Origin of the sequence: Flavitalea sp. (assembly GCF_035489435.1) — a bacterium.
Lineage (GTDB): Bacteria > Bacteroidota > Bacteroidia > Chitinophagales > Chitinophagaceae > DATHKG01.
The window spans coordinates 1-43,281 of the sequence record NZ_DATHKG010000040.1 but is presented as its reverse complement, the minus strand read 5'-3'; the positions used below and the strand labels follow the sequence as shown (position 1 = coordinate 43,281).

The window sequence follows — 43,281 nt, the reverse complement described above, 5'->3', positions numbered from 1 at the left end:
GACCAGGCAACAGATGTTTAATTCTGTCGGTCTGCGGCAACGCAACGATCAAAGACTCCGGATATCTGCAACAAAGGAAGGGAAGCTCATTTCCCTGATACATGAAACAACAACACAAACTGCTATAGACAATGAGTTTATTGAGCCTTGCGGCGATTGTTCAAAACTGATGTATGATGTTCCAAACTCACTGATAACTTATCGTGTTGTTCCGATGAATATGATTTTGCCGACTTATACCCGTGGCCCGGGAAAGTCAACCGGCAGTTTCGCATTGGAATCTGCTATTGATGAACTGGCTTTCAAACTTGAAATGGATCCTATTGAGTTCCGGTTAAAAAATGAACCATCTAAAGATCCCTCAAATGGTAAACCCTGGTCATCGCGCAAAGTCGTTGAATGTCTGAATGAAGGTGCCAAAGCTTTCGGATGGAACAAACGTAAGATGGAACCGCGTTCAATAACCGAAGGTGATTACTGGATAGGATATGGAGTTGCCTGTGGAACTTATCCCGCAAGACAAAGGGAGAGTTCTGCTATCATTAAGTTAGCCCGAACAGGCAATGAAGTCAATGGAGTTGTTCAACTGGCCGCCTCGGATCTTGGTACAGGAACCCATACAATACTTGCACAGACGGCTTCGGATGGCCTTGGCTTACCGGTGTCAAAAATTAAAATCATAATTGGCGATTCCGATCTTCCTCCTGCTGCCGGTTCAGTAGGTTCTGTTGGTGCCACGAGTTTTGCCAACGCTGTTAATGACGGATGTACCAAAATCACGGATGAATTACTTGCAAAATCAGGAAAACAATTTTTTGTAAAGCCAACAGCTGCCCAATTAATGATTTCTGAAAATATCAATGCATTTGAAACAAGAGTCGACGCCAAGCCATCAGCTGATGCTGATCAATACTCTGCCCACAGCTTTAATGCAAATTTTGCAGAAGTGAGGGTAAATAAGTACACTGGTATGGTCAGGATAAAAAGGTTTCTGGCAGTAACAGCTGCCGGAAAAATCCTTAATCCGAAAACTGCGCGATCACAAATCATTGGAGGCAATATCTGGGGCATTGGTATGGCACTTACGGAAGAATCGGTTGTTGATGTACGTTATGGAAATTTTATTACACGTTCTTTTGCTGATTATCATGTGCCGTCAAATCTCGATATTGGGCAGTTGGATACGATTTTTATTAACGAAGATGATCAGCATTCAAATAAAATGGGCGTAAAAGGAATTGGCGAGGTGGGTATAGTAGGAGTTGCCGCAGCTGTTGCAAACGCCGTTTTCAATGCCACAGGAAAAAGGATCCGCCAGCTGCCTATAACACCTGACAAATTACTGTAACATAGTTTGCTGATCGGTCAGACTATGATCATGGCTTCAGATCTTCACCGGACGCCCTTGTCCGATGGCAATACCGTTTCATTATGTATTAATTGTTCAAGCGAAGCTGAACAGCAGCGTTTTTTTACTAATATCAGTAATGGCGGAAAAGTAGTAGAAAATAAATGAAATGCCGACAGGTGCTAAAATCGGAGAGGTGAATGATCGCTTTGGCAAGCAATGGATTTTTTATTACGATAAAAATGAGGCTTCCTGATTTACATTCAAGCCCACGATTTTTATATAGTAAATGCCTTTGGGCAAAGACGGAACACTGTTAATGGTCTGCCCGGGATAGCCTGCGACAAGTGAACACGAAAATACCAGGTTCCCCGAGCTATTATATAACATTAATCTTGAAGCTCCGGAGGCCAGGCCTTGAAATTTCAGCATATTTCGGCTATATATTACTGTTAGTGATTTTATCGCCCCCTTAATTTTTACCGGCACAACTGTGGAGTAAAAAAAATTTCCATCGGGCTCAATGATCCTTAACCTGTAATACAAAATGTCGATCCCCGGTGGGATCTGTATATCAGTTTGAGTATAAATTTTATTTGCCTGGAACTTAATTTCAACTTCAGAGGCAATCGCTTTATATACCCTGTTGTCCGTTGATCTTTCTGAAACAAGATGGGTTTCGGCCGCGACATCGTTAAGATGATATTGTAATGCCACGTTCCCGTTTCCGGCAATTGCTTTGAATGACAGTAACTTTAATGGAAGCACGATTCCAATTGCATCTACCTGTATGTTATCAAACACAAAGCGATTATTACCGCCGCTGTACAATACGGCATTGTGGCCATAGATACGAAAAGTTACAGGGGCAGGAAGGTTATTAAAAGCTGCACCGGGAGCGAATACAAAATTGGAATAGGCACCGGTTAGAGATCCGGTTGCCAGGTTTGTTGTGTAACCATCAAGGCTCGACCGGACTGTAAATTGTGTCGGGCCGCTTCCCCCGGATGAACCAGTGTTGCTGTGCCGCATTCTAAGGTTCAGGGAAAGAATATTCAAAGCCAATCCAATGTTTGGACTTAAAGTAAAGGAAAGATAAAAGTTGGCCGCAAGAGTGCCAGCAGGCCAACCATCATGGCCATAATATTCTGTGCCCCCGTTGAAAGCCCTGGTTGGGACAGCCGGTGAGAAATCTGCTATAGAAATTGTGTTGAAAGATCCTGCACTGCCTGTAATGGTACCTGTAAAAGTCCAGTTCGCAATTACCTGTGCATATGATGCCAGGTTAATTGTCAGCATCATAGTAAGAAGGCAGGTCTTTTTCAGGATTGTAGATCCTGCGATATTGCTGACAGGGTTCATCTGGCTTATTGCGGGTATGGATTACAGTTTTCAGGTATGGATTGCAGTAATAACGCTAAATGTTAACCCTTATTTTATGGTAATGGGAAATTCTGCCATTAAAGTCAGCCCGGATATTTAGGTAGTAAAGTCAGCTCAAATATTGAGGTAGTAAAGTCAGCTCAATACTGAGGTAGTAAAGTCAGCCCGGGCACTGAGGTAGGAACTTCGCAATATGTTGATCAAATTCATCTTCGTTGGGGAGAGAATTCCGTATTCAGTCCCTGGCTTAAAAGGTATATGTTTTGTGCCTTAAACAAAGACATACTTATTTAGTAAAAAACTAAATTTTTTTTTATGAGATCTCAAAATTCAGATCAGCGTCGATACTATGACGATGATCAGCAAAGAGACAAGGGACAACAATACAAGCGTTTTTTACAGGGCGAACAAAGGAGAGGTAATGAAGAAACCAGGGGAAGTACCCACTGGCCCGAAGGGGGTGGTTCTATGAAAAACAGTGATGCGTACCGGAAAAACTACCAGGAAGGGGATTATAGAAGCAACAGCGAAAGGGCTGGTCAGCCAGGCGGCGATTATCGTTCAAGGAACGAACAGAGAGAAAATCAATCGCGGTCCGGAAATCAGTACGGTCAGAGCAGCGAACAGCAACAAAGACGAATGAAAAGAGGATTTGGCGGCATGAATCGTCGCAGTGATTACCAGGACAGGGGGCAGCAGAACAGCTTAGGTCAACAACGATATGGCTCCGGAAGTGTCGGGAATTATGACCCGAGGTACGGAAATGAGTCTCGTTATGGCGGCTTAACCGAATACGATCAACGCAACCCGGGCGGCACCGATATGAATCAATATGACAACAGGAATGCCCGGAATGAGGGTAACCAGGATTCACGCAACCGTTATGGAAGTAATTATGGCCAGGGTTATTATGGCGAATCAGAAAACCAGGGTTGGATGCAGGATAGTGAGTACAGGAATAGAAATGAGGGACGCAATCAGGGTCGTGGTGAATGGAACAAGGGCCCTGGAAACTGGAACCAGGGCGGTGACGATTGGAATACGACGCGTGGAGATTTGAACCAGGGCCGAGGTGATTGGAACCAGGATCGTGACGACTGGAACCAGGGAAGAGGTGAGAGGAACCGGGGTCGCGGAGATTGGAACCAGGACAGTGCCGATCGTAATCCCAATATGAGAGGTAGCTACGGCACTGGTAATTATAGCAATATGCCCAGCAGAAACCAGGGGGGTACAGATTATAATTCCACCAGCAGATATTATTCCCGCACAAGAGACAATGATCCGTTTGTCTGAACCTAATCCGTTTATTTGAACCAAATCGGTTTACCAAATCGGTTTATCTGAATCTTAATTTAAGCCTTATCATTAATTTCTTTAAAAACTTGACATATGAAAGAGAATCAACAAAACGAAACACATGTCCAATCGCCTTCCAGGCGCGGTTTGGCAAATAAAGAAGAACAACAGGGTAGTGGACGCAGTGAAAAAACAGAGGAAGGCAAAGAATCACTACTTGAAAAATTTTTCATCAGCCAGCTGCAGGATATTTATTATGCAGAGCAGCAATTGGTAAAGTCTTTGCCTGAAATTGCAAAAGCTTGTACCACCGAAGAACTGGAAGATGCATTCAATGATCATCTTGCACAGACCGAAAGACATGTGAAACGCCTTGAAAAAGTGTTTAACATTATTGGCAAAGAAGCCGAAGGCAAACAATGCGAGGCTATGGATGGCTTACTGAAAGAAGCTAAAAGCATCATCGCAGAAACAAAAAAAGGTTCCATGACCAGAGATGCGGCCTTGATCATTGCTGCTCAAAAAGTTGAACATTATGAGATCGCCAGTTATGGCGGCCTTGTTCAACTGGCTGTAACCATGGATCTGCGGCGCGCAGCCGACTTGCTCGACAAAACACTCAGCGAAGAAGAGCAAACAGATTTATTACTTACTAATATCGCCGAAGGTCATATTAACATGGAGGCAGAAGATGAAGGAAACTATTCCTGGAACCAACGGAAAATGAATAAGAATGATTTGAATATGTAATATTTTTTGTGGTGCCTAAAAGCAATCTATCATCAAATAGATGCTTAATGAATGATCCGGGCTTTGATCCGGATCATTTTTTTTGTCTAATGCCCATCTTGACATTTCATCACTCACTCTCTCGCCACTAACTCATCACTCATCACTCATCACTGCCCTCAACGCCATCTTATATCGAATAAAGTTCAAGCGGCAGCCCATCCGGGTCAGCAAAAAATGTAAATCGTTTGCCTGTGAATTCATCTGTTCTCACAGGTTCAACAATTACACCTTTGCTTTCCAGTGATTCTTTAGCCTTTTCAACATCTGAAACCAGGAAAGCAAGATGTCGCAGTCCACATGATTCAGGAGTTGAAGGCCGGGAAGGCGGAGATGGAAATGAAAATAATTCGATTACATATTGATCCCCGATTGCGAGGTCCAGTTTAAAAGACTGCCTCGCCTCACGATACACTTCTCTTATTATTTGTAAACCTAATACCTCCGTATAGAACTTTTTGGATCGGTCATAGTCGGAACAGATAATCGCGATATGATGAATGCCTTGTAGCTCAGGTGTACTTTTCATAATTGCAAGATATGTATCAATCTGTTTATTTTTACTTCCGGAATCGATTGCATACCTGGTTATACCATTAAGCTCTAAATATCAACCGCAATCAAAGCTTATTTAAGAAATTAAATGTAGATTAGACGTTCCTCTTTACAAGGAACCAACTGAATTATTCATTATCAAAACAGCCATCATTAAAACGATCAGCTTTCCTTATGATTAATATTGATTTCGAAATAAGTACGGACGACCTGGGAAACTCAATTAAGAAGTTTTGGGATGTTTCCGGCAAAAAGATAAGCAATATTGAAAAGCACTATGATGCATTAAAAGGATCACCGGTTTTCACAGTAAATGGTCTTTACACCACGCGTGGCTGGACAGAATGGACACAAGGTTTCCAGTTCGGATCTTCACTGTTGCAGTTCGATGCAACTGGTGAAACTTCATTCCTTGAATCGGGACGTGAGCGAACGCTTGCAGTGATGGCACCACATCTGACTCATATAGGAGTACATGATCATGGGTTCAACAATGTGAGTACCTATGGAAATCTTTTGCGATTAATGAAGGAAGGGAAGCTATCATTTAATGAGTGGGAAAGAAATTTTTATGAACTCGCTTTAAAAGTTTCAGGAGCTGTACAGGCGGGAAGATGGACAAGAATTAATCACGGGGGATTTATGTATTCTTTCAACGGACCTCATTCATTGTTTGTCGATACAATCCGCTCCTGCCGTGCTTTATCGCTGTCTCATAGTCTTGGTCATATTTACCAGGCAGAAAATGACATCCGTATAAACCTTCTTGAAAGAGCCATGTTGCATTGCAAAGCAACAGCTATGTATTCTGTATATTATGGAGAGGGCCGTGATTCATATGATATATGGGGCAGAACTGCACATGAAAGTCTCTTCAACACCAATGATGGTCGGTACCGTGCGCCAAATTCACAACAGGGATATACGGGCTTCACAACCTGGACAAGAGGTCTTGCCTGGGCCATCTGTGGTTTCGCTGAACAACTTGAATACCTGCAAACTATTTCTGACGATGAACTTGATGCCATTGACGGCCGCGATAACATCGAAGAATATATGTTGAAAGCGGCGCATGCAACCTGCGATTTTTATATTGATAACAGTCCGATTGATGGTATTCCTTATTGGGATACCGGTGCACCACAGCTATATAAAATCAATGACTATCTCAACAAACCTGCAGATCCGTTTAATGAATATGAACCGGTTGACAGTTCTGCTGCAGCTATTGCCTGTCAGGGCCTGATGCGCTTTGGCAGATATCTCACTCATAAAGGTGAAGTTGTAAACGGAAAAAAATACTGGCAGGCTGGTCTCACAGTGCTCAGGAGCTTATTAAAAGAACCATACTTAAGTACCGACCCATCTCATCAGGGTTTGCTATTGCATACCGTTTACCATTGGCCGAACAGGTGGGATTATGTGCCAAAAGGTGCAAAGATTCCTTACGGTGAATCCTGCATGTGGGGAGATTATCATATTCGCGAAGCTGCACTTTATGTTCAGAAAATTATCAACGAAGAACCATATTACACATTTTATAACGGTGTTATCTGATGACTGAGATCACAGACTTTTCGAGATTGTGTGTACACACGATCACAACCAAACCCTGGGATATTCTTACTGCTGCGCAAAAATTTGCAGCTTCGGGGATCGGGGGAATAACAATCTGGCGCGACGCTGTTATAAATCAAAACCTGGGAGCGGTAAAATCCATGCTTGGTGACCTTGGCGTGGAAGTAGTTTCGCTCTGCCGTGGTGGTTTTTTTCCTTCAGTAGACCCGCCGAAGCGAAAGTTCGCTATCGACGACAACCTCCGGGCCATTGACCAGGCTCATGCCCTTGGTGCACCAATGATGGTAATGGTTTGTGGAGCTGATCCGCGTCAATCTTTGGAAGACTCACGGAAACAGATAGCCGAAGGCATTATGACATGTCTCGATCACGCATCGGCAGCGAAAGTTAAACTGACTATAGAGCCTTTGCATCCGATGTATGCCGGTGACCGTTCAGCTGTCAATACATTGGCCCAGGCTAATGACATGGCTGAAGAAATCGACTCGCCATGGGTAGGAATTGCGTTGGATGTTTATCATTTGTGGTGGGACAATGACCTGGAAAGGCAGATTGAACGTTGTGGCACAAATGGAAATCTGTCGGCTTTTCATATTTGTGACTGGAAAACACCAACCCTGGATATGCTTAACGACAGGGGATTGATGGGCGAAGGTTGCATTGATCTGAAAAAGATCAGGGGATGGGTGGAAAAAGCGGGGTTCAAGGGGTTTCATGAAGCTGAGATATTTTCAAACATATACTGGCAGCAAGATCAGGATCTTTATCTTGAGAAGATAAAGGATGCTTATCTTAAGTATTCATAAACGAGCTTGTACATCGAAAATATTTGCTTCATTGTCGGAAAACAATTGCTTTATCATTCGAAAAAATTTAAAATGAAACCGACTGTACATACTATAGGCATAATCATGAATGGTGTTACCGGCAGGATGGGAACCAATCAACACTTGTTGAGATCCATAGCAGCAATCATGAAAGAAGGAGGGGTTAAAATAAGTCCATCTGAATTTATCATGCCTGACCCGGTACTAGTGGGCCGGGATGCTATAAAACTGCAAAAGCTCGCGGAGCAATCCGGAGTTACTGCATTCACAACTGATCTTGAGTCGGTGTTAAACGATCCAAGGTACCAGGTGTATTTTGATTCGCAGACCACCGGTAGAAGGGCGGAGGGTGTACGAAAGGCCGTCAAAGCCGGCAAACACATTTATTGCGAAAAGCCAACCGCCCTAAGTACTGATGTTGCACTTGAACTATTTACCTTATGCAAAAATGCCGGCCTCAAAAACGGCGTGGTACAGGACAAACTCTGGCTACCGGGATTACTGAAAATTAAAAGACTGATCGAAAACGACTTTTTCGGTGAGATACTTTCTGTGCGTGGCGAATTCGGATACTGGGTATTCGAAGGCCATTCAATACCTGCACAAAGACCCTCCTGGAACTATAGAAAAGAAGATGATGGTGGTATCATTGTAGATATGTTATGCCATTGGCGCTATGTACTCGACCAGATTTTTGGAAAAGTGAAATCAGTTTCATGCCTGGGAGCTACCCATATTAAGGAGAGAATCGATGAAAACGGTAAGCCTTACAAATGCACTGCCGATGATGCTGCCTATGCAAGCTTTGAACTGGAAAATGGAATTGTAGCCCATTTCAATTCTTCCTGGACAGTACGCGTCCGTCGTGATGATTTATTAACTCTCCAGGTTGATGGAACAAAAGGATCTGCGGTTGCAGGTCTCCGTGAGTGTTATATCCAACATTATGGAAATACTCCGAAGCCGGTATGGAACCCCGATATAGTACAGCCGATAAACTTTTTTGAAGGCTGGGCAAAGGTACCTGAGCAGGAAAATTTTGACAATGCATTTAAGGTTCAGTGGGAACTTTTTCTGAAACATATAGTAAAGGACACGCCTTTTCCATGGGATCTGCGTGAGGGTGCAAAGGGTGTACAGCTTGCGGAAAAAGGCCTGGAGAGCTGGGAAAAGAGATGTTGGGTTGATATTCCTGAACTAAAAGGATAGTCTGATATTTATCATAAAAAATGCTGATTGTGAAAAGAGTAGCCCTGGTTACCGGCGGAAGCCGCGGTATAGGCCTTGGAATTGCCACTGAACTTGCGATGCAGGGATTTGATCTTGCCATCAATGGGGTAAGGCCGGTCGGTGATGTTGCCGATAATCTTGAATTGCTTAAGGCGCTGGGCGCTGAAGTGATCTACTGTCGTGCAGATGTTTCATCAACTGAACAGCGTGCTGCTATGCTTAGTGAAATAAATGCTCACTTCGGTTCGCTTAATGTATTAGTCAATAATGCAGGTGTAGCACCGTTGGATCGAAAGGATATACTCGATGCAAGTGAGGAAAGTTTTGACCGTTTGATATTTACAAATTTAAAAGGTCCGTATTTTCTTACACAGGCAGTTGCCAACTGGATGATTGCTCAAACAAAAAACGATAAAGGGTTTAATGGATGCATAGTAAATGTATCTTCAGTCTCGGCAACTTTTGCCTCTGTAAACAGAGGTGAATATTGTATTTCGAAAGCCGGGATCAGTATGGCGACACAACTTTTTGCCACCCGGCTCGCTGAATATAATATACCTGTTTATGAAGTGAGACCCGGTATAATTCGCAGTGACATGACAGCAGGAGTAACCGAAAAATACGATAAGTTGATTGCCGGTGGTTTAACTGCGCAGAAAAGATGGGGAGAGCCTGTTGATGTTGGTCGCGCGGTTGCAGCGCTGGCGGCTGGAAATTTTCCTTACTCTACCGGCCAGGTAATAATGGTTGATGGCGGAATGGCAATACCAAGATTGTAAATTTTTACTTCCGTTAACGATTGAATATGCCTTTGATAAATTCTACAAATTCCGAACCTTCACCATTTAGCTATCTTCTTAAACTCCCGGTAATTGTGGCCGCCCTCGGTTATATGGTGGACATGTACGATCTTTTTCTTTTTAATATTGTACGTGTTCCAAGTCTGAAAGAGCTGGGTTTAACCAAAGAAGAACTGTTTACCAAAGGACTTTATATTCTAGATATACAAATGGCAGGCATGCTGATCGGAGGTATATTATGGGGTATCATAGGGGATAAAAAAGGCCGTCGTTCCGTGTTGTTTGGATCAATTCTTATGTATTCCCTGGCTAATGTGGCAAATGGTTTTATTACTTCATTCGATCAGTATGTTGTATTAAGATTTATTGCCGGCGTGGGCCTTGCGGGCGAGCTGGGCGCGGGAATAACACTGGTGGCAGAGATCCTCCCAAAACATGTCCGCGGTTATGGTACCACGTTAGTAGCAACAGTTGGCGTATTGGGTGCAATTCTGGCGTTTTTTATAGCTGATACTTTTAGCTGGAGAACATCCTATTTTGTCGGTGGTGGTCTCGGCCTTCTCCTGCTTGCCATGAGAGTCGGCGTATTTGAATCCGGGATGTTTCTGAAAATAGTAAAGAAGGATGTGCAACGTGGTAATTTCCTGATGCTATTTTCAAGCAAAAAGCGTTTCTTTAAATACATATCTTCTATACTGATTGGTACGCCTATCTGGTTCGTTTCAGGAGTACTCATCTTTTTCTCACCCGAATTCGGGCATGCACTTGGTGTAACTGAACCTATAGTTGCAGGGAAAGCAGTGATGCTGGCTTTTGCCGGCCAGGTGTTCGGGGATATTGTTAGCGGTTTCCTGAGTCAGCGCTGGAAAAGCCGGAAAAAAGGAATGCTTGTTTTCCTGGTAGGGTCGTACTCACTGATGCTGGTTTACCTGTTGACTCAAACTCAAAGTCTCACCACGTTTTATATCATCTGTGCCTGCCTTGGATTTTTCAATGGTTACTGGACACTTTTTGTGACAATTGCAGCCGAACTGTTTGGCTCTAACCTCCGGGCTACAGTGGCGACCACTGTTCCGAATTTTGTGAGGGCTTCGGTTATCCCTATTTCCGGTTTATTTTTATTTCTCAAACAATCTTTAGGAATTACAACCAGTGCTGTGATTGTAGGTAGTCTTGTGGTAGGAATAGCGTTACTGTTTCTTTGGAAACTACCGGAAACGTTTTCGAAGGACCTGGACTACGAGGAAGAGAAATATGAATTATGAGTTATGAATTATGAAAGTAGTGATGAGTTATTTGAAATTTGAATTGTGAGTGATTGTTGAGATGATTCACTGAGCTTGGGGTTAAAAAGGGACTGCCCCTGTAAACAGGGGCAATCCAGGAGGGTTTAATGTTAATGGTGGCTTTGACTAGTACAGCCATTGGTTGGTATGAACTGGCTGCAAGTAAAGTGGAAATAGTTGTATCATCACCGGTACTACCACTCATAATCTGTAGGTAGTTCCCGCAATTGTTGATTTAAATCAAGATTTTTGTCTTTCACATTTTAATATATTTTCGGGTTATGGGAATTTTTCAGATTAAAAAAGAAGCAAAACAATATGATGTGGTCATCGTGGGCAGCGGTGCCGGTGGAGGGATGGCAGCCTATACTTTATCCAAAGCAGGATTAAAAGTCTGTTTGCTGGAAGCTGGTCCTATGTACGATCCCGCGAAAAACGTTACACAGTTAAAAAACCCCTGGGAAAGTGCAAGAAGAGGTGCAAGTACCAAATTCAGACCATTTGGTGACTTCGATGCTGCTTATTGGGGATGGGAGATCGATGGGGAGCCTTATACGAAAGCTAACGGCACAAAATGGGACTGGTTCCGTTCCCGGATGCTGGGAGGAAGAACCAATCATTGGGGTCGTATTTCCCTCCGTTTTGGGCCCAAAGACTTCAAAAGAAAAAGTATTGATGGTCTCGGTGATGACTGGCCAATCGGATATGAAGATGTAAAACCTTATTATGATGCAGTAGACAAAATGATAGGTGTCTTTGGTACTAACGAAGGACTTCCCAATGATCCTGATGGGATTTTTCTGCCTCCGCCAAAACCGAGATTGCATGAACTTTTAATAAAAAAAGGAGCAACCGGGGTAGGCGTACCCGTTATACCTTCGCGTCTGTCAATTCTTACAAAACAATTAAGTGATAACAAGGACAGGGGTGCCTGTTTTTATTGCCGGCAATGTAACAGGGGCTGCCAGGTTTATGCAGATTTTTCGTCTTCATCCGTATTAGTAAAGCCGGCAGTTGCGACGGGTAATGTTGATCTTATCACCAATGCTATGGCTCGTGAGGTGCTGACCAATAATGAAGGTCTGGCTACCGGTGTGGCATATGTAGATAAAACCGATCTGCAGGAATACCAGGTTACGGGGAAAGTGGTGATACTTGCAGCCAGTTCATGCGAAAGCTCAAGGATCCTTCTCAATTCAAAATCTGCGCGACATTCCAATGGACTTGCAAACAGCTCTGAAGTGGTTGGCAAATATCTCCATGATTCAACAGGTGCAAGTATGGGCGGATATATCCCCTCTTTATTTGGCCGGAAAAGATACAATGAAGACGGTGTTGGTGGAATGCATGTTTATACACCATGGTGGCTCGATAATAAAAAACTTGATTTCCCACGCGGTTATCATATTGAATATGGCGGCGGAATGAACATGCCTATGTATGGTTTTGGTTTCAATTCACAGAACCTGAATGGTAGTTACCCCGTAAACGGATCCACCCATGAGGCAGGTGGTTATGGAGCGCAGTTGAAAAAAGATGCAAGATTTTTTTATGGTGCCAATATCAGCATGGCAGGTCGTGGCGAAGCTGTGCCTAGAAAGGATAATTATTGTGAGATTGATCCCAATGTTGTAGACAAGTATGGTATTCCGGTACTAAGATTCAATGTGAAATGGAGTGAATACGAAATTAAACAGGCCAAACACATGAAGGAAACCTTTCGCGAGATCATGCACTCGATGGGCGCAGTGATAACTTCAGGTGATAAGGATAACGAAGAGAATGATTGGGGTTTAAATTCTCCCGGCAAAATTATTCATGAAGGTGGCACGGCAAGAATGGGTAGTGACCCAAGGACCTCAGTGTTAAATAAGTGGAATCAGGCCCATGATTGTAAAAATCTTTTCGTTGTTGATGGCGCCGCATTTACTTCACAGGCAGATAAGAATATTACCTGGACCATTCTCGCCCTGACTATGCGTGCTTCAGAATACATCATCGATGAACTGAAAAAAAATAATCTTCCAACCGGGTAACTATATCAACCGCATTTGGAATGAGAAAGATTATACTATATATAGCAATGAGCCTCGATGGTTATATCGCGGGCAAGGATGAGAATATTGATTTTTTGTCTTCAGTTGATGTGCCGGGTGAGGATTACGGGTATTTCTCTTTTCAAAAGGATATAGATACGTTGATCTGGGGTCGTAAGACTTATGATAAACTATTATCATTCGGAATCGAATTTCCCCATAAGGATAAAAAATGTTATGTGTTTTCAAAGTCAAGAACCGGTAGCGATGAAAATGTTACTTACTTCAGCGACTTGCATGTTCTGATAAACGAACTTCAAAGTCGGGAAGGAAAAAATATCTATTGTGATGGAGGTGGGGACCTGGTGTTTGAGTTGCTTAAACTTTCAGGTATTGATACCATGATTGTATCTGTAATTCCCTACCTCGTGGGGGAAGGCACAAGATTATTCAGGGACGGAGGACCGGCACAAGCCCTTGAATTTAAGAAAAGCGTCACCTTCCCTTCCGGCCTGGTGCAGCTCTGGTATGATAAACCGGCTAAGGTTAAGGACTGACTGCTCTTTTCACATCCATATTTTCTTTTTTTTACAGAGCTTATCCGCAGGGCAGTTGTGAATAACTTTTGTTTATTTAGATGCTTCGGGAATAATTCACGAACTTTATACAAACAAATCAGAAAAGAAATATGGGAAAATCTCAGGAAACATTTGGAAAAAAAGAAAAAGAAAAGAAAAGATTAAAACTACGCCAGGAGAAACAGGAAAAAATGGACGAGCGTAAAGCCAACGCTAAAAAAGGGAAGTCACTCGACGAAATGATGGCTTACCTGGACGAAAATGGAAACATTTCCTCTACACCGCCAGATCCCAAGAAAAAGAAAGTATTCAATCTGGAAGATATGCAGATTGGCACCCTCAGGCAGGAAGACCGTGTACAGGAAGATCCTGTAAGAACCGGCGTTGTAACATTTTTTAATGATGCCAAAGGCTTTGGTTTTATCAAAGATCTGAAATCACAGGAAAGCATATTTGTGCATGTGAACCAGATTTCTGAGCGCATCGGCGAAAATGACAAGGTAGTTTTTGAGGTGATGATGGGACCAAAAGGGCCAAACGCTGTGAACGTAAAGAAAGGCGGATAATCCGGACACTTCATGCGAAAGTTTGTTTGTATTGCACTCGCAATGTGTACCGTATTGATGAGTAAAGCTCAGCCGGACAGTAGTTTTCACCTCTATATCCTTGTTGGTCAATCCAATATGGCTGGTAGGGGAGAAATCACCGCTTCATATCGCGACATGCAATACAACAATATTTTCATGTTGAATAAAGCAGGTGATTGGGTTCCAGCCAGGCACCCACTGCATTTTGATAAACCGGCCATTGCCGGTGTCGGTCCAGGGCTTGCCTTCGCAAAAGCAATGGCCGATTCGGATTCGATAAAACATCTTACCCGTTCCTCCAATAATACAAATAGCCGCTCCACCGCCCCGAAAGTTAAGATAGGGCTGGTACCCTGTGCGGTCGGAGGCTCCTCCATCCGTTCGTGGATACCCGGAGGTTACGATAGCGCCACCAGGACTCATCCCTTCGACGATGCAATTGCCAGGATCGCGACAGCCGGCAAATCCGGTATCTTCATGGGTATAATCTGGCACCAGGGAGAATCAGACTCCAAACCCCAGGCAGCTTCACAATATCTTAAAGACTTACAAATCCTGGTTGAAAGGTTTCGGACGGCAACCCGTAAACCGGCACTGCCATTTGTTGCCGGAGAACTGGGAACTTTCAGGCCAGCCTATCAATTGATCAATGTTGAATTAAAAAAGCTCACACGAACAATCCCCGCATCCGCCCTGGCCAGTAGCAATGACCTCAAACATAAAGGAGATTCCACTCATTTTGATTCGCATTCAGCGGACGAATTAGGAAAAAGAATGGCCGAAAAAATGATCGTTCTGCAAACTGCAGGCAAATAGTTACAATCGTCTACATGGATCTCTTACAGGTTAAATCTATCAGCAAACAGGATGAAAGAGGCTTTCATCTTAGCAATATTAATTTCAACCAGGCATTTCAACAGAATATCACAATTGCAGGGGAAACCGGCTCGGGAAAAACAACTTTGTTGAAAATAATTGCAGGCCTGGCTCAACCTGATATGGGTGAGATTATTTTCAGGAATGAAAAAGTGATCGGACCGGCTGATAAGCTAATTCCGGGTCATAAGGGTATTGTATACCTGTCACAGGATTTCAGGCTGCCGCATTTCCTTCGCGTTGAGCAGATACTTGAATACGCCAACGAGTGGCCGACTGAAAAAGCCGAAAAATTATTCAGCTTGTGTGGGATCAGGCATCTTTTTAAGCGGAGAACGGATGAACTTTCAGGAGGTGAACAACAAAGAATTGCTATAGCCCGGTTACTCATCATGGACCCACAATTGTTTTTGCTGGACGAACCATTTTCAAATATGGATCCGGCTAATAAAGATCTTCTCAAAAACATAATTAAAGAGATCGGTAAGGAGTTCAATATGTCTTTTATTATGATCTCACACGATCCGGTTGATACGCTTCCCTGGGCTGATGAAATCATCGTAATGAGAGACGGAAAGCTCATCGAAAAAAATTCACCTGAACTTATTTATTCAAAACCTGCATTTGCTTATACGGCTGCATTGTTTGGGAAATACAACGTGTTGCCTGTCGGACTGCTGCAGATGTTAAACAATAATATTAAGATTCCCTCAGGATTTCAGCCGATAGTCCGGCCTGAAAAATGTGTGATTATTAGTTCATCTGTGGCTGGTAACAAAAATATTCACGGTGAGGAACAAGTTTTTCAACTAAAAGGAAAGGTAGTTGATGTCCGTTATTTTGGTCATTATTTTGAGACGGATCTGATGATCGGAGACCATACATTCATCAGCAGGTCGCACTACCAGGGTAGCCAACCAGGAAATGAAGAAACTATAGAGATATCCGGACAGGATGTTCACATGGCCCGGATATAGTGAGCACTGTGTTTGAGTGATATTCAAATCCCCAACTGCCTGATGAACTCTTCCTTATAGCTGCTCCCTATCGGGATTTCGTGCGATCTGATAAATACGCGGTTCCCATCTATCAGCTTGATATGTGTTTTATTAATGATGAAAGAACGATGAACCCTGATAAACTCCGGATAATTAAGCATTGTTACTAAAGCGGTGAAACTCATTGCGGGCATGATCGAGTAGTTTGATGCTACTACTTTTGAATAGTTCCCACTGGCCTCCGCATATAAAATCTCGTCCGGAACCAATTTATATATTTTGCCATCGGCTTTGATAAAGATGGCAGGATTGTGTTTTATTTCAGATGAAGGCGAAAGGTTCTGAACATTATTATTGGCAGTCAATTTTTCAATTGCCTTATCAACCGCAACAATAAACCTCTCAAGAGAAAATGGTTTTAGAAGATAGTCAGCAGCCGAGAGATCAAAAGCATCAACAGCATATTCACGATAAGCCGTGGTAAAAATAATCTGTGGTGGATTTTTCAGTGTTTTAAGAAAAGCCAGACCGCTGAGTACGGGCATATTAATATCCAGGAAAAGTATATCAGTGTTTTTTTCTTCCAACACCTGCTTTGCTTCGAGGGCATTGTTGCAGGCAGCAATCATTTTCAGAGCCGGTAAATGATTACAATAAGCCATCACGATCTCGCGGGCTATTGGTTCATCATCAACAACAACACAATTGTAGATCCTCATAAGTAATAATATTTTTCGATTCGACTATAGGTTGTCCTGATTCATTTCAACTGAATATTTGGTTTTTACCTGTAACATTACTTTGAACTCGTGTTCAGCCGCTTCAATATGGAGATCATGCGCCCCGGGATATAGTAGTTCAAGACGCTTTTTCACATTCTGAAGTCCGAGTCCGCTGTTTTTATCATTGCCATTATATCCTGAGGTATTACCCGAGTTGCGTATACTGAACAAAATTAATTTTCCCCAGGTTCTCAGTTCCATATCAATATAAACTTTTTCGTCGGCGTTGTCTTTGCCATGTTTGAAAGCATTTTCAACAAAAACAATTAACATCATGGGAGCGATCATTATTGAATCATCTTTCAGCTCTTCGATGGCAGTTTTAAGATTTAATCTTTCACCCATTCTCAACTTTTCAAATTCTATATAATTACCCAGGTAGGTTATTTCATTTTGTAAGGGTACAAAGATGTCTTTTGTCTCATAGACAGAATAACGTAGCAGCTCGGATAACTTCAATAACAGGGCGGGGATCTTCTCGTGTTGTGTGATGGAAATACCGTACAGATTATTCAGGGTATTAAACAGAAAATGCGGACTGAGTTGTGATTGAAGCATTGATAATTCAGAGCGGCTCTGGGTGGCCGTTACCCTTGCTTCCTGCAGGTTGTTTTCAATGGTTGACCTGATCGCGTGAATGATTGCTCCCGTTAGTATCGATGTTACCAGGAATGGTAGTCCAAAAAGCAAAAGATTGAGCGGATTTTTGGATGGCAGGGTAAACTGGCTGAATATAAATAACCAGGCCACCAGGCAAACCATGATGATAACTGATAAAACCAGCCACCATGATGGAATGTTTTTTCGTTGGGGGTTTACAATCTTCGAAATAATTTTCCCGGTATAGATCCCAAGCAAGGCAAGCCCTGTTGCGATCAGTGTGGCCTGGGCTTCTTCCCCATTTATTATTTTTCGCATAAACGGATAAACCAGGACATAAATAAGAAATCCACTTAGCAGATACATCCACAGATCATTTGTCTTTTGTGTGGACTGTATTGGTTCCAACATTGGCTTATCCATCTCTAAAACATTTTGAGTTACAAATATTCCAAAAAGGGATGGCAATGATGTCATAAAATGTCGAAGAGGTCCAAATGAATGTCGAACGCTGAATAAAACGGTACCGGGAATCCCGACCCGAAAAAAGCCCTTTCTGACACTTGATCAGGTCAGCCCGACACATTCATTTTTCAAGGCAGGTGATTCATTACAAATTTGACGAATCAATCAGAAAACATGATACAGAAACTGCTACTTACCTTCCTGGCCGCCATTTTTATCAGCTTTAATATCTTTTCGCAATACCAGCCCGGTACTATATCCGGTTCGCTGAAAAGTGAAGATAAAGTTGCTTTAACTGCTGCAACGATAGCACTTTGCCGTGCTAAAGACTCAGTGGTACTGTCTTCAACCCAGACTGATGCCAGCTCAGGTTTTTTGTTCCATTCTATCAGCACCGGTCAGTACCTGATAAAGATAACTTCAACTTTATTGGAAACTTACTATACTAAACCTTTTATCCTGGATAGCCTGAAACGGGCAATAAAACTGCAGCCAATAATCCTGGTCACGAAAAAACCGGTGACACTGGATAAAGTTGTGGTAACCGGTAAACGACCACTGCTTGAACATCAAATAGACAGGATGGTGGTAAATGTTGATGCGATGATCAGTGCACCAGGTAGTAATGCTTTGGAAATACTGGAAAAAACGCCGGGCGTATCCGTTGAACTTTCAGGTAGTATTAGCCTCAACGGGAAAAACAATGTACTCATCATGATTGATGGCAGGCCTACGAATCTCTCTGCATCGGACCTCACGGCCTATCTGCGATCGTTGCCAGGGGGTACGCTTGACAAAATTGAATTGATCGATAATCCACCTGCCCGATACGAGGCCGCGGGCAACGCCATCATAAATATAAAATTGAAGCGGAATAAACTACAGGGTTTCACCGGCTCAGTAACCGCAGGGTTCAGCCAGGGCAAATACTTCCGGAGCAATGATGTATTGAATCTGAACTTCAACCGTAAAAAATTCAGTTTAAATACTTCGGTTGGGTATAACCGTGATGCCGGCTTTGTGAAGAATAGTGGAGGCCGCATTTATTATTCTGAAGATGGGAACATAGAATCTGAGCTGAAGTCGGATAATTTTTCCAGGTTTAAAAGTGATGCCATCACCGGGCGGGTCGCTATCGATTATGCTGCGAATAAAAAAACAAGCTATGGCGCCATTTTAAATTTCAATTCAAGATATTCGGAAGATCATCAGCTTTATGAAAACCGACAATCAGATGATAAGCCACTTTATGATAGTCTGAGCCTCGGAATCACTGATATAAATTCCAGGTGGCGGGGCGGCGGAGCCAATCTCAATTTCCTCCATAAATTTAACGGGCAGGGCAGAGAACTTTCGGCTGATCTCAATTACCTGAGATATACAAACCGTGGCAACCAATACCTGACTAACACAGTTCACGATGCTGATAACGCAATTATATACGAGGATGAATTCAGTTACTATCTGCCCTCAGCGCTGGATATATACAGTGGCCAGGTTGATTATGTACATCCACTGGCAAATAAAGCCAGGATTGACGCCGGTTTCAAAACCAGCCAGGTCACCAATGACAATGAGCTGAGCTTTATGGGAGTTCCTCCTGTTGCAGGTCTGCCCGACTTGGACAAGTCTAACCATTTTATTTATAAAGAAACCATCAGTGCAATTTATCTGAACACCCGAAAGGATTGGCGCCGTTTTGGATTCCAGGCAGGACTAAGGGTAGAGTACACTGGTTCGGATGGTGATCAGCTCGGTAATCAGCAGGTAGCCCGCAGCAGTTTCAGGAGAGATTATCTGAATGCATTTCCCAGTTTTTTTATGACTTATAAACTGGATACAACAAACACAGGTTTTATTGATCTGAGTTATTCAAGACGAATCCGAAGACCAAATTACCAGATGCTGAATCCGTTTGAAATCTTTGTAGATAATTATTCCTATACATCAGGTAATCCCATGCTTACCCCACAGCTTGCGAACCAGCTGGAAATTAAATACCGGTATAAAAAATATTTTGGCATCGGTTTTCAACAAGGGTTTTACACCGATGTGATATTCCAGATTACAGAAAGCAATGATAAGATATTTGTTACCCGACCGCAAAATGTTGCTAAGGGTATGATCAGCTCTTTAAACTTCAACGGTATGATCCCTTTTGCGAACTGGTGGAATCTCAATGTGTCGGGAAATATATACAGGGCAAAATTAACGGGTAATACATCGGATGGAAAGCTGGAACAGGAAGCCTTTTCGTTAAGAGGCAGTATTCTCAATCAGTTTACACTTGGTTCAGGATGGAACGCTGAACTAAATGGTTATTATAATGGGAAGGATATTAACGGGCAGCGGTCATATGAACCCCGTTACCGGATCAATGCGGGGATCCAAAAGAAAATATTGAAAGGTAAAGGGAGTTTGCGTTTGTCTTTCGAAGATATCTTTTATACCTGGAAAGCACAGGAGGTTAATCACGGCCTGAGAAATGCAATTTCTTACAACACAAACCAGAGTGATACCCGCAGGCTGGCAATAGGCTTTACATATTCTTTTGGAAAAGACAACAATTCAAAGAAAAGATCGCTTAATGAAAACTCAGCATCAGAAGAGAAGAGCCGGGTGGATTGATGCTAAAATTCCTAACTTGCAAGGCTATGGCAAGAGGAAAAAGTAACGACGATAAACCAAAAGTAAAGATCACAAAAGAGAGTTTAAGGCAGGCATTGGTACTCTTCACATATGTGAAACCGTATCGTGTAAAATTTATCTGGGCACTGGTTTTTATAGCACTGTCTGCTTTTACGACCAGCCTGTTTCCCTTGTTTTTAGGGAAGATGATTGATGCGGCTTCCCCGGGTGCCGGCCTTGCTACCAGCCCGGCATCGACTTTTGGGTTAGATCTGAAGGATATCCACTGGAGCGTAAATACAACGCTGATACTCATTTTTATTCAACTCGCGATCCAGACAATATTTTCCTTTATGCGAATTTACCTGCTTACAGAAGTAGGTGAAAGATCGCTGGCGGGCATGCGCAGAGATGTGTATAGCAAGTTGCTTACTATGCCAATGCATTTTTTTTCAGAAAAACGTGTCGGTGAACTCAGCAACCGGATTTCCTCAGATCTTTCACAAATCCAGGATGCAATTTCATTTACCCTCGCTGAATTTCTGAGGGGCATATTCACTTTAATAATCGGGCTGATTTTCATATTCTGGATCAGTGCAAAACTTGCACTGGTCATGTTATCTGTAGTTCCGATAATTGCTGTGCTGGCTGTTATTTTCGGAAAAAAAATCCGGAAGATGGCTAAACGTGCCCAGGATCAGTTGGCAGAAAGTGGTACGATTGTACAGGAAACCTTCCAGGGCATCACGGTTGTTAAAGCTTTCACCGGTGAATTTCATGAAGTTGCGCGTTACGTAAAAAGCATATACGCTGTTGTTGATACAGCTATTTCAAATGCGCGTTATCGCGGCGCTTTTGTTTCATTTATGATCTTCAGTGTATTTGGAACAATTGCCTTCGTGATGTGGTATGGCGTGAACCTGATTCAGTCAGGTGAGCTAACCATTGGTTCACTTACCATGTTTGTGATATTTTCAATGTTTGTCGGTGGAACATTTGCTGGTTTTGCCGATATGTTTTCACAACTACAAAGAACGCTTGGCGCAACACAAAGTGTAAGGGAAATTATGCGAGGAGAAGGAGAGCCGGTAAGTCTAACCCCGGTTACAATAGACCCTCAATTTAAGATCAACGGCAATGTGAGGCTGAGCAATGTAGCATTCAGTTATCCTTCAAGAAAAGATGTTCCTGTATTGCGTGACCTGAGTATGAGTGCTTCCCGGGGCCAGCAGATTGCCATTGTCGGTCCGAGCGGTGCAGGTAAAACAACGATCGCAGCTATGTTGCTGAGGTTCTATGAGCCGGATCAGGGTGAAATATTTTTCGATGAACACAGGGCAAAAGATTTTCCGCTTACACAACTCCGGAAACAAATGGCCTTTGTGCCACAGGAAGTGCAGCTTTTCGGCGGAACTATAAGGGATAATATTGCTTATGGTAAACCGGATGCAGATGAAGCTTCCATAATGGCCGCTGCCCGGCAGGCAAACGCCCATGAATTTATTGAGCGGTTTCCCGAGCTCTACAATACTATTGTGGGCGAGCGGGGAATCAAACTTAGTGGTGGGCAAAGGCAACGCATTGCAATTGCAAGGGCTATACTTAATGATCCCGCAATTTTGATTCTGGATGAAGCTACATCATCACTAGACAGTCATAGCGAACAACTGGTGCAGGAAGCATTGGATAACCTGATGAAAGGGAGAACTTCATTTGTAATTGCTCACCGTTTGTCTACAATCAGGAACGCTGATAAGATTGTCGTTATTGACAAGGGAGTTGTTTCCGAATCCGGCACACATGCTGAACTCATGGCCATGAATGGACTCTACAGGAAATTAAATGAAATGCAATTTGATTTTGGTATGATTACGCAATCCCTCCGGGAAGTTCCACAAACTGTGGAATGATCGCCACTTTTAAGATATTGAAAACCAATTTATTGGCAAAGGCATTGTTTTTGAAGATTGTGGAGCAGTTCAAAGGCCACCAACGATTTCAAAATTAAACCTGATTTGCCTTATGGCTTCTAAGTCAAAAAAAGACAATTCAAAATTATTATTGGCTATACCAAAGTCCCCTACAGGAATAACGGGGCTGGACGAGATTACCGGAGGAGGCTTGCCCAAAGGCAGACCCACGCTAATCTGCGGGTCTGCCGGAGCAGGCAAAACATTGTTTTCCATAGAGTGTATCATTCGTGGTGCTTTGGAATATGGAGAGCCAGGGGTAATTGTAGCTTTTGAAGAAACAGCCGCCGACCTTGAAATGAATGTCGCGTCGTTGGGATTCGACCTTGAGAAATTACAAAAAGATGACTTACTCAGAATCGACCATGTCCGGGTAGAGAGAAGTGAAATTGAAGAAACCGGTGAATATGATCTTGACGGACTTTTTATTCGTTTGGGATATGCAATTGACAGCATTGGCGCCAAACGGGTAATGCTGGATACTATAGAAAATTTATTTGCAGGACTGAATAACGAAGGTATTTTAAGGGCAGAGTTAAGACGGTTATTCGGATGGCTCAAAGAAAAAGGTGTGACGGCTATCATCACTGGTGAACAAGGTGAGAAAACGTTGACCCGCAAGGGACTCGAAGAATATGTGTCAGACTGTGTGATATTACTTGAGCACCGGGTGATTAACCAGATCTCGACGCGACTTTTACGGGTAGTTAAATACCGCGGTTCACTGCATGGCACAAACGAATATCCTTTCTTAATTGATGAAGAAGGTATTTCTGTTTTACCCGTTACCTCTCTATTGCTTAATAATGAGGTTTCCTCCACACGTGTTTCTTCAGGTATACCGGCACTCGATAAAATGCTTGAGGGAACGGGATTTTTCCAGGGCAGTTCAATCCTGGTTTCGGGAACAGCTGGTACGGGAAAAACGAGTATAGCAGCATTGTTTGCGGATGCCACCTGCAAAAGAAAGGAACGCTGTATCTATTTTGCTTTTGAAGAGTCGCCACAGCAAATCGTTCGCAACATGAGCTCTATCGGAATGAATCTCCGGAAACATATCTCTGAAGGGCTATTACAAATGCATGCCTCAAGACCTACTTTATTCGGTCTTGAAATGCACCTTGTAGCAATCCATAAAAAGATTAAAAAATTCAAGCCTTCAACGGTGATACTTGATCCGATAACCAACCTGATTACGGTTGGCTCAGTTGCCGAAGTGAAATCTATATTGATAAGATTGATTGACTATTTGCAATCGCAGAATATTACGGTAATGTTCACAGCTCTCACCCTAAACAATAACGTAAACGAACAAACGGACGAAGGTGTTTCTTCATTGGTCGATGCCTGGTTGCTTGTACGTGATATAGAAACAAATGGAGAGAGGAACCGTGGCATGTATATCATGAAGTCACGCGGGATGAAACATTCAAACCAGGTGAGGGAATTTGTAATCACAGACAAAGGTCTTGATTTGCTGGATGTTTATCTCAGTCCCGATGGTGTTCTGACTGGTTCTGCAAGGGAAGCTCAATTACTAAATGAAGCTGCGGGCGTTGAGATGCGAACACATGCGGTGACAAGAAAGGATCGGGAGATTGAGCGGAAGCGGCTGGTACTTGAATCAAAGATCAGTTCGTTGAAAGAAGAATTCGAGGGTGTACAGGATGAGCTGAACAGATCTTACCAGGAAGAGGACCTACGCAAACAGATCTTGGAGAAAAACCGGAATAAATTAAGTCAACTAAGATCGAATATTATAATTAATGATAAAAACAAAGAACGTAGGTAAGAAATTACCGGAGAAAGAGAAGGAAAAAAAATATGAGTTGCGGTTATATATCGCGGGCAATACCCCTAAGTCAATGACCGCACTTGCGAATCTCCGGAAATATTGTGAGCAACATCTTTGTGATCAATACAGACTAGAAGTTGTCGATCTGCTTATTCATCCACAGTTGGCTGCCGGTGATCAGATCCTGGCAATACCAACGTTGGTGCGTAAGGTACCCGTCCCTATTAGAAAAATAATAGGAGATCTTTCAAATGAAGAAAAAGTGCTTGTAGGCCTGGATCTGCGGCCGATAAAATTTTAAAATGCTAACAAAACCGGGACATAAGTCAATCGCGAAAAATTCATCAGCTACAAACAGCGAATATATTCTTCGGTTGTTCATAACCGGTACATCTCCCAATTCTGTCCGCGCCATTAAAAATCTTCGTGATATCTGTGAGGAACATCTGAAGGGACGATATTTTCTGGAAATAATTGATGTTTATCAGCAGGCAGTCCTGGCTAAAGAAGAACAGATTATAGCATTGCCATTACTGATTAAAAAATCGCCCGGACCAGAAAGAAGGCTAATCGGTGATATGTCAGATACGGGAAAAGTATTGAAGGGTCTGGGTCTTCAATCTTAAAACAATGGAATTGAAATCGAAACCATATGGTGAATTGTTGTCGGAGCTTGAGGAAGTGAAAAGGCAATTGTATGAAGCAAACGAGACAATTGAAGCTATCCGCACCGGGCAAGTGGACGCGCTGATGGTTGAAGGAACAAACGGGCACCAGCTTTTTACGCTTAAATCAGCCGACGTTACTTACCGGGTATTCATTGAAAAAATGACAGAGGGCGCAGTGACCCTCAGTAATGAAGGTTTGATACTTTATTGCAATTCCCAGTTTGCATCAATGGTTGCCCGGCCCATATCATCTGTAATTGGATACCCTTTTGAAGATTTTATAAATGATGCTACCCGTGGTCATTTTCAGGAACAGTTTAAAAAATGCTGGGACGAAGACTGCAAAGGTGAAGTTATATTGAAGGCAGATGATCATGAGAAACCAGTTCTTTTGTCGTTGACCGCTCTTGAACTGGAAGATGACGTTTCGCTCAGCGTGATTGTAACTGACCTCTCCACCCTAAAACTGACCCAGGAAAAACTAGAAGAGAACAATAATCAGCTTGCTGAATCGAATCATGCACTTGAACTAAGCAATCATGATCTGCAGCAATTCGCTTCAGTTGCTTCCCATGATTTGCAGGAGCCACTCCGAAAAATCCAGATGTTTTCTGAACTGTTGAAAGTTAGGGCTTCAGACCAACTTAGCCCGGAATCACAAAAATACCTGAGTAAGATAACCGTGTCAGCGGAACGAATGAAAAAACTCGTGCTGGATATCCTGAATTATTCTAAACTTTCTGCCAGGACAAATCTTGTCGAAAAGGTCGATCTCAACATTTTGATCAAAGAACTGCTTGAAGATCTCGAACTGGTCTTTGCGGAAAAACAGGCAACAATCACGGTTGATCCGTTGCCCGTTATTGATGTAAACCGGGGGCAGATCAGGCAGGTGTTCCAGAATATTATCTCCAACGCAATCAAGTTCTCAAGGGAAGATGTGCCACCGGTGATCCATATCTCGTGCAAAACTTTAGCTGATAAATCTTTCGATAGTAAAGAATCAGCAAGTGGTGGTTTTGTACTTATCTCCGTTTCAGATAACGGGATCGGTTTCGAATCAAGATACCTGGACAATATATTTGTACTTTTTGAAAGGCTTCACTCCAAAGACGCATATGAAGGCACAGGAATCGGGCTCGCAATAAGTAAAAAAATTATCGAAAAACACAACGGACTTATTACCGCAAAGAGTATTTCGGGTAAAGGCTCAACATTTCTTTTTATTCTCCCGCTTAGCCCGCTAAGACAATAAGCGAACCAAACATCTTCAAAGTTGGTTAATTAACTGAGTTGACTTTTTAAAACTGATCAATAATTGAGTTACGCGACAATTAACTGATTACCTGGTGAATTAATTGAGTTACGCGACAATTAACTGATTACCTGATCAGTTAATCGAGTTGACTATCAACGGCTAATAAACTTAGTTTATTATTACTAAAATAATTAGTATTCTTGCAGTCTATGTATTTGAATTGCAAGACATTTTTCAGCTTTCGTTATGGCACGTTTTCAACCAAAGAACTTGTTGAAACGGCAACTGCAATGGGAATAACTGCGTTGGCGCTGACAAATATCAATTCAACCTGTAACGGCTGGGAATTTGTTAAGCTTTGCAGTGAACATGGTATAAAACCAATTCCTGGTGTTGAGATCAGGAATGAAGATGAGCTTCTTTATATATTACTAGCAGCCAATAATGTTGGCCTTGCCTGGATCAATGAATTTTTAACCAATCACCTGGTTGAAAAAAAATCTTTCCCGGTTATTGAAGATAAGCCCGTTTTTTTCTCAAAGCCGGGCGATGGATATGTGATTTTCCCTTTTGGTAAAAAGGTTCCGGAATCTTTAAGAGAAAACGAAAAGATCGGCGTACTCCCTTGCGAGATTTCCAGGTTATATAATGTCGATGTTACAAAATATCAACAGCAGTTTGTAATCAGGCAACCTGTGACTGTGCAGGATAAAAAAAGATTTAATCTGCATCGGTTGTTGCGTGCTATCGACAAAAATCTATTGTTGTCGAAGCTGCCTCTTTCTGTGCAATGTGATCCTGACGAAACATTTAAATCACCTGCAGAACTGCTTAGCCAGTTCAGGCAATATCCGTTTATGGTCACTAATACCTACAGGTTGATTGACAGTTGCCATATCGAAATGGACTTCAAGGCCGATAAAACAAAAAAAACTTTTAGTGCTTCGATCGAAGATGATCGTGTTTTGCTCGAAATGCTTGCCAGGGATGGCCTTATCTCGCGTTATGGCAAGCGAAATAAAGTTGCTGCTGATCGCCTGGCCAAAGAATTAAAAATTATCTATGAGCTGGGCTTCAATTCCTATTTCCTGATTAACTGGGATATCGTACGTTATGCCCAATCCCGCGGGTTTTATTATGTGGGACGGGGTAGTGGGGCGAATTCCATTGTTGCCTATTGCCTTAGGATAACTGATGTTGACCCTATAGAACTCAATCTTTATTTTGAGAGGTTTCTTAACCCGCACAGAACCTCACCACCAGATTTCGATATCGATTTTTCATATACAGATCGTGATGAGGTGATTGACTATGTTTTCAAACGATATGGCAAAAAGCATGTTGCCTTGCTTGGTTCTTATCCCACCTTCCAGCATGATGCCATCATACTTCAGCTGGGCAAAGTATTTGGTTTACCGGTAGAAGAAATAAAAACACTGCAACTGACTAACAGGCCAACCGATCATATTCAGCAGCTCATTATTCAGTATGGAGCGCTTATGCGCAACTTCCCGAGTAATCTTTCCATACATCCATGTGGAATGCTTATTTCAGAAGAACCTATACTAAATTATGTTTCAATGTTTATGCCTCCCAAAGGCTTTCCAACAACACAGATGGATATGTTCGTGGCTGAAGATATTGGGCTAAACAAATTTGATATCCTCAGTCAGCGTGGACTGGGTCATATACGTGAAGCCTTGTCTCTCATCAAACAAAATAAAAAAACAGACATCGATATTCATGATGTCGAAAAGTTTAAGCAGGATAAATGCGTTGCCAGCCAAATAAAAGAAGCCAACACTATTGGTTGTTTTTATATTGAATCACCGGCTATGAGACAGCTTCTTAAAAAACTTTGTTGTGATGACTACCTGACTTTGGTAGCGGCCAGTTCCATCATCAGGCCCGGGGTCGCCCAGTCGGGTATGATGCGGGAATATATCTACCGGTTTCATCATCCTGAAAAAACGGTTTACCTGCATCCGCTTTTTGAAGAACATATGAAAGAGACTTATGGAGTGATGGTGTTCCAGGAAGATGTTATAAAGATTGCACATTATTTCGCAGGACTTGATCTTGGAGAAGCAGATATTTTACGCCGTGCGATGAGTGGCAAATACCGTTCTAACAATCAATTTAAAATTATCCAGAACAATTTTTATGAAGGATGTAAAAAAATGGGACATCCGGACGACCTGGCGAAAGAAGTTTGGCGGCAGATGGAGAGTTTTGCCGGTTACAGTTTTAATAAAGCACATTCGGCAAGTTTTGCAGTCGAGAGTTATATGAGCCTTTATCTTAAAACATATTTTCCGAAAGAATTTATGGTTGCTGTGATCAATAATTTTGGTGGATTTTATTCGCGGGAGCTTTATTTTCTTGAACTCCTTAAGATAGGCGGTGACATTAAAGCCCCGTGTGTTAATAACAGTGATATATACACGAATATCCATGGCAACGAAGTGTTTGCCGGATTTGTTCATATCAAGGGATTACAAACGGTATTGATAGATGCGTTGCTTGAGGAAAGACAGACCAATGGTCCTTTCCTTCATATGCAGGATTTTATTGAAAGAACAAATGTGGGACTCGAACAATTGAATACGCTGGTAAGTATAGGTGCTTTCAGGTTTACAGGTAAGGGAAAAAAACACCTGCTATGGGAAGCGAATTTTCTGCAGAAAAGAAATCAACCGGCACATCATCAATCACCGGCTTTGTTCCGGGAAGAGCCGGTAGAGATTCAGTTGCCTGCATTACAGGATTATCCGCTCGATGATTTATTTGACCAGATGGAAATTCTTGGTTTCACTTTGACCAATCCATTTGAAATGGTTGATGATGATCCATCAAAATATACTGCTGCTTCACAGATTTGCGATTTTGCAGGCAAATCAATCACGGTTCTTGCCTATTATATCGCAAGGAAAGGGGTGGTAACAAAAAACCGTGACCAGATGTTTTTTGGAACTTTTGTCGACTCTAAGCTGGATTGGATAGATACTGTTCATTTTCCTGATTCAGCGCGGGATTATCCTTTGCATACCGGGGGTTTCTATCGCATTACCGGCCGTGTAACAGAAGATTTCGGTGTGTTTTCGCTGGAAGCAAACAAAATGGTAAGGGTTGGTTACAAACCGAGATCTTATGAGGTTTAAAGTATTCGTTTTATGTTAACCTACAACAGGCATATTGCACATCTCGACCTCGATGCATTTTTTGTATCGGTCGAAAGGCTTCGCAATCCCAGGTTAATTGGCAAACCCTTGCTTATTGGTGGAAGCAGCGACAGGGGAGTAGTTGCAGCCTGTAGTTATGAAGCAAGAAAATTTGGTATACACAGTGCTATGCCTATGCGGGCGGCCCTGCGTTTGTGCCGCGAAGCGATAGTGATCAAAAGTGACTTCGAGGAATATAGCAAGTTTTCAGGCATGGTCACCGAGGTAATAAGTGAATCAGTGCCTGTGTTTGAGAAATCAAGTATAGATGAATTTTATATTGATCTCACGGGCATGGATAAATTTTACGGTTGTGCAAAGTTCACAGAAGAACTGAAATCAAAGGTGATAAAAGAAAGCGGTTTGCCGGTTTCTTATGGATTAGCCAGCAATAAACTGATCAGCAAAGTTGCAACAAACGAAGTGAAACCAAATGGAAGGATCGAAATACCTTTTGGTAACGAGCGGTCTTTTCTTGCGCCATTGAGCATTATGAAAATTCCAGGCATAGGAAAAGAAACCGGGTATAAGTTTTTGAAGATGGGTGTGGAAACAGTCCTGATGCTCAGCGATATCCCGTTGATGCTGCTTCAGAATCTGATGGGTAAAACAGGAGAGGAGTTATGGCGTCGGTCAAGGGGGATTGATGAATCCCCGGTGATTCCCTATCATGAACAAAAATCTATATCTACAGAAAATACATTTCAGCAGGATACTATAGACATAAATTTCCTTGACGCGGAGCTTGTGAGGATGACAGAAAAAATTGCATTTGACCTTAGGAACCAGAACCGCCTCACGGGATGTATCACTGTCAAGATCCGATACTCCGATTTTGAAACTCATACTATCCAGAAAACGGTGCCCTATACAAATGCCGACCTGATGCTTGTGAAAACCGTTCGGGAACTATTTAAAAAGTTGTATGAAAGGCGCTTGCTTATCCGCCTTATAGGAGTCCGGCTCACTCACCTGATCGCAGGAACCTACCAGATAAACATGTTCCAGGACACCTCAGAACTCATTCATTTGTACCAGGCAGTTGATAGCATCAAAAATCAATTTGGAGAAGGTGTGCTTTCCAGTGCCGCGGCAGTCTTCAAGAGAGATATGAATTATGAATTATGAGTTATGAAAGAAGTTATGAAATGTTGAATTATGAATTCATAACTCTTAGTTTCTTAACTTCTTTCATAACTCATAACTCATAATTCATAATTCTTTTAAAGTATCTTGCCGGTAATTTCAAAAATTCATCAATCACGAATAACATGAACTACCAGTTCCCAACATATGTCCGGTAACATACTGATTATAGATGATGAAGATCAGCTCAGAAAATTGATGAGCCGCATTATTTCACTCGAGGGCTTTGTAGTAAGAGAAGCTTCGACACTCAAAGGGGGTCTCGACATCCTGAATCATCATCCGGTGGATGTCATTCTTTGTGATGTTAAATTACCTGACGGCAATGGAGTTGATTTTGTGACAACGGTAAAAAATAAATTTCCTCTCATTGAAATTATACTGCTTACTGCTTTTGGAAACATAAATGATGGAGTGAAATCGATCAAGAACGGAGCTTTCGATTATGTTGTAAAGGGTGATGACAACGATCGGATCATACCTTTATTGAACCAGGCTTATGTTAAAGTGCAAAGCCAGAGAAACTCGGCGGTAACAGTCAATCAACCAACAGATGCAACTTTCAGTTCGATAATTGGTAAAAGCGTACTGATATCGCGCGCTATAAAACTGGCGGAGAAGTCGGCCGGAACAGATGTTACGGTACTGTTGCTTGGTGAAACCGGTACCGGTAAAGAAGTTTTTGCCAATGCAATTCATTACAACAGCAAAAGGAAAAGCGCTGCGCTGGTAGCCATTAATTGCTCTGCTTTTTCGCGGGAGCTGCTCGAAGCCGAGCTGTTTGGATATAAAGCCGGCGCATACACCGGTGCCGTGAAGGATAAAAAAGGACTTATAGAAGTTGCTGAAGGGGGAACCTTGTTCCTGGATGAGATTGGCGAATTAAACATCGACCTGCAGGCGAAACTGTTAAGGGTACTTGAGAACGGTGAATATTATCGGCTTGGCGATCCAAAAAAACACCAGGCCAATGTCAGGATAATCGCGGCAACCAACCGTGACCTGGTTAAAGAGATTGAAAGTGGTCACTTTCGCGAAGACCTTTTCTATAGGCTCAATGTTTTGACCATAGAGCTACCGGCGCTGCGGGAGAGACCAGAAGACATCTCTGGGCTTATCAGTCATTTCCTGCTTCAATTCAGTTTGCAGGAAAACAAACCGGCAATTAGTATAGAACCCATTGCCTTAAGCTTGCTAAAAAGTTATTCCTGGAAGGGAAATATTCGGGAACTAAAAAATGTTCTTGAACGAGCAGTGATTCTTGTGGAGGGAAATATAATCCAGGTTGCAGATCTGCCTTACGATATACAGAAACAAAACGACACAAGCAACGTCTCACTTTCTCTCGCAGCCGTTGAAAAAAGCCATATAAGAAAGATTTTGCAATCTACTAACGGAAATAAAACCCGGGCTGCCCGTGTGCTTGGGATTGGCCTGGCTACGCTTTATAGAAAAATCGACGAATACCAATTGAACGACTGAAGTAAAGTTGAAAGACTGAAGTAAAGTTGAACGACTGAAGTAAAGTTGAACGACTGAATTTAAGTCGGCTCGCAAAGATCTTCTCAATATGATAATAAACCCTCTCAATTTGAGAGGGTTTTTTTTGTATCCGGACCTGTTAACTTTAATCTTGAAGTTATCTAAACCCGTTCCCGGACTGGCTTTTATGCAGGTGTAAGAAGATATTCCAATACAGGCATTGCATTCGCAATACCCGCCCTGTTAAAGCCTGCGAAAAGATTACAGGTATTACCCTAATTTATAAACCATTTTTATGTTAACAGCTCTATTATTTCTTGCGGGGATCATTTGTTTCTGGATATTTTTTAAATCCGTTGATTTTTTTGAATTGATTTGAACACGTGTTTTGGACCAGGTAATTCCATTGGAATTTACCTGATTGAAACAATTCAATCTCATTAAATTATTTTTTTATGATGACCGTTTTATTCGTTCTGTCCTTAATTGTATTTATCTACCTCTGTTATGTGTTGATAAATCCAGAAAAATTTTAACCCGAAATAATTTTTTATGAATGATGAAATCTTAGGAATAGTCCTGGTGTTTGGGCTTGCACTACTTATAGCATTTCCGCTTGGGAAATACATTGCAAATGTCTTTGGTGACAAAAAAACGCCGCTTGATTTTCTGGCCCCGGTTGAAAAAGCTATTTACCGTCTATCTGGAATAAACCCCAGGGGGGAAATGAATTGGAAACAACACTTGAAAGCCTTGCTGACCATCAATTTTGTGTGGTTCATCTATGCTTTTATTATGTTGATTACACAAGGTTCATTGTTTCTCAATCCCGACGGTAATCCATCACAGACGCCGGATCTTGCTTTCAACACAGCTGTATCTTTTCTTGTTAACTGCGATCTTCAACACTATAGCGGTGAAAGCGGTGTGACCTATTTAACCCAGATAGTCGTAATTACTTTTCTCATGTTTGTTTCTGCTGCAACCGGGATCGCGGCTGCCATTGTATTCTTTCGTGCATTGCGCGATAAAGTAAGTGATACCCTCGGCAACTTCTGGGTATATTTCGTTAAATCATTAACACGCATTCTGTTGCCATTATCAATAATAGTGGCAGTAATACTTGCTTTCAATGGTACCCCTGCTTCTTTCGAGGGAAAGGATTCCATCGTCACCTTACAGGGTGACAGCGTGCAGGTGAGCCGTGGACCTGCTGCTGCGATGATTGCAATCAAACATATTGGTACCAATGGCGGAGGCTGGTTTGGAGCAAACTCAGCGCATCCGCTTGAAAATCCAAATTATCTGACGAATGTGACTGAGCTTATCGCCCAGTTTATTATTCCATTGGCTATGATATTCGCTTTTGGTTTTTACATAAAGCGTAAAAAAATGGCCTATGTAATATTTGGAGTGATGACAATAGGTTTTCTGTGCCTTGCGATACCGACAGTTATACAGGAAATAAATGGAAGTCCCGCTATTGCAAAATTAGGTGTGATGCAACCTACAGGAGCCATGGAAGGTAAAGAAGTAAGATTTGGTCCTGCTGCTTCCGGCTTTTGGAGTGTTGTGACAACTGTAATCTCTACCGGATCGATTAACTCTATGCATGATAGTTCCATGCCCTTATCAGGCATGATGCAAATGCTGGGTATGATGATCAACTCTTTCTATGGAGGATGCGGTGTAGGATTACTAAACTATTTTATTTATCTGATGATCGCTGTATTCATATCAGGACTGATGGTCGGAAGAACCCCTGAATTTATGGGTCATAAGGTAGAAGCACGCGAAATAAAAATTGCCGCGTTGATCACTTTATTATCCCCCTTCCTGATCATGACAGGTACTGCCCTGGCTGCTTATTTTAATGTACAACATCCCGGGATAGATTGGGCCGTTCAACCGGGGAACTGGTTGAATAGCCCCTCAAACCATGGGTTTAGCGAAATGCTTTACGAAAATACCTCTGCCAATGCCAATAACGGAAGTGGCTTTGAAGGACTGGGAGATAACAATATCTTCTGGAACGTGGTGACTGGTTTCATCCTGATACTAGGAAGATTTCTTCCCATCATTGGTCCTATAGCAATCGCAGGTCTCCTGGCTAAGAAAAAATATGTTCCTGAATCAGCAGGTACTTTAAAAACTGATTCATTAACGTTCGGAATAATGACGCTTGCTGTAATCATTATTATTAATGCACTGTCATATTTCCCGGCCCTGGCCCTTGGACCAATCGCTGAATATTTCTCTATCTATTAATCTTAGTTACAATGAATAATAATATCAAAATAAATAAACCAAAGACCGGACTTTTTCAGGGTGAGCTGGTCAGGACTGCTATAAAACAAGCTTTTGTTAAGCTGAGTCCAAAACTGATGATAAAGAATCCTGTGATGTTCACTGTCGAAATAGGCACATTCGTAATGCTGGCAGTGGTCATCCTTACTGCGGTTTCCGGTGACGTCACCCAGGGTTCAGTCGGTTATAACTTTGCAATCTTTTTTATCCTTTTGCTCACGGTATTGTTCGCCAACTTTGCAGAAGCCATTGCTGAAGCGCGTGGTAAAGCACAGGCTGAAAGCTTAAGAAGGGCAAGACAGGATACACCTGCAAAACGGGTAAGGACATACGGCAACGGTTCAAGTGATGAAATCGAGATTGTATCATCATCGCAATTAGTGCTAAATGATCTTTTTGTTTGTATAGCAGGTGATGTGATCCCTATGGATGGTGAGATTGTAAGCGGTATAGCATCCATTGATGAAAGTGCGATCACAGGTGAAAGCGCCCCGGTGATTCGTGAAGCCGGCGGCGACAAATCATCCGTAACCGGTGGTACAAAAGTACTTTCAGATAAGATAATCGTAAAAGTAACTACTGCTCCGGGTGAGACATTCCTTGACAAGATGATTGCTCTTGTAGAGGGAGCTAACCGGCAGAAAACGCCCAATGAAATCGCATTGACAATTTTACTCGCTTCATTCACGATAGTATTCATCATTGTTTGTGTGACGCTGAAACCGTTTGCTGATTATGCAAATACTCCCATTACAATTGCTGCATATATCTCACTGTTTGTATGCCTGATTCCGACAACAATAGGTGGGTTATTATCTGCGATCGGCATAGCCGGGATGGACCGTGCACTCCGCGCAAATATCATTGCAAAAAGTGGTAAGGCAGTTGAAACAGCCGGCGACGTTGATGTGTTACTGCTGGATAAGACAGGTACTATAACGATAGGCAACAGAAAGGCGACAAATTTTTATGCAGCTGATGGTACAAGTATGGCAACCTTCATGGGTCTTGCAGCGCTGAGTTCGTTGGCTGATAACACACCGGAAGGAAAATCAATAGTTGAACTGGCTCTTCAGCAAGGCATAAATAAAAGAAGAGAAACAAACATGGAATTTATTGACTTCACTGCTGAAACAAGAAGCAGTGGTGCAAATCTTCCGGATGGAACAAAAATACGCAAGGGAGCGCAGGACACCATTCGTACTCTTGTTAGTAAAGCTGGAAACACATTTCCTGCCCAGGTAACCGAGAGGGTGAAATTAATATCAGAAAATGGAGGCACCCCGTTGGTAGTTTCCGAGAATGGTCTTGTGAAAGGAGTAATAGAGTTGCAGGATATTATTAAGCCTGGCATCAGCGAAAGATTCGAACGTCTCAGGAAAATGGGGGTAAAGACAGTGATGGTTACAGGCGATAATCCACTAACTGCAAAATTTATAGCAGATAAAGCCGGTGTTGATGATTTTATCGCTGAAGCCAGGCCGGAAGATAAAATGAACTATATAAAAAACGAGCAGAATTCAGGTAAGCTGGTAGCCATGATGGGTGATGGTACAAATGATGCTCCCGCCCTGGCCCAGGCAGATGTAGGAGTAGCTATGAACTCTGGCACCCAGGCCGCTAAGGAAGCTGGCAACATGGTAGACCTGGACAATGATCCTACCAAATTGATCGAAGTTGTTGAAATCGGAAAGCAGCTGTTGATAACACGCGGTACACTTACTACATTTTCAATAGCCAATGATGTGGCTAAATATTTTGCAATAGTTCCGGCTTTATTTGTGACTGCCATTCCGGCCCTGCAGGGATTAAATATCATGAACCTGAAAAGTCCGGAGACGGCAATTCTGGCTGCAGTTATTTTCAATGCAATTATTATCCCGATCCTTATTCCGCTCGCCCTTCGCGGTGTTAACTATAAACCTATCGGAGCATCGGCGTTGTTAAGAAGAAATCTGTTGATATATGGTGTTGGCGGAGTTGTAGTACCCTTTATTGGAATTAAAATAATTGACCTGATCGTTGGCTTATTTATCTAAAAAAAAATTATGAAAAAATATCTCTTACCCTCAATACGACTAACCCTGGTAATGCTGGTTCTATTATGCGGTTTCTACTTTGGGGTTATATACCTGGTTGGAAAAATCGCACCGGGTGGCGGCAATGGCGAACAGGTTGTTGTTAACGGGAAGATTGCAGGTTATAAACTGATTGGCCAGAAATTTACAGAAGACAAATATTTCTGGAGCCGTCCATCTGCAGTTGATTACAATGCTGCAGGTTCAGCGGGCAGTAATAAAGGTCCATCTAATCCGGACTATCTTAAGATTGTATCTGACAGGATCGACACATTTATGGTGCACAATCCGGGAATTAAGAAATCAGAAATACCCGCAGAAATGGTTACAGCTTCTGGAAGCGGCTTAGATCCTGATATCTCTCCCGCGAGTGCATATGTACAGGTGGCCAGGATATCAAAGATCCGAAACATTGATGAATCAAAAGTAAAATCGCTGGTTGATCAGCACATCAAACAGAACCCGGTAGGTCCTGATATTATTAATGTACTGGCATTAAATGCGGCACTGGACGAACTGAAATAAAAAACGGCAGGCTACCATACCCGGAAACAACTTACCATTCCCGGAAACAACCTGCAAGGGTTGGGAAGGTGAAAGACTCTCCGGATTAACAAAAACTCAAAGACTATTTATGAAAACAATTATTAGTATATTATTCGTTTGCATTTCTTTCGTTGGCTTTGGTCAGGATTCAATTAAACCCAATACTAACCCCCTTACAATTACGGGTTACCTGGAAGCATATTATGGTTTCGATTTCAGTGAGCCGGTTTCTAATACCAGGCCCTCGTTTTTATACAGCCATAATCGCCATAACGAGTTCAATTTAAACCTGGGTTTTATAAAGGCGGATTATAATCAGGATAGGGTACGTGCCAACCTGGCGATCGCGGCAGGTACTTATATGAATGCCAACTATGCTGCCGAGCCTGGTGTTCTTAAAAATATTCTGGAAGCAAACGCCGGTTATAAATTGAGTAATAAGAAAAATATCTGGTTCGACATTGGCATCTTACCTTCTCATATCGGATTTGAAAGTGCTATAGGAAAAGACAACTGGGCTTTGACGAGAAGTCTTGTCGCTGAGAACTCACCCTATTTTGAAAGTGGCGCCAGGCTTGGCTACACATCAGATAACGGGAAGTTAAGTGTAAGTGCATTGGCATTGAATGGCTGGCAAAGGATCACAAAGGTAGAAGGTAACTCTATGATGAGTTGGGGTAGCCAGATCACGGTAAAGCCAGGCAGCAAACTGTCATTAAATTACAGTACTTTCTTTGGAACGGATAAACCGGACTCTGCCAGGTTGTTCAGAACATATCACAATGTTTATGGCATCTATCAACTAACCAGCAAATTTGGCTTAACAGCTGGATTCGATATTGGAACAGAAGAAAAATCAGTTTCCGATAATTCGGTAAACACCTGGTATACGCCTGTTTTGATTGCCCGGCTTACACCATCACAAAAATGGGCCTTTTCCGTCCGCGGTGAGTACTTCAAAGATGAAAACGGAGTTATTATTTCAACAGGTACACCAAATGGTTTTGAAACGGTAAGCTTGTCAGCGAATATTGACTTCATACCCATTCCTAATGCTATGATCAGATTGGAATTTCGTAATCTGAATAATGGTGACAGGATTTTCGTTGACAAAGACGGTATCGGGCAGAGATCAAATTCTGCAGTAACCCTGGCAGCTGCGGTTTCGTTTTAATCAAAAACAGTCTGATCACAAACAGTCTGATCACAAATAGTCTGATCACAAAAAGTCTGATCAAATGCTTCCCAAAATGCCCTGATCTAAAATTCTCAAAATGATAATTTGTCAATCAAAATGAGATAAGCTGTCGAGGCATTTTTACGATGCAAAACTTGTGACAGGGTTTAATTGACTGGCAATCAATAAGAACAAAAACATTTGGCATTAATGAAAATCAGGGTTCGTTTTTTGGCACTATTAGTTTATCAAAAGAAAATACCATGACAAGTCAATATGAAGTCTCTTCCTTTATAAGAGAAGAATTTCCCGAACTGGAACCGACTATTTACCCGGCCCATACCGACGTGAGTGTATACGTTTCATTGAACAAATTAACTAACTACACAAAGCTTGCTGTTCATCAACACGATTTAGGGGGCGCAAGGAAATGTTTTCAGCTTGCCGCCAGGCTCTATGAAAACGGCGATAAAACTGTCCGGGATTTAATTGAAAATATTTTCGTCTACTCTTTTGAGACTATGTTCTCGGAAGCGAAGACTGAAAATCTGGTTTTGAAAAATATGATTCCACAGAATTTGTACTTTGTCTATCTGAGACAGGTAATGACAAGTGGATGTTAACATTTAAAAAATTGAATAATGGACCCTGATGGTTTTATAATAAGAATTGCCAGTGAAAAGGATCAGCAATTTGCTGAAGAAATATCAAAAGAAACGGAACTGTCTGCAATTGCGCGTGGATCGGGAATTGCAAAAAGAACGCCGGATAGTATCAGAGAGAAATTAAGCAGCGGTAAAGCAGTTATTGCAGTTGCTAAAAGTGGAAAGTGGGCGGGCTTTAGTTATATCGAAGTATGGGCTAACGGTGAATTCGTTTCAAACTCAGGATTGATCGTTGCACCGGAATTCCGTAAAGGTGGAGTAGCAAAGGCGATTAAAAAAAAGATCTTTGCTCTCGGTCGGAAACTTTTCCCGGCTGCGAAAATATTCAGCATTACGACCGGTCTTGCAATTATGAAAATGAACGCCAGGCTAAAGTTTGAGACTGTCACTTTTAATGAATTGCCACATGAAACGGCATTCTGGGAAGGGTGCCGGAGCTGTGTGAATTTTGATATACTGAAGCTTAAGAATTTTAAAAACTGTTTATGCACAGCTATGTTATTTCAACCTGTGCAAAGCTGCCCCAAAATTGAAAAACATGGCTGAGCAGACGACCAATGATATTAATAGCATTCCCGGTACTGCCAAGGGTAAATTAAAAATTTATATTGGCATGAGTGCAGGTGTTGGCAAAACCTACCGCATGTTACAGGAAGCACACCAGTTACAAAGAGACGGGAAGGACGTCAAGATCGGATACATTGAAACACATAACCGGAAGGAGACTGCCGATCTTGTGGAAGGTTTACCGGAAATTCCAAGAAGGGAGGTGTTTTATAAAGGCAAACGACTTAATGAATTGGATGTGCAGGCTATTCTTCTTAACCATCCCGCGATTGTATTGATTGATGAATTAGCTCATAGTAACATTCCCGGAAGCAAAAATGAAAAAAGATGGCAGGATGTACTGGATGTGCTGCAGGCAGGAATTGATGTTATAACTGCCTTGAACATTCAACACATTGAAAGCATCAACGATGAGGTAATAAATATAACCGGCGTAGAAGTAAAAGAACGGGTACCCGATAAATTATTACAACTGGCAGACGAGGTTGTGAATATCGACTTACCTGCAGATGAGTTATTGAGGCGCCTGCGGGAAGGGAAGATCTACGATTCCTCCAAAATTCAGCAGGCTCTTACCAATTTTTTTCAACCTGATAAGATTCTTCAATTGCGTGAACTTGCATTGAAGGAAGTAGCAGGGCAAGTAGAAAGAAAAGTAGATTACCATATTACGGCGATTAAGTCCCCGTTCCGTCATGAGCATTTCCTGGCCTGTGTTTCATCCAATCATGTTATTGCACAGCGAATCATTAGAAAGACTGCAAGACTAGCTTCATATTACAACAGCCAGTGGTATGTATTGTATGTGCAAACGCCGCGTGAGTCAACAGATAAAATAGCTTTGGCAGCACAACGCCATCTTATAAATAATTTTAAAAATGCCATGGAACTCGGAGGTGAGGTAATACAATACAAAGAAGATGATATAACAAAAGCTATCATGCAGGTTATTGAAGAAAAAAAGATCACAACCGTTTGTATTGGCAAACCTCATCTTACCTTGTGGCAGATTATCCTGAAAACCAGTGTTTTTAATCAACTGCTGAAAAAATTGTCCTCGAATAATGTCGACCTGGTTATATTGTCATGATAGTTGTTTTGAAAAAACAGTAAACATGATCTTGCATCAATAAAATATTCTAACTCAAACATGGCACAAACTGTAAAACAAAAAATTCGCCTGGGAACTGTCTTCCTGTTCGGTTTGTTACTCTTAACTGCGGGAGTTGGCATGTTTCATATAATCAGGCTAAAGAACGATGCTGATCAAATTCTGCAAAACAATTATGAATCGATCGAATATGTACATGCAATGTCAGGCATATTGGATAGTCTGCCGCTGGATTCTGCAACGGCGTTCCGGCGGTTTGAGGCTGCGTTAAGTTTACAACAACGCAATATTACTGAGCCTGATGAAAAGGAAGCAACAGAAAAGCTTATGATGCATTTCAAATTATGGAGGGAAGGGAACAATACCAAAGAAATTGAATTGAACATCCGAAAAGCGTTAAACGAAATCCTCATCCTTAATATGAATGCCATACAACAGAAAAATGAACGGGCATCAGCGACCGCTGATAAAGCTATGACTTATATTACACTGATAGCCGGCCTGGTTTTCGTTGTTGGAGTAAGTTTTGTTTATAACTTTCCTTCCATTCTAACGGGTCCTATTAATGCCTTTACAAGTGGTATTGAGCAGATCAGTCACCGCAATTATAGTCACCGCATAAGATTGACACAACATGATGAGTTTGGCCAGATGGCAACCTCGTTTAACGATATGGCGGAGCGGCTTGAATATTTCGAGAATAGCAATCTGAATACAATTATTTTCGAAAAAAACCGCGCGGAAGCGGTGATCAACAGCTTAAAAGATGCAAGCATAGGCATAGATAAGAACAACACCGTTTTATTTGTGAACGACCAGGCTCTTCGTTTACTAAACCTTCAATCGACGGATATGGTGTCAAAGAAAATTGAAGAGATAAGCGAACACAATGATCTTCTTCGTTTTCTTATCGAGGAAAATGGAAGCGTACCATTCAAAATTGTCGTTGACAACCGTGAAAATTATTTTATAAAAGAAGTGATAGATATAACGCAGGAGGAAGGCCCGGGAAATAAAATGATTGTATTAAAAAACATTACCTCGTTCAAGGAGCTGGATGTCGCCAAAACTAATTTCATAGCAACCATTTCGCACGAGCTTAAAACTCCACTTGCATCTTCTGATTTGAGTTTAAGGTTACTGGACGATGATCGCATTGGTACGTTAACTGCTGAACAAAAAGATTTAATTGCCCATTTAAAAGGTGATAATCAGCGAATGCTGCGAATTCTTAGCGAACTGCTCAATATGGCGCAGGTGGAAGCCGGAAAAATACAACTCGATGTTCAGGATGTGTCACCATATACAATAGCTGATACTGCCATTGAGAGTTTCGCCACAACTGCTAAAGAAAAAAATGTTTTGATCACAAAAAAGTATGACCAGGGTTTACCAACCATCAAAGCTGATGCTGAAAAGACAGGTTGGGTGATGAGTAATTTTTTGACCAATGCAATAAAACATTCGGGTGACGGCTCCGAAATCGTCGTTTCTATAGTAAACGAAGGAAATCATATCACATTTTCTGTAACAGATCATGGACCTGGCGTACCAGCGGAATACCAGTCAAAAGTGTTCGAAAGGTTTTTCCGTGTACCCGGATCCAGTACAAGAGGCACCGGGCTTGGACTGGCCATCTCAAAGGAATTCATTGAGGCCCAGGCTGGCAGGATTTGGGTGAGTAGTGAGGTGGGTAGGGGTAGTGAGTTTGGTTTTTCAATCGGGAAAAACCCTTTAATATAGTTATGAGTTATGAGTGATGAGTTATGAGTGAGTGGACGAGTGATCAGTTAAAAGTTCAAGGTAGAGACTCATAACTTATAAACTCATAACTCACTCATAACTCATAACTCATAATTCTGTTAGTTGTTTTCTTTCAATGTACTCAGGAAGCTAACGACATCGCGGATCTCTTTTTTCGAAAGTATTGCCTTCATATCCGGCATGCTTGATGGCGAGTTTGTTCTTTTTACTATCTGGTCCTTTGGTACAACCTGGTTTGGCTGATCACCCATTTTCAGAACTATTGTTGTTTTGGTATCTTCCATTAGCAGTCCCGAAACAGTTTTGCCATCTTTCTTTTCAATTGACACCATACCAAAACCAGGTGCAAGCCTGGCACCCGGTGAGATCAGTGCTTCAAGCAATTGCTCGCGGGCAAGCCGAATGGCAACACCATTTAGTCTCGGTCCGGCGTTACCGCCACGATCATCGTAGGCATGGCACTTCATACATTGTGCCTGTTGGTTACGGAAAAATATATTCCGGCCACGATTTGCATCACCCCCGTTTAAACTTCCTGCATAAGCGGCCGTAAGTTCATCAGGCGATAATCTGGCATTTACATCTTTAAACTTTGTTTTAAGGTCCGCGGAGCCGGTGCTGTCGATAGCTTCACCCAATTCAAGATAAAGATCAGGTGACAGTGAGCCGGAGCCCATCTTTGTAACGAGGTCGTTCAGTGGTTTGCCTGAATATTGTAAGGGTAGTTTTCCGAGCGTTAGTAATGCAGCCTGTTTTTCCTCCATGGTTTTTGTACCGATCACGTTAGTCAGGAGACTGACCATGACTTCCTTCGTGATGTTCATTTTTTGAAGGAGGTCAAGACCGGCAACCCTTACTGTTTTTTCTTTGTCTGTAAGTGC

The 43,281-nt window shown here is 42.1% G+C and carries 35 protein-coding genes and 1 pseudogene; 31 read left to right on the top strand and 5 right to left on the bottom strand.

Annotated features, from left to right (window positions below; all coding sequences use genetic code 11):
- The coding region (locus VK664_RS06940; RefSeq protein ID WP_461397902.1) for a xanthine dehydrogenase family protein molybdopterin-binding subunit at positions 1-1,348 on the top strand (1,348 nt) is incomplete at its 5' end.
- 231 nt (positions 1,349-1,579) lie between these two features.
- Here the strand turns inward: VK664_RS06940 and VK664_RS06935 are convergent.
- On the bottom strand, positions 1,580-2,710 hold the full coding sequence (locus VK664_RS06935) for a hypothetical protein (RefSeq protein ID WP_461397901.1): 1,131 nt from the start codon (positions 2,708-2,710) through the stop codon (positions 1,580-1,582).
- Positions 2,711-3,046: 336 nt separating this feature from the next.
- On the opposite strand from VK664_RS06935, the gene VK664_RS06930 reads away from it, so the two are divergent.
- Both VK664_RS06930 and VK664_RS06925 read left to right on the top strand, forming a co-directional pair.
- A complete protein-coding gene (locus VK664_RS06930; RefSeq protein WP_461397900.1) occupies positions 3,047-4,027 on the top strand; it encodes a hypothetical protein in 981 nt (326 codons plus the stop codon).
- A gap of 96 nt (positions 4,028-4,123) precedes the next feature.
- Positions 4,124-4,780: a YciE/YciF ferroxidase family protein gene (locus tag VK664_RS06925; RefSeq protein WP_461397899.1), complete on the top strand. Its 657-nt coding sequence runs from the start codon at positions 4,124-4,126 to the stop codon at positions 4,778-4,780.
- A gap of 169 nt (positions 4,781-4,949) precedes the next feature.
- On the opposite strand, the gene gloA2 is transcribed toward VK664_RS06925, so the two are convergent.
- On the bottom strand, positions 4,950-5,348 hold the full coding sequence (gloA2, locus tag VK664_RS06920; protein ID WP_461397898.1) for an SMU1112c/YaeR family gloxylase I-like metalloprotein: 399 nt from the start codon (positions 5,346-5,348) through the stop codon (positions 4,950-4,952).
- Positions 5,349-5,548: 200 nt separating this feature from the next.
- On the opposite strand from gloA2, the gene VK664_RS06915 reads away from it, so the two are divergent.
- The 10 genes from VK664_RS06915 to VK664_RS06870 all read left to right on the top strand — a co-directional run bounded on the left by VK664_RS06915 (position 5,549) and on the right by VK664_RS06870 (position 16,149).
- The gene (locus VK664_RS06915) at positions 5,549-6,931 is read left to right on the top strand and encodes a glycosyl hydrolase (RefSeq protein WP_461397897.1); all 1,383 of its coding nucleotides are present in this window, start codon (positions 5,549-5,551) and stop codon (positions 6,929-6,931) included.
- A complete protein-coding gene (locus VK664_RS06910) occupies positions 6,931-7,758 on the top strand; it encodes a sugar phosphate isomerase/epimerase family protein (RefSeq protein ID WP_461397896.1) in 828 nt (275 codons plus the stop codon). The genes VK664_RS06915 and VK664_RS06910 overlap by 1 nt, the downstream gene beginning before the upstream one ends.
- Before the next feature lie 72 nt (positions 7,759-7,830).
- Positions 7,831-8,988, top strand: coding sequence for a Gfo/Idh/MocA family protein (locus VK664_RS06905; protein ID WP_461397895.1), 1,158 nt, complete (start codon positions 7,831-7,833; stop codon positions 8,986-8,988).
- Positions 8,989-9,017: 29 nt separating this feature from the next.
- Entirely contained in the window at positions 9,018-9,788 is a 771-nt protein-coding gene (locus VK664_RS06900; RefSeq protein ID WP_461397894.1) for a 3-ketoacyl-ACP reductase, read from the top strand.
- A 26-nt stretch (positions 9,789-9,814) separates the two neighbouring features.
- Positions 9,815-11,074 carry an MFS transporter gene (locus VK664_RS06895; protein WP_461397893.1) on the top strand — a complete coding sequence of 420 codons (1,260 nt, stop codon included), beginning with the start codon at positions 9,815-9,817 and terminating at the stop codon, positions 11,072-11,074.
- A 302-nt stretch (positions 11,075-11,376) separates the two neighbouring features.
- Entirely contained in the window at positions 11,377-13,131 is a 1,755-nt protein-coding gene (locus VK664_RS06890) for a GMC family oxidoreductase (protein WP_461397892.1), read from the top strand.
- A gap of 20 nt (positions 13,132-13,151) precedes the next feature.
- Positions 13,152-13,688: a dihydrofolate reductase family protein gene (locus VK664_RS06885; RefSeq protein WP_461397891.1), complete on the top strand. Its 537-nt coding sequence runs from the start codon at positions 13,152-13,154 to the stop codon at positions 13,686-13,688.
- Positions 13,689-13,819: 131 nt separating this feature from the next.
- Positions 13,820-14,275, top strand: a complete 456-nt coding sequence (locus VK664_RS06880; protein ID WP_458924210.1) for a cold-shock protein — start codon at positions 13,820-13,822, stop codon at positions 14,273-14,275.
- 12 nt (positions 14,276-14,287) lie between these two features.
- The gene (locus tag VK664_RS06875; RefSeq protein ID WP_461397890.1) at positions 14,288-15,112 is read left to right on the top strand and encodes a sialate O-acetylesterase; all 825 of its coding nucleotides are present in this window, start codon (positions 14,288-14,290) and stop codon (positions 15,110-15,112) included.
- A 14-nt stretch (positions 15,113-15,126) separates the two neighbouring features.
- Entirely contained in the window at positions 15,127-16,149 is a 1,023-nt protein-coding gene (locus tag VK664_RS06870) for an ABC transporter ATP-binding protein (RefSeq protein ID WP_461397889.1), read from the top strand.
- A gap of 23 nt (positions 16,150-16,172) precedes the next feature.
- Here VK664_RS06870 and VK664_RS06865 read toward each other — a convergent pair whose 3' ends face one another.
- Together VK664_RS06865 and VK664_RS06860 are read right to left on the bottom strand one after the other, a co-directional pair.
- On the bottom strand, positions 16,173-16,889 hold the full coding sequence (locus tag VK664_RS06865; RefSeq protein WP_461397888.1) for a LytR/AlgR family response regulator transcription factor: 717 nt from the start codon (positions 16,887-16,889) through the stop codon (positions 16,173-16,175).
- A 24-nt stretch (positions 16,890-16,913) separates the two neighbouring features.
- On the bottom strand, positions 16,914-17,975 hold the full coding sequence (locus VK664_RS06860) for a sensor histidine kinase (protein ID WP_461397887.1): 1,062 nt from the start codon (positions 17,973-17,975) through the stop codon (positions 16,914-16,916).
- Positions 17,976-18,191: 216 nt separating this feature from the next.
- Between VK664_RS06860 and VK664_RS06855 the strand changes: the two genes are divergently transcribed.
- The 18 genes from VK664_RS06855 to VK664_RS06770 all read left to right on the top strand — a co-directional run bounded on the left by VK664_RS06855 (position 18,192) and on the right by VK664_RS06770 (position 42,379).
- Entirely contained in the window at positions 18,192-20,645 is a 2,454-nt protein-coding gene (locus VK664_RS06855) for an outer membrane beta-barrel protein (RefSeq protein WP_461397886.1), read from the top strand.
- A 26-nt stretch (positions 20,646-20,671) separates the two neighbouring features.
- A complete protein-coding gene (locus VK664_RS06850) occupies positions 20,672-22,555 on the top strand; it encodes an ABC transporter ATP-binding protein (protein ID WP_461397885.1) in 1,884 nt (627 codons plus the stop codon).
- Positions 22,556-22,667: 112 nt separating this feature from the next.
- Entirely contained in the window at positions 22,668-24,407 is a 1,740-nt protein-coding gene (gene kaiC / locus VK664_RS06845) for a circadian clock protein KaiC (RefSeq protein ID WP_461397884.1), read from the top strand.
- The gene (locus VK664_RS06840; protein ID WP_461397883.1) at positions 24,382-24,711 is read left to right on the top strand and encodes a circadian clock KaiB family protein; all 330 of its coding nucleotides are present in this window, start codon (positions 24,382-24,384) and stop codon (positions 24,709-24,711) included. Before kaiC ends, VK664_RS06840 begins: the two co-directional genes overlap by 26 nt.
- Position 24,712: 1 nt before the next feature.
- Positions 24,713-25,036 carry a circadian clock KaiB family protein gene (locus VK664_RS06835; RefSeq protein ID WP_461397882.1) on the top strand — a complete coding sequence of 108 codons (324 nt, stop codon included), beginning with the start codon at positions 24,713-24,715 and terminating at the stop codon, positions 25,034-25,036.
- Positions 25,037-25,040: 4 nt separating this feature from the next.
- Positions 25,041-26,333 carry a sensor histidine kinase gene (locus tag VK664_RS06830; RefSeq protein WP_461397881.1) on the top strand — a complete coding sequence of 431 codons (1,293 nt, stop codon included), beginning with the start codon at positions 25,041-25,043 and terminating at the stop codon, positions 26,331-26,333.
- Positions 26,334-26,545: 212 nt separating this feature from the next.
- Positions 26,546-29,497, top strand: coding sequence for a DNA polymerase III subunit alpha (locus VK664_RS06825; protein ID WP_461397880.1), 2,952 nt, complete (start codon positions 26,546-26,548; stop codon positions 29,495-29,497).
- A gap of 12 nt (positions 29,498-29,509) precedes the next feature.
- The gene (gene dinB, locus VK664_RS06820) at positions 29,510-30,685 is read left to right on the top strand and encodes a DNA polymerase IV (protein WP_461397879.1); all 1,176 of its coding nucleotides are present in this window, start codon (positions 29,510-29,512) and stop codon (positions 30,683-30,685) included.
- 165 nt (positions 30,686-30,850) lie between these two features.
- Positions 30,851-32,185 (top strand): sigma-54-dependent transcriptional regulator, encoded by a 1,335-nt coding sequence (locus VK664_RS06815; RefSeq protein ID WP_461397878.1) that lies wholly within the window; start codon positions 30,851-30,853, stop codon positions 32,183-32,185.
- 455 nt (positions 32,186-32,640) lie between these two features.
- On the top strand, positions 32,641-32,721 hold the full coding sequence (gene kdpF / locus VK664_RS06810; RefSeq protein WP_461397903.1) for a K(+)-transporting ATPase subunit F: 81 nt from the start codon (positions 32,641-32,643) through the stop codon (positions 32,719-32,721).
- A 16-nt stretch (positions 32,722-32,737) separates the two neighbouring features.
- Positions 32,738-34,453 (top strand): potassium-transporting ATPase subunit KdpA, encoded by a 1,716-nt coding sequence (kdpA, locus tag VK664_RS06805; RefSeq protein WP_461397877.1) that lies wholly within the window; start codon positions 32,738-32,740, stop codon positions 34,451-34,453.
- An 11-nt stretch (positions 34,454-34,464) separates the two neighbouring features.
- A complete protein-coding gene (gene kdpB / locus VK664_RS06800; RefSeq protein ID WP_461397876.1) occupies positions 34,465-36,531 on the top strand; it encodes a potassium-transporting ATPase subunit KdpB in 2,067 nt (688 codons plus the stop codon).
- A gap of 9 nt (positions 36,532-36,540) precedes the next feature.
- Positions 36,541-37,095, top strand: coding sequence for a K(+)-transporting ATPase subunit C (locus VK664_RS06795; protein WP_461397875.1), 555 nt, complete (start codon positions 36,541-36,543; stop codon positions 37,093-37,095).
- Between the two features lie 109 nt (positions 37,096-37,204).
- A complete protein-coding gene (locus VK664_RS06790) occupies positions 37,205-38,290 on the top strand; it encodes a porin (protein ID WP_461397874.1) in 1,086 nt (361 codons plus the stop codon).
- Positions 38,291-38,556: 266 nt separating this feature from the next.
- On the top strand, positions 38,557-38,916 hold the full coding sequence (locus tag VK664_RS06785; RefSeq protein WP_461397873.1) for a DUF7674 family protein: 360 nt from the start codon (positions 38,557-38,559) through the stop codon (positions 38,914-38,916).
- Positions 38,917-38,934: 18 nt separating this feature from the next.
- The gene (locus tag VK664_RS06780; RefSeq protein ID WP_461397872.1) at positions 38,935-39,504 is read left to right on the top strand and encodes an N-acetyltransferase; all 570 of its coding nucleotides are present in this window, start codon (positions 38,935-38,937) and stop codon (positions 39,502-39,504) included.
- Complete coding sequence (locus VK664_RS06775) at positions 39,497-40,615, top strand: sensor protein KdpD (protein ID WP_461397871.1); 1,119 nt, start codon at positions 39,497-39,499, stop codon at positions 40,613-40,615. The genes VK664_RS06780 and VK664_RS06775 overlap by 8 nt, the downstream gene beginning before the upstream one ends.
- Before the next feature lie 60 nt (positions 40,616-40,675).
- Entirely contained in the window at positions 40,676-42,379 is a 1,704-nt protein-coding gene (locus VK664_RS06770; protein ID WP_461397870.1) for a HAMP domain-containing sensor histidine kinase, read from the top strand.
- 119 nt (positions 42,380-42,498) lie between these two features.
- Here the strand turns inward: VK664_RS06770 and VK664_RS06765 are convergent.
- Positions 42,499-43,281 (bottom strand): annotated as a pseudogene (locus VK664_RS06765) (heme-binding protein); the annotation flags it as partial.

Excerpts from the sequence above, each read along its gene's own strand:
- VK664_RS06905 (WP_461397895.1), top strand. The coding sequence starts at position 7,831 with ATGAAACCGACTGTACATACTATAGGCATAATCATGAATGGTGTTACC.
- VK664_RS06880 (WP_458924210.1), top strand. The coding sequence starts at position 13,820 with ATGGGAAAATCTCAGGAAACATTTGGAAAAAAAGAAAAAGAAAAGAAA.
- VK664_RS06870 (WP_461397889.1), top strand. The coding sequence starts at position 15,127 with ATGGATCTCTTACAGGTTAAATCTATCAGCAAACAGGATGAAAGAGGC.
- VK664_RS06775 (WP_461397871.1), top strand. The coding sequence starts at position 39,497 with ATGGCTGAGCAGACGACCAATGATATTAATAGCATTCCCGGTACTGCC.
- VK664_RS06770 (WP_461397870.1), top strand. The coding sequence starts at position 40,676 with ATGGCACAAACTGTAAAACAAAAAATTCGCCTGGGAACTGTCTTCCTG.
- VK664_RS06780 (WP_461397872.1), top strand. The coding sequence starts at position 38,935 with ATGGACCCTGATGGTTTTATAATAAGAATTGCCAGTGAAAAGGATCAG.
- VK664_RS06795 (WP_461397875.1), top strand. The coding sequence starts at position 36,541 with ATGAAAAAATATCTCTTACCCTCAATACGACTAACCCTGGTAATGCTG.
- VK664_RS06835 (WP_461397882.1), top strand. The coding sequence starts at position 24,713 with ATGCTAACAAAACCGGGACATAAGTCAATCGCGAAAAATTCATCAGCT.
- VK664_RS06830 (WP_461397881.1), top strand. The coding sequence starts at position 25,041 with ATGGAATTGAAATCGAAACCATATGGTGAATTGTTGTCGGAGCTTGAG.
- VK664_RS06855 (WP_461397886.1), top strand. The coding sequence starts at position 18,192 with ATGATACAGAAACTGCTACTTACCTTCCTGGCCGCCATTTTTATCAGC.
- VK664_RS06915 (WP_461397897.1), top strand. The coding sequence starts at position 5,549 with ATGATTAATATTGATTTCGAAATAAGTACGGACGACCTGGGAAACTCA.
- kaiC (WP_461397884.1), top strand. The coding sequence starts at position 22,668 with ATGGCTTCTAAGTCAAAAAAAGACAATTCAAAATTATTATTGGCTATA.
- VK664_RS06930 (WP_461397900.1), top strand. The coding sequence starts at position 3,047 with ATGAGATCTCAAAATTCAGATCAGCGTCGATACTATGACGATGATCAG.
- VK664_RS06850 (WP_461397885.1), top strand. The coding sequence starts at position 20,672 with ATGGCAAGAGGAAAAAGTAACGACGATAAACCAAAAGTAAAGATCACA.
- VK664_RS06840 (WP_461397883.1), top strand. The coding sequence starts at position 24,382 with ATGATAAAAACAAAGAACGTAGGTAAGAAATTACCGGAGAAAGAGAAG.
- gloA2 (WP_461397898.1), bottom strand. The coding sequence starts at position 5,348 with ATGAAAAGTACACCTGAGCTACAAGGCATTCATCATATCGCGATTATC.
- VK664_RS06865 (WP_461397888.1), bottom strand. The coding sequence starts at position 16,889 with ATGAGGATCTACAATTGTGTTGTTGTTGATGATGAACCAATAGCCCGC.
- VK664_RS06890 (WP_461397892.1), top strand. The coding sequence starts at position 11,377 with ATGGGAATTTTTCAGATTAAAAAAGAAGCAAAACAATATGATGTGGTC.
- dinB (WP_461397879.1), top strand. The coding sequence starts at position 29,510 with ATGTTAACCTACAACAGGCATATTGCACATCTCGACCTCGATGCATTT.
- VK664_RS06875 (WP_461397890.1), top strand. The coding sequence starts at position 14,288 with ATGCGAAAGTTTGTTTGTATTGCACTCGCAATGTGTACCGTATTGATG.
- kdpA (WP_461397877.1), top strand. The coding sequence starts at position 32,738 with ATGAATGATGAAATCTTAGGAATAGTCCTGGTGTTTGGGCTTGCACTA.
- VK664_RS06790 (WP_461397874.1), top strand. The coding sequence starts at position 37,205 with ATGAAAACAATTATTAGTATATTATTCGTTTGCATTTCTTTCGTTGGC.
- VK664_RS06825 (WP_461397880.1), top strand. The coding sequence starts at position 26,546 with ATGTATTTGAATTGCAAGACATTTTTCAGCTTTCGTTATGGCACGTTT.
- VK664_RS06895 (WP_461397893.1), top strand. The coding sequence starts at position 9,815 with ATGCCTTTGATAAATTCTACAAATTCCGAACCTTCACCATTTAGCTAT.
- VK664_RS06910 (WP_461397896.1), top strand. The coding sequence starts at position 6,931 with ATGACTGAGATCACAGACTTTTCGAGATTGTGTGTACACACGATCACA.
- VK664_RS06935 (WP_461397901.1), bottom strand. The coding sequence starts at position 2,710 with ATGAACCCTGTCAGCAATATCGCAGGATCTACAATCCTGAAAAAGACC.
- VK664_RS06785 (WP_461397873.1), top strand. The coding sequence starts at position 38,557 with ATGACAAGTCAATATGAAGTCTCTTCCTTTATAAGAGAAGAATTTCCC.
- VK664_RS06925 (WP_461397899.1), top strand. The coding sequence starts at position 4,124 with ATGAAAGAGAATCAACAAAACGAAACACATGTCCAATCGCCTTCCAGG.
- VK664_RS06860 (WP_461397887.1), bottom strand. The coding sequence starts at position 17,975 with ATGGATAAGCCAATGTTGGAACCAATACAGTCCACACAAAAGACAAAT.
- VK664_RS06885 (WP_461397891.1), top strand. The coding sequence starts at position 13,152 with ATGAGAAAGATTATACTATATATAGCAATGAGCCTCGATGGTTATATC.
- VK664_RS06815 (WP_461397878.1), top strand. The coding sequence starts at position 30,851 with ATGTCCGGTAACATACTGATTATAGATGATGAAGATCAGCTCAGAAAA.
- kdpF (WP_461397903.1), top strand. The coding sequence starts at position 32,641 with ATGATGACCGTTTTATTCGTTCTGTCCTTAATTGTATTTATCTACCTC.
- kdpB (WP_461397876.1), top strand. The coding sequence starts at position 34,465 with ATGAATAATAATATCAAAATAAATAAACCAAAGACCGGACTTTTTCAG.